The organism is Thiohalocapsa marina (assembly GCF_008632335.1).
GTDB classification, from domain to species: domain Bacteria; phylum Pseudomonadota; class Gammaproteobacteria; order Chromatiales; family Chromatiaceae; genus Thiohalocapsa; species Thiohalocapsa marina.
This window is the reverse complement of the sequence record NZ_VWXX01000002.1, coordinates 57672-115342: the sequence shown is the minus strand read 5'-3', so window position 1 is coordinate 115342 and position 57671 is coordinate 57672. Positions and strand designations below refer to the sequence as shown.

The 57671-nt window shown below is 64.1% G+C and carries 51 protein-coding genes (2 of these 51 cut by a window edge); 6 read left to right on the top strand and 45 right to left on the bottom strand.

Features of this window, described 5'->3' with window-relative positions; all coding sequences use genetic code 11:
* Nucleotides 1-425, top strand: partial view of a porin gene (locus F2Q65_RS02010; RefSeq protein ID WP_150089890.1) — the 3' end only. Its footprint begins 919 nt before the window's first position; the window shows 425 of its 1344 coding nt (coding positions 920-1344); its start codon lies beyond the left edge, outside the window; it ends in the stop codon at nt 423-425.
* Between the two features lie 222 nt (nt 426-647).
* Here the strand turns inward: F2Q65_RS02010 and F2Q65_RS02005 are convergent, their stop codons facing one another.
* The gene (locus F2Q65_RS02005) at nt 648-1319 is read right to left on the bottom strand and encodes a hypothetical protein (protein WP_150089888.1); all 672 of its coding nucleotides are present in this window, start codon (nt 1317-1319) and stop codon (nt 648-650) included.
* 294 nt (nt 1320-1613) lie between these two features.
* Between F2Q65_RS02005 and kdsA the strand changes: the two genes are divergently transcribed.
* A complete protein-coding gene (gene kdsA / locus F2Q65_RS02000; RefSeq protein ID WP_150089886.1) occupies nt 1614-2450 on the top strand; it encodes a 3-deoxy-8-phosphooctulonate synthase in 837 nt (278 codons plus the stop codon).
* Between the two features lie 177 nt (nt 2451-2627).
* On the opposite strand, the gene F2Q65_RS01995 is transcribed toward kdsA, so the two are convergent.
* From F2Q65_RS01995 to F2Q65_RS01885, 24 genes are all read right to left on the bottom strand, one after another.
* Nucleotides 2628-2873 (bottom strand): BrnA antitoxin family protein, encoded by a 246-nt coding sequence (locus F2Q65_RS01995; RefSeq protein WP_150089884.1) that lies wholly within the window; start codon nt 2871-2873, stop codon nt 2628-2630.
* A gap of 75 nt (nt 2874-2948) precedes the next feature.
* Nucleotides 2949-3143, bottom strand: a complete 195-nt coding sequence (locus F2Q65_RS01990; RefSeq protein WP_246155920.1) for a BrnT family toxin — start codon at nt 3141-3143, stop codon at nt 2949-2951.
* An 88-nt stretch (nt 3144-3231) separates the two neighbouring features.
* Nucleotides 3232-4431: a glycosyltransferase family 4 protein gene (locus tag F2Q65_RS01985; protein ID WP_211353922.1), complete on the bottom strand. Its 1200-nt coding sequence runs from the start codon at nt 4429-4431 to the stop codon at nt 3232-3234.
* Nucleotides 4432-4569: 138 nt separating this feature from the next.
* The gene (locus F2Q65_RS01980) at nt 4570-5058 is read right to left on the bottom strand and encodes a PIN domain-containing protein (protein ID WP_150090227.1); all 489 of its coding nucleotides are present in this window, start codon (nt 5056-5058) and stop codon (nt 4570-4572) included.
* A complete protein-coding gene (locus F2Q65_RS01975) occupies nt 5058-5315 on the bottom strand; it encodes a UPF0175 family protein (RefSeq protein WP_150089882.1) in 258 nt (85 codons plus the stop codon). Before F2Q65_RS01975 ends, F2Q65_RS01980 begins: the two co-directional genes overlap by 1 nt.
* A gap of 178 nt (nt 5316-5493) precedes the next feature.
* Nucleotides 5494-6657 carry a glycosyltransferase gene (locus F2Q65_RS01970; RefSeq protein ID WP_281290974.1) on the bottom strand — a complete coding sequence of 388 codons (1164 nt, stop codon included), beginning with the start codon at nt 6655-6657 and terminating at the stop codon, nt 5494-5496.
* Complete coding sequence (locus tag F2Q65_RS01965; protein ID WP_150089878.1) at nt 6654-7775, bottom strand: glycosyltransferase family 4 protein; 1122 nt, start codon at nt 7773-7775, stop codon at nt 6654-6656. Before F2Q65_RS01965 ends, F2Q65_RS01970 begins: the two co-directional genes overlap by 4 nt.
* An 8-nt stretch (nt 7776-7783) precedes the next feature.
* The gene (locus F2Q65_RS01960) at nt 7784-8914 is read right to left on the bottom strand and encodes a glycosyltransferase family 4 protein (protein ID WP_150089876.1); all 1131 of its coding nucleotides are present in this window, start codon (nt 8912-8914) and stop codon (nt 7784-7786) included.
* Nucleotides 8911-9864 carry an FkbM family methyltransferase gene (locus F2Q65_RS01955; RefSeq protein ID WP_150089874.1) on the bottom strand — a complete coding sequence of 318 codons (954 nt, stop codon included), beginning with the start codon at nt 9862-9864 and terminating at the stop codon, nt 8911-8913. The genes F2Q65_RS01960 and F2Q65_RS01955 overlap by 4 nt, the downstream gene beginning before the upstream one ends.
* Nucleotides 9861-11216: an oligosaccharide flippase family protein gene (locus F2Q65_RS01950; RefSeq protein WP_150089872.1), complete on the bottom strand. Its 1356-nt coding sequence runs from the start codon at nt 11214-11216 to the stop codon at nt 9861-9863. The genes F2Q65_RS01955 and F2Q65_RS01950 overlap by 4 nt, the downstream gene beginning before the upstream one ends.
* Entirely contained in the window at nt 11216-12223 is a 1008-nt protein-coding gene (locus F2Q65_RS01945) for an NAD-dependent epimerase (protein WP_150089870.1), read from the bottom strand. The genes F2Q65_RS01950 and F2Q65_RS01945 overlap by 1 nt, the downstream gene beginning before the upstream one ends.
* A 122-nt stretch (nt 12224-12345) precedes the next feature.
* Nucleotides 12346-12492, bottom strand: a complete 147-nt coding sequence (locus F2Q65_RS19360; RefSeq protein WP_170265444.1) for a hypothetical protein — start codon at nt 12490-12492, stop codon at nt 12346-12348.
* A 123-nt stretch (nt 12493-12615) separates the two neighbouring features.
* Nucleotides 12616-14208: an aminotransferase class I/II-fold pyridoxal phosphate-dependent enzyme gene (locus F2Q65_RS01940; protein WP_281290973.1), complete on the bottom strand. Its 1593-nt coding sequence runs from the start codon at nt 14206-14208 to the stop codon at nt 12616-12618.
* Nucleotides 14209-14269: 61 nt separating this feature from the next.
* Nucleotides 14270-15223 carry an NAD-dependent epimerase/dehydratase family protein gene (locus F2Q65_RS01935; RefSeq protein ID WP_150089868.1) on the bottom strand — a complete coding sequence of 318 codons (954 nt, stop codon included), beginning with the start codon at nt 15221-15223 and terminating at the stop codon, nt 14270-14272.
* 2 nt (nt 15224-15225) lie between these two features.
* Nucleotides 15226-16317, bottom strand: a complete 1092-nt coding sequence (locus F2Q65_RS01930) for an SDR family NAD(P)-dependent oxidoreductase (protein WP_150089866.1) — start codon at nt 16315-16317, stop codon at nt 15226-15228.
* Complete coding sequence (locus F2Q65_RS01925) at nt 16314-17222, bottom strand: glycosyltransferase family 2 protein (protein WP_246155919.1); 909 nt, start codon at nt 17220-17222, stop codon at nt 16314-16316. The genes F2Q65_RS01930 and F2Q65_RS01925 overlap by 4 nt, the downstream gene beginning before the upstream one ends.
* Nucleotides 17223-17268: 46 nt before the next feature.
* The gene (locus F2Q65_RS01920; protein WP_150089864.1) at nt 17269-19314 is read right to left on the bottom strand and encodes a glycosyltransferase; all 2046 of its coding nucleotides are present in this window, start codon (nt 19312-19314) and stop codon (nt 17269-17271) included.
* A 263-nt stretch (nt 19315-19577) separates the two neighbouring features.
* Nucleotides 19578-21827: a YfhO family protein gene (locus tag F2Q65_RS01915; RefSeq protein ID WP_150089862.1), complete on the bottom strand. Its 2250-nt coding sequence runs from the start codon at nt 21825-21827 to the stop codon at nt 19578-19580.
* 208 nt (nt 21828-22035) lie between these two features.
* Nucleotides 22036-22461, bottom strand: a complete 426-nt coding sequence (locus tag F2Q65_RS01910) for a GtrA family protein (RefSeq protein ID WP_211353921.1) — start codon at nt 22459-22461, stop codon at nt 22036-22038.
* Nucleotides 22462-22505: 44 nt separating this feature from the next.
* The gene (locus F2Q65_RS01905) at nt 22506-23231 is read right to left on the bottom strand and encodes a class I SAM-dependent methyltransferase (protein ID WP_150089858.1); all 726 of its coding nucleotides are present in this window, start codon (nt 23229-23231) and stop codon (nt 22506-22508) included.
* Nucleotides 23232-23235: 4 nt separating this feature from the next.
* On the bottom strand, nt 23236-24276 hold the full coding sequence (locus F2Q65_RS01900) for a glycosyltransferase family 2 protein (RefSeq protein ID WP_246155918.1): 1041 nt from the start codon (nt 24274-24276) through the stop codon (nt 23236-23238).
* A gap of 1275 nt (nt 24277-25551) precedes the next feature.
* Nucleotides 25552-26232, bottom strand: a complete 681-nt coding sequence (locus tag F2Q65_RS01895; protein ID WP_281290972.1) for an O-methyltransferase — start codon at nt 26230-26232, stop codon at nt 25552-25554.
* Between the two features lie 123 nt (nt 26233-26355).
* Entirely contained in the window at nt 26356-27108 is a 753-nt protein-coding gene (locus F2Q65_RS01890; protein WP_150089854.1) for an ABC transporter ATP-binding protein, read from the bottom strand.
* Nucleotides 27109-27114: 6 nt separating this feature from the next.
* On the bottom strand, nt 27115-27948 hold the full coding sequence (locus F2Q65_RS01885; protein WP_150089852.1) for an ABC transporter permease: 834 nt from the start codon (nt 27946-27948) through the stop codon (nt 27115-27117).
* A 354-nt stretch (nt 27949-28302) separates the two neighbouring features.
* Here F2Q65_RS01885 and F2Q65_RS01880 point away from each other — a divergent pair, with 354 nt between their 5' ends.
* The 4 genes from F2Q65_RS01880 to F2Q65_RS01865 all read left to right on the top strand — a co-directional run bounded on the left by F2Q65_RS01880 (nt 28303) and on the right by F2Q65_RS01865 (nt 34597).
* The gene (locus tag F2Q65_RS01880) at nt 28303-31935 is read left to right on the top strand and encodes a glycosyltransferase (protein WP_150089850.1); all 3633 of its coding nucleotides are present in this window, start codon (nt 28303-28305) and stop codon (nt 31933-31935) included.
* A gap of 78 nt (nt 31936-32013) precedes the next feature.
* The gene (locus F2Q65_RS01875) at nt 32014-32772 is read left to right on the top strand and encodes a hypothetical protein (protein ID WP_150089848.1); all 759 of its coding nucleotides are present in this window, start codon (nt 32014-32016) and stop codon (nt 32770-32772) included.
* Between the two features lie 32 nt (nt 32773-32804).
* Entirely contained in the window at nt 32805-33794 is a 990-nt protein-coding gene (locus tag F2Q65_RS01870) for a glycosyltransferase family 2 protein (protein ID WP_170265442.1), read from the top strand.
* A gap of 5 nt (nt 33795-33799) precedes the next feature.
* Nucleotides 33800-34597 (top strand): sulfotransferase, encoded by a 798-nt coding sequence (locus F2Q65_RS01865; protein WP_150089844.1) that lies wholly within the window; start codon nt 33800-33802, stop codon nt 34595-34597.
* A gap of 34 nt (nt 34598-34631) precedes the next feature.
* Here F2Q65_RS01865 and F2Q65_RS01860 read toward each other — a convergent pair whose 3' ends face one another.
* The 20 genes from F2Q65_RS01860 to F2Q65_RS01765 all read right to left on the bottom strand — a co-directional run.
* Nucleotides 34632-35315 carry a hypothetical protein gene (locus F2Q65_RS01860; protein WP_150089841.1) on the bottom strand — a complete coding sequence of 228 codons (684 nt, stop codon included), beginning with the start codon at nt 35313-35315 and terminating at the stop codon, nt 34632-34634.
* Nucleotides 35316-35334: 19 nt separating this feature from the next.
* Nucleotides 35335-37137, bottom strand: coding sequence for a hypothetical protein (locus F2Q65_RS01855; protein ID WP_150089839.1), 1803 nt, complete (start codon nt 37135-37137; stop codon nt 35335-35337).
* 108 nt (nt 37138-37245) lie between these two features.
* Entirely contained in the window at nt 37246-38007 is a 762-nt protein-coding gene (locus F2Q65_RS01850) for a sulfotransferase family protein (RefSeq protein ID WP_150089837.1), read from the bottom strand.
* Nucleotides 38008-38111: 104 nt separating this feature from the next.
* Nucleotides 38112-39956 (bottom strand): hypothetical protein, encoded by a 1845-nt coding sequence (locus F2Q65_RS01845; protein WP_150089836.1) that lies wholly within the window; start codon nt 39954-39956, stop codon nt 38112-38114.
* A gap of 11 nt (nt 39957-39967) precedes the next feature.
* Entirely contained in the window at nt 39968-40807 is an 840-nt protein-coding gene (locus F2Q65_RS01840; RefSeq protein ID WP_150089834.1) for a hypothetical protein, read from the bottom strand.
* Nucleotides 40808-41157: 350 nt separating this feature from the next.
* Nucleotides 41158-42132, bottom strand: coding sequence for a KpsF/GutQ family sugar-phosphate isomerase (locus tag F2Q65_RS01835; protein WP_150089832.1), 975 nt, complete (start codon nt 42130-42132; stop codon nt 41158-41160).
* Nucleotides 42133-42139: 7 nt separating this feature from the next.
* A complete protein-coding gene (gspD, locus tag F2Q65_RS01830; RefSeq protein ID WP_150089830.1) occupies nt 42140-44257 on the bottom strand; it encodes a type II secretion system secretin GspD in 2118 nt (705 codons plus the stop codon).
* 166 nt (nt 44258-44423) lie between these two features.
* On the bottom strand, nt 44424-44999 hold the full coding sequence (gspM, locus tag F2Q65_RS01825) for a type II secretion system protein GspM (RefSeq protein WP_246155917.1): 576 nt from the start codon (nt 44997-44999) through the stop codon (nt 44424-44426).
* 23 nt (nt 45000-45022) lie between these two features.
* Complete coding sequence (locus tag F2Q65_RS01820; RefSeq protein ID WP_150089826.1) at nt 45023-46120, bottom strand: PilN domain-containing protein; 1098 nt, start codon at nt 46118-46120, stop codon at nt 45023-45025.
* Nucleotides 46121-46200: 80 nt separating this feature from the next.
* On the bottom strand, nt 46201-47106 hold the full coding sequence (locus tag F2Q65_RS01815; RefSeq protein ID WP_150089824.1) for a type II secretion system minor pseudopilin: 906 nt from the start codon (nt 47104-47106) through the stop codon (nt 46201-46203).
* 101 nt (nt 47107-47207) lie between these two features.
* On the bottom strand, nt 47208-47966 hold the full coding sequence (locus F2Q65_RS01810; RefSeq protein ID WP_150089822.1) for a prepilin-type N-terminal cleavage/methylation domain-containing protein: 759 nt from the start codon (nt 47964-47966) through the stop codon (nt 47208-47210).
* Nucleotides 47963-48457 (bottom strand): type IV pilus modification PilV family protein, encoded by a 495-nt coding sequence (locus F2Q65_RS01805; protein ID WP_150089821.1) that lies wholly within the window; start codon nt 48455-48457, stop codon nt 47963-47965. Before F2Q65_RS01805 ends, F2Q65_RS01810 begins: the two co-directional genes overlap by 4 nt.
* A gap of 257 nt (nt 48458-48714) precedes the next feature.
* Complete coding sequence (locus tag F2Q65_RS01800; RefSeq protein ID WP_246155916.1) at nt 48715-49269, bottom strand: GspH/FimT family pseudopilin; 555 nt, start codon at nt 49267-49269, stop codon at nt 48715-48717.
* Nucleotides 49270-49591: 322 nt separating this feature from the next.
* A complete protein-coding gene (gene gspG / locus F2Q65_RS01795) occupies nt 49592-50035 on the bottom strand; it encodes a type II secretion system major pseudopilin GspG (protein ID WP_150089817.1) in 444 nt (147 codons plus the stop codon).
* Nucleotides 50036-50416: 381 nt separating this feature from the next.
* A complete protein-coding gene (locus F2Q65_RS01790; protein ID WP_150089815.1) occupies nt 50417-51625 on the bottom strand; it encodes a type II secretion system F family protein in 1209 nt (402 codons plus the stop codon).
* A gap of 3 nt (nt 51626-51628) precedes the next feature.
* Nucleotides 51629-53341 (bottom strand): type II secretion system ATPase GspE, encoded by a 1713-nt coding sequence (gene gspE, locus F2Q65_RS01785; protein ID WP_425473411.1) that lies wholly within the window; start codon nt 53339-53341, stop codon nt 51629-51631.
* A 481-nt stretch (nt 53342-53822) separates the two neighbouring features.
* A complete protein-coding gene (locus tag F2Q65_RS01780; protein WP_150089810.1) occupies nt 53823-55715 on the bottom strand; it encodes a polysaccharide biosynthesis protein in 1893 nt (630 codons plus the stop codon).
* The gene (locus tag F2Q65_RS01775) at nt 55712-56878 is read right to left on the bottom strand and encodes an MraY family glycosyltransferase (RefSeq protein WP_246155915.1); all 1167 of its coding nucleotides are present in this window, start codon (nt 56876-56878) and stop codon (nt 55712-55714) included. The genes F2Q65_RS01780 and F2Q65_RS01775 overlap by 4 nt, the downstream gene beginning before the upstream one ends.
* 32 nt (nt 56879-56910) lie before the next feature.
* Nucleotides 56911-57465: a DJ-1 family glyoxalase III gene (locus F2Q65_RS01770; RefSeq protein ID WP_150089808.1), complete on the bottom strand. Its 555-nt coding sequence runs from the start codon at nt 57463-57465 to the stop codon at nt 56911-56913.
* A 40-nt stretch (nt 57466-57505) separates the two neighbouring features.
* A protein-coding gene (locus tag F2Q65_RS01765; protein ID WP_150090217.1) for a S41 family peptidase crosses the window boundary here: on the bottom strand, nt 57506-57671 show its final stretch. The gene runs 1106 nt beyond the window's last position; only the last 166 of its 1272 coding nucleotides appear in the window; its start codon lies beyond the right edge, outside the window — the gene reads right to left on this strand; its stop codon occupies nt 57506-57508.

The window sequence follows — 57671 nt, the reverse complement described above, 5'->3', positions numbered from 1 at the left end:
GCTTCACTCTGACCGCCATCTACGAGCAGCAGGATGACCTGCCCGCTGGCCAACAGACCTTCTATAACGACACCGGCTATAATATCCCGGCGGGCTCGAAAGAGGCCGAGCTGTGGCAGGTCCAGGCCGCCTACGCCTTCGGCAACAGCCAGATCAAGGCCATGTATGGCCAGATGGACCGCGACGGCAGCTACACCGCCCCGGCTGGCGGACTGAGCACCACTCAGGCTGGCCAGCTCGACGACTATCTGTCCGGCGATCGTGAGTCCTGGGCCATCGGCCTCGACCACAACTTCAGCAAGCGCACCAAGGCCTACGTCCTCTACACCGACGTGACCGACGATCGCGCCGACCTGGATGACGGCTTTGGCATCACCGGTGCCGAGTGGAGCGGCTTCTCCCTGGGCATGATCCACAGCTTCTGATCACCCTCACAAGCTGAGCATTACGGATGATGCAGAACGGGGCCTTCGGGCCCCGTTTTTTTTTGGCGACCATCAATGGAGTCCATCGATGTTCGACCAAGGCCTGAACGGGAAAGCGCGGACCTTGGGAACCCGCCTGCGGGCGACCCGATGGGGATGACTGACGTGGCGCCGTCACCCGGCTCAGTTCCGGATTGGCACCGACTTAGATTGAGGGGGACCTCAGGGCCAGAGCTTGAGCACCGTCACCACGGTACCGCCGACGGCAACGGTGGTCCCGAACGACCAGACCATGAAGCGGTCCATGCGGCGTTGCAACTCCCGGATATCCTGATGAACGGCCTCGAAGCGCTTGTCCATGGCGGCCTGCATGCGCTCGAAACGCTTGTCCATGGTTGCCTGCATGCTTTCGAAGCGCTTGTCCATGCTGGCTTGCATGCTCTCGAAGCGCTTGTCCATCTGCTCGAAGCGCTTGTCCATGCTGGCTTGCATGCTCTCGAAGCGCTTGTCCATCTGCTCGAAGCGCTTGTCCATGCTGGCCTGCATGCTCTCAAAGCGCTTGTCCATCTGCTCGAAACGCTGGTCCATGCTTACCTGCATGGCCTCGAAGCGCTTGTCCATCTGCTCGAAACGCTGGTCCATGCTCACCTGCATGGCCTCGAAGCGCTTGTCCATCTGCTCGAAACGCTTGTCGACCTGCTCGAAGCGCTTGTCCATCTGCTCGAAACCTTCGCGCATCAGCTCGCGCTGGTGCCTCAGCTCCTCTTCGACCCGCACCATGCGCTCGCGCAATTCGATCTCGTAAACGGCCGGCGGCTTGCCGAGACTTTGCTCCGCGAGCCAGGTGGCCATGTTTTCCTTGATAAATTCGATGTCTTGCTGGGTCAGCGTCATATAATGCTCCGTTGATATGACAGATCCGGCGCATCCCGCTCGACCAGGCCCGACCTGGGCAACGCCCCGGAGCATGGCGACAGGCTCTTGATTACCGTCGGTTTTCGTCAGTATAGCAAACGGTTATAGCAAAACTGTTATGGCAACCCGGCCAGCACGTGTTTAGCCCCGCTGCCGATTTGCCATCCATGGCGCCTGGATCCCGGCATTGCCTGCCGGGATGACGCAAGGGCCTGATCGCTTACACCCGCCATACCAGACCGACCATCCAGCCCGTCTCCACGCAAAAAACCCATGAAGCACATCCAGATCACTGACCAGATCCGCATCGGCAACGACCTGCCTCTGGTGTTGCAGGCGGGGCCCTGCCAGATCGAGAGCCGCGAGCATGCGCTGATGCTGGCCCGCGAGATCGCCGCCATCGCCGCGGACCTTGGCATTCCATACATATTCAAGGCCTCGTTCGACAAGGCCAATCGCTCCAGCCTGGGCGGTCGGCGCGGCGTCGGCCTGGCGCAGGGGCTGGAGATCCTGGTGGCGGTGCGCGACAGCGTCGGCTGCCCGGTGCTCACCGACGTGCACACCGAGGCCCAGTGCCGGCCGGTGGCAGAGGTGGTGGACATGCTGCAGATCCCGGCCTTTCTCTGTCGGCAGACCGACTTTGTGCTGGCCGTGGGCGCCGCCGCGGCGGAATACGGCCGGGCGGTGAACGTCAAGAAGGGGCAGTTCCTGGCCCCCTGGGACATGCGCAACGTGGTGGACAAGCTGGAGTCCACCGGCTGCAACAAACTCGCGCTGGTGGAGCGGGGCGTGACCTTCGGCTATGGCAACCTGGTGGTGGATCCGCGCAGCCTGTACGAGATGGCCAAGACCGGCTACCCGGTGGTGATGGACGCCACCCACGCCGTGCAGATGCCCGGCGCCCTGGGCAACGCCTCCGGCGGCAAGCGCGAATACGTGCCCGTCATCGCCCGGGCCGCCGTCGGCGTGGGCATCGGCGCGCTCTTTCTGGAGGTGCACGACGACCCGGACAACGCCGCCAGCGACGGCCCCAACTCCGTCCGCCTGGACCAGTTACCGGCGCTGCTGCGCACCCTCAAGGCCATTGATCGGGCGGCGAAAGGTCATTGAGCACCAGGTAGTCTCTTGCCGAGGCGGAGACGAATAACGCCGGCCGGTGTCTGCACGATGGCATGAACTGTTCGGGCAATATCCTCCATGATGCCGGGGGATCGAATGCGGATTCTGGCGGCTCTCGCACGATGACGCGGCAGCACGCCGAGCAGATCCCTGCATCGTTCGGCCCTACTATGACTTGCGGATATTCCGCTGTTGGGCGACGTATGCATCCAACAACTCGCGAATCATCTTTTGATACTGCGTGTGATGCTTACTCGCCATTTCCTTGAAATACGCCAGGCTTTCCGAACTGAGTGAAATGGTGATCTTCGTTTGCTGGTTTTTCAGCGCCAACTCTTCCGGCGACGGAAGGAAATCAGTCACCACCTTCATGTCACCAAGCGGCTCATCAGTGTATTGAATTTGCGTGCTCATAAGGCTTTTTACCTTTTCGCCAGTAACCCGCGCCGAAAATACGGATACGATTTGAGCGATAGGTGAACCGGACAGTCAGGATTCCATCCCCCGACGCGTCTCGGCCAAGGCAGAAATCCCTTTTCTCCTCCTCTGACTATGCGAGAGATCCTCGGCGATGACACGGCTGGGATCAAGAAATGCGTGTTGGGCCTCATAGAACGAGACACCATGTTTCTCCCGGTTCTTCAGGCTCTTGGCCTCGTCCCATTCGAAATTTGCCTCGCTCATTAGCTGAGAGTAGACAAGACATGGCTGTTTCGCAATATGCCGCGGCACCCTGCGCTAGGCTGCGGCAGTTGACGATGACGTGCCGCGCCTAACCCTCTTCCAGCAAGCGCGAGTAGACGCGCATCGTCTCCCGGCACACCTGCTGCGATGAAAACGCCTGTTCCGCCAGTCGGCGACCGGCGGCGCCGAACCGCTGTCGCAGTTCAGCGGACCCCAGTAGTGCAGCCAGCGCCTCCGCCAGCCTGACCGGGTCACGCGGCGGCACCAGAAAGCCGGTCTCACCGTCGATGACCACCTCGCGACAACCGGGCACGTCGGTCGCCACCACCGGCCGGGCGGCGGCCAGGGCCTCGAGCAGCGATTTGGGCAGCCCCTCGCGGTAGGACGGCAAGGTGACGATGGCGGCCCCGGCCAGCAAGGTCATCACGTCATCGCGGTGGCCCAGCCAGGTCACCAGCCCCTCTGACTGCCAGTCGCGCAACTGCTGCTCGGGGATGCAGGCGCGATTCTCCGCATCCGGCGCCCCCACCAGCACGAACTCGGCGTCCACGCCGGCGGCCTTCAGCTGCCGTGCCGCGGCCACCAGTTCGCCCACCCCCTTGTCCCAGAGCATCCGCGCCACCAGCAACACCCGCGGCCGGCCCGAGGGTTCCGGCAGCACGGGCGCGCGGGACAGGTCGATACCGGCACCGCGGATCAGCACCGCAGCGTCCGGGCGCACCAGCCGCTTGCGCTCGGCAGCGGCCAGATCATCGCGGTTCTCGAACACCACCCGGCTGCCCGGCGGATTCAGCAACGCCCGCAACGCCACCCCCATCAGCGGCCGCATCAGCCGCGCCAGGGGCCGGCCGGACGCGAACACGAAGCCCATGCCCACCGGGGCGTTCAGCACCCGCCGGATACCGCACAGCCGCGCGGCGATGGAGCCATAGAGGATCGGCTTCAGCGCCACATGATGCACCAGTGTCGGCCGCAACCGGCGATAGGCGCGCACCACCCGCCACAGCGAGCGCAGCTCGCGCAGCGGATTCACGCCCGATCGCGCCACCGGCCAGTCCACCACGCGCAGACCAGCGGCCCGCAGGCGCTCCGCCTCGGCCCCCAGACGCGCCATCACCACAACTTCATAACCCGCCTGCCGCGCCGCCTCCGCACGCTCCAGAAAGTGCGAGACGAAGAACCAGTCCACGGTAATCAGGTAGAGCAGCCGCGGAGGATCCGCAGTGGGTTGCCTTATTTCGGCCATCAGTTCATTAGGCTCGAACTTGTCGCGCGCAGGCCAGGTCAAAACCTGCCCGCTCCTTGGTTCAATCTGGACGTGCGGGCGGGAATTCCTCGTCCAGCAGCAAAGTGCGCGTGTTTAGTCGCGACATGAAGCCGTGATGCCGAAACACATGGCACATCAAGAGATGGCCGTGACGGCAGCTCATGATGAGAACCCGCCTGCTTCACCAAGCCGGTGCGCCAGTCGATCGATCAGTCCCTGACTGTAGTACATACCTTGGTCACGCATCGCCGTGGCCGCCTCTCGAAAGGAGGGAATCAAACCACAGGCTTTGGCCTTGGCCAGAGTGCCGAGGGTTCCTGTGACACGGAGGCCGAGATACTCGGCCAGACTCCGCGCCCGACGCTCATCGATGACCACCAGATCGCTTCCGTGATGGCGGGCAAGCAACAAGGTCTGCTGTTCGCCGCGATCCAGATCCAGCACCGCCGACCAGTCCTTGGGCGGCAAGTCGGAATATACGGTGACCCACGGCAAGCTTCGTAGACCGGGCACGGCGATTGGTCCACCTTGTTCACATTCTTCCACCACGGATTCCGCGACGGAAATTGTGCCCAGAACTTGATGCAGCAACTCGAGGCGGTCGATGCTGGCAAGCGCGATGAACGGTGTCGTATTGCAGAACACCATCACAACAAGGCTGTCTCGCGACGAAAGTCCTCGTCGGTGTCTTCCAGCAACTCAGCGCCCGCCTCCATCGCCATCAGCAGAAAATGCACACGAGACATCCCGAGCCATTGGGACGCCAGGCCTGAGGACAGACGCCCCTCCCGAAACAGCGCGATGGCGGCATCCCGCTGCACGCGCTGCGCAAGTTCCTGCGTGTTCATGTTCAGACTGAGCATGAGCTCCGGTGGACAAACGATTTCAATCGTGTGTGGCATCATCAGCGAATATCCTGCTGCCCCCTTCTAACTGCCAGCATAGCACCTCTCCAGGCTACGAAATGACGCTAGGTGCAGGCACCGGATGAATCCGGCTCGACCGCCCGCCGCGCCGCCTCGGCACGCTCCAGAAAGTGCGAGACGAAGAACCAGTCCACGCTGATGAGGTAGAGCAGCAAAATCATCCATTGTCGCTTGTAGACCGCCCAAACGGGGACACCTGCGCCATGAGTCGCTGATATAGCCGGGCGTAGCGTGCGACGATTGCGGGCAGCGCGAACCGCTCGGTCACCCGGGAGCGGGCTCGCATGCCGAGACGACGACGCTCGGTTGGCGCCATGTCGGCAAGTCTGATCATGCCCCTTGCCAAGGCGTCGCTGTCCCTTGGCGGCACCAGCACCCCGCAGTCGCCCAGAATCGACCGGCTGTCGCCAACCGCCGTCGCCACGCAGGGAATGCCCAGTGCCATCGCCTCGCCCAGGACGTTGGGAAATGCCTCCGACCACGAACTCTGGCACAACACATCCAGCGCCTGCATTAGCCTGTGTATGTCGTTGCGCAATCCGAGAAAATGAAACCGGTCTGACAGGCGTGGGGGAACGCGCCCGGCCAGCGCCGGGTTGTCGACGCTGACATCCATGCCCGCCAGCAGAAACTCGATCCGGGGCCGCGCCTCGGCGACCCGGACCGCTGCGCGCAGAAAGGAGGCGTGATCCTTCACCGGGTGAAAGCGCGCCACATGCCCGATCAACACCGTTTCGCCGCTCACATCGAGGGCGAGGCGTTCCGCCAGACGAACAGCGGCATCGGGGCGGAGCGCGTCAACATCAAAGCCATTAGGGATCAGGTGTCCGACATCCGTCCGAAAGCCGAATGCCTCATGCTGCTGTCGAGCCAGTTCGCTGTTATAGATGACCGCATCGACATTTGCGGACAACGCCCGACTGATGCGGATGATCTGTTGGGTCAGCAGCTTCCAGTCAGACAGTGAGTACAGGCAGTTGCGCACATTCCAGACCAAGGCCGGATGCCTGCGAGCCACGCGTGCAGCCAGTGTTGCCGCCAGATTGCCATGGTAGAGCCAGCCCTGGATCAGGTCCGGCCGGAAGGCATCGACCAGCCGCCGTGTCCGCGGCAACGCGACAGCAAGTCCGCCCGGACTTTTCAGGTCGAGTGTCCGCACCTCGATACCCAGGGCCTCGAGGCGATCGCCATAACAACCCCTGTCGAGCAGAGACAGCACCATGGCCTCCCCCGGCGCCGCGAGGCCACCGGCCAGCAGATTGAACAACGCCCGCTCGGCCCCGCCTGCCCCCAGGCCCGAAATGACATGCAGTTGCCTCACGTGTTCAAGCCCAGCACCCCATCCCACAGGGCGGCGATCCGGGCCAGGCCAAAACGTTCACGCACATCCGTAGCTGCACGCCCCATGGCGATGCGCTTGTCCGAGTCGGACATGAGTATCGCCAGCGTTCTGGCCAGTTCCGCCGAACCGGCATTCATCTCCACCAGCAGGCCATCCACGCCGTGCCGGATGATCTCCCGCGGGCCGGTCTTGCAGTCTCGGCTCACCGCGGGCAGGCCATGCGCCATCGCCTCCAGCAGGCTGTTCGGAAACCCCTCGAAATCCGAGCTGAGCGCAAACAGATCCGCCCGCCGAAACCAGTCGGCCACATTGCCGGCGCGTCCCGGAAAATACACCCGGCCCTTCAGCCCATGCGCGTCGGATCGGCGTTCCAGTGCGGCATGCTCCGGTCCCTCGCCAAGCAGCACAAGATCCCAGTCGCTGAAGCGACCAGCCAATTTGGCAAAGGCGTCGATCAGCAGGGACAGGTTCTTCTCCGGACTCAGCCGTCCAACCGCAATCAGCACCCGTCGATTCGCCGCGAGAATGGACGCGGGGGCCACCGATGGCTGCCCGATGGGCAATGGCATGGCCACGGGGTTTGGAATGACTTTCCCCCGGGCGCGAGGACAGCAGGACTGCAACCATCGCCGCCCCGACTCCGTCAGCATGACAACGGTCTCGGCATGGTGATAGGTCATTCGCCGCAGCAAGGCCAACGGAATGCCCAGGCGTCTTGCCGGCGGGTGGGTATGCTCTGCCAGGACAACCCGCTTTCCCAGCCCGCGGCTTGCAAGCACTGCAATCACGTTGACGGGCGTCAGAAACGCCAGGACAACGTCTGGCGAGTAATCCCTGATAGCCCGCCGCAACGCCCACAGGCGCCTCAGTCTTACGGGCACCAGGGAGCGGCCCGGCTCGACATGATCCGCCAGATAGTCCAGCCGGACCCGGCCATCCAGCGGATACACGCAGTCTCCACGGCCGCTGTAGGTCGGCATCAGGATCACCTCATGTCCGAGTCGGGCCCAATACGAACTCAGCAGCGACGCGACGCGCTCTGCCCCTCCTGCATACATGGAGTTGACGAGAAAGAGGATCCGTTTCCGCCGGGGCATCTCCTTGCTCAACCTGCCAAACGCCGCGGCACGGAGCGAAACAGCGTCTCCCACTGAGCTGCGATGCGCTCGATCGAGAACCGTTCGCGTGCCTCCACCGCGCGACGACCCAACGCGAGTCGAAGCGCCTGATCGCTCATCAGCCTGTCCAGTGAGGCCACAAGCGCCTGCCGATCATGCATCGGCACAAGCAGCCCGTCCTGCCCCTGCCGGAGAATCTCCCGCGGGCCGGCATCGCAATCCAGGGCAACCGCCGGAAGACCGTAGGCCAATGCCTCGGCCAGCGTGTTGCCGAAGCCCTCGAGCCTGGAACTCATGGCATAGGCATCCGCGGCCCGGTACCAATCGCCGACATTGCCCACAGCCCCGGGCAGACAGACCCGGTCGGCGATGTCCAGCGCCGCGATCTGCTGCCCTAACTGCGCCCGCAGCGCTCCCTCGCCTAGGATGACGAGTCTCCAGGCGGGATGTTTCGAGGCCAATGCGGCGAACGCATCGATCAGGATATCGAACCCCTTCTCATGGACCAATCTGCCGACGGCAAGCAGCGTGCGCTGCCCTGGACATTGCCGCAGGACGCGTTCCGGTGCCACGACCGGGCCATGCGCCACCAGCGGATAGGCGACCGGATTGGGGATGATCGCCGCACGCCTGACACCAGCATGGCGCTTCAACCAGTCAGCGCTTTGTTGCGTCGGCGCCGACACAAAGGCAAGGCGGGGATAGACGAGCCGCCGCAGACCGGCCCAGTAAGACGTCAGCGGCCTGGTTGGCGGGTGCACATGCTCCGAACCCGCTACGGCCAGGCCCGTACCAATGACCGCCAGGCCACTGAGAATATTACAGACGGGCATGAATCCAAGAGTGACATCCGCTTGCTCGGCAACAAGCACACGACGAAGCGCACGGATCCGACGCAGATTGTTCAGCAGGCCCATGAGCGGATTCGCACTGTCATGAAAAAGACCCAGCGCCACGCGCTTGACATGATCACCCGTGCCGTAGAAGTCGCCCCGGTCGTCGGACAAGGTCACGAGCGTAACCTGCCAGCCCCGCTCGGCCCAGTAACCTGCGAGGGTGACGGCAACCCGTTCCGCACCGCCTGCACCCAACGAGTTGATGACCAGACAGAGCTTCACGCCACCAAGGCCTCACCGGCCCGGCTTTTCGGCACCGCCAGCACATTGCCGAACCGCGCGTCCCGCTGGATCGCCATCAGCCCCCCGTCGGGCAGGATCAGACGAAGCCGGTAGTCACGCGCCTCAAGCCAGGAAAACAGCTCTTCGATCGCATACCCCGCCGCGCGGGCCGTCTCGGCATTCGCCTCGAACAGGATGTAGGGATGCGCGTTTTCAATCACGCCCGCCGCCCCCTTCAAGACGGCAAGTTCAGCCCCCTCCACGTCGATCTTCATCACATCGACACCGGATTGTCCCAGCACGCGATCCAGGTCGACCAAGTGGATGTGCCCGACTTCGGCATCTCGCTCGTCCGACGGAAAGATCGTTGGCAGACCAGCATTTCTGGTGCCATCCACATAGACGGCGGCACTGGCATAAATCGGCACCTCGCAACGTTCACCGTCCGACAAACCGCAGCAATGTACCTGCACATTCGCCAGGCCATTGGCCTCGACATTCTCCCGCAGACGGCGCACCAGGTCCGGCATGGGCTCGAATGCATGGACGGTGCCAAGCGGCGTCAGGCTGGCAGCACAAACCGTGAATTCGCCCTGGTTTGCGCCCGCGTCGACAAACACGGAGTCCGGCTTGAGCAATTGCCGCAGTATGGACAACTGTCCCCGCGAGTAAGCGCCGCGAAAAAAGATCTGGCTGCCCATGTGCTCGGACAGATCGCAACGGAATCGGAGGTGTCCGCAAAAATCGTCGATCCAGACATCATGCGGCCAGGCTCCACGTGCCGCGGAGCCGGCGACCTTGATGCGAATATATTCGGCAATCCGCGGCAGGCCGGTACCGCGCAATGGGTAGAGTCGTCTTGCAAGGAGCCTGAGCGCGCCAAGCACGACAGGGTATTCAAGTGATTTCACGGCAACGCGATTTTTACTGCTGGAATTACTGCTCGTCATTTTTCCGACCCGATAACAACACCAGGGCGACTCCTGCCGAAGGCTCCAGCACGGAGGCCGAGCCGGGTCCACGCATGATGGCCCAGCATGTAATTCCACGCCACAAGGCTGACCGCCGATGCAATGGACGCGCCCGCCGAGCCGTACAGGGGGATCAAGACCAGGTTCAGAGCCACATTGAGCAGCGCAGTCTGCCACAAGGTGCGAGCGACAAACCGTTCCCGTCCCGTCATGGTCAGCAATGGGCCGACCAGCCCGAAGCCGGCGGCGATGAGCTGCCCCGACGCCAGGATGGCGAGCGGCAGATGGCTGTCGGCGAATTCCGCTCCAAAGACCCAGGCGCTGATATCGTCGCCGGCGACGATGAACAGCAGGGCGAGCGGCAACGCCGTCAGTGTTACCAGTCGCGCAGCCAGGGTCAGCAGGCGTTGCAGCCGATCCCGGTCCGCCTGCGCAAACAGGCGCGCGAATTGCGGCGCCACTACGGCACCAGCAGCCTGTTGGGTAAAGGCCACGAGGATGGCACCCTGCATGGCAACCCGATAGATACCCACCTCATTGGCCTCGCGGAACCAGCCCAGCATCAGAAGATCGGTCTGATTGTTCAGGACCCCGGCAGCACCGATCACCGCAAAGGGCACTGCCGCCCGGAACCACCGCCGTCCGCGGCCGGCGGGCGCCGCGCCTCTGCAGCTGGCGGGCAGCACCCGCCACAGCAGCAGACCGGCCATGGCCAAGACCACAACGGATGCCGCGAGCTGGGCGGCAAGGGCAAATTGTGGCTGGCGCAACGAGGGGTATTGGTAAAACAGCCAACCGGCAATAATGATTACCGCCAGCGGTCGCAACAACATCTCGACTGCCTGGGCAGCCACGACATGCTGCAGACCATGCACGGCCGCCGCAAACGTCTTGGCAACCGCAGTGAGCGGCAGCACGAACAACATCAGCAGCATGCTGTAGAACGCCGCCTGGCCAACCGTGCCGGCGAACGCCCACAGCATCACCAGCCCGGCCGATGTCACGCACGCGGACGACATCACGACAAACAGGGCGCCGGTCTGCAAGGAACTGCGCAACGTCGACCAGTCGTCTCGGCCGTGGGCCGCCGCCACCTCCCGCATCAGAAGCGTCGGCGTGCCCGCCTCGGCGGCCACCATCAGCAGACTCATGGTCGCGAAGGTATAGGCATAGATGCCGTAACCCTCAGCCCCCAGCCCCCTGGCCAGCAAAATGCCGAGCAACAGCATCAGCAGCCGATTGCCTGCTTGAACCACCGCGCTGCCGATCCCGCCCCGGATCAGTTTGCGTCGCAGATCGCCTCCGCGGAACAGGGCATCGAACGCCAGCATCAGCCCCCGTAATACCCGCGGTACCACTCGACGAAGCGGGCGATGCCCGTCTCGACGCTGGTGTCGGGCTTGTAGCCGAGCTGGCTGACCAGGTCGGTGACGTCGGCGTAGGTGTCGGGCACGTCGCCGGGTTGCAGCGGCAGCAGGTTCTTCTTCGCCTCGCGGCCCAGGCACTGTTCCAGCACCCGGATGTAGTGCATCAGCTCCACCGGCTGGTTGTTGCCGATGTTGTACAGCCGGTAGGGGGCGCTGCTGGTGGCGGAGTCCGGGGCGTCGCCGCGCCAGTCGGCATTGGGCGCGGGCACCTGGTCCAGCACGCGGATCACGCCCTCGACGATGTCGTCGATGTAGGTGAAGTCGCGCCGGTGCCTGCCGTGGTTGAACACATCGATGGGTTCGCCGGCGAGGATGGCGCGGGTGAACTTGAACAGCGCCATGTCCGGCCGGCCCCAGGGGCCATAGACGGTGAAGAAGCGCAGCCCGGTGGTCGGCAGCCGGTACAGGTGGCTGTAGGTATGGGCCATCAGCTCGTTGGCCTTCTTGCTGGCGGCGTACAGGCTCAGCGGGTGGTCCACGTTGTCGTGCACCGAGAACGGCATGCGGGTGTTGGCGCCGTAGACGGAGCTGCTGGAGGCGTATACCAGGTGCTCGACGTCGTTGTGGCGGCAACCCTCCAGGATGTGCGCAAAGCCGGTGAGATTGGTGTCGACATAGGCCATCGGGTTGTCGATGGAGTAGCGCACGCCGGCCTGGGCGGCCAGGTTGACCACGCGCTCCGGCCGGTGCTCGGCGAAGGCGCGGGCGATGCCGTCGCGGTCTTCCAGATCCAGGCGCAGGTCGGTGTAGCCCGGGTGTTGCAGGGTGCGGGCAAGGCGCGCCTGTTTCAGGCCGACGTCGTAGTAGTCGTTGAGGTTGTCGACGCCGAGCACCTGATCACCGCGCTCCAGCAGGCGCAACGACAGGGCGGAACCGATGAAGCCGGCGCTGCCGGTGACGAGGACTTTCATGGTGCGGGGATGTCCGGTGGATGGGCTCGGGGCCGGCCGGTCAGGCCAAACTTGACATTCTATAATGAATACACCCAGTTTTCAGCCGCGCACCCGCCGCCGGCAGGGCGAGCGCGCATAAATCACTGGCCGAATACCACCTTGGCGCGGTAGTTGTCGTTCCAGCCGGCAGGGCGGTTTGAAATCGCCACCGTCATTCCGGCCGGGAAGCCGGAATCCAAGCCATGGACGGCGGCGATGGTGGGGCCGCTGAGGCCGGAGTGATGCACGGGCCTGCCATCCCTGGCATGGGTCCCGGCTTCCCGGCCGGGACGACGGGGTGCGCGACGACGGGACGCTGGCCGACGGGGTGCGGGGCGACGGGGCGGTGCAACAGCTGATCGGGTTCCTGATCAGGCAGTCAGGCCGATCACGGCATCGCGCACGGCTGCCGCGATGCGCGCCTGGGCTGCGTCCGTCAGGTCAGGATGCATGGGCAGGCTGAACACCCGCGCGGCCACCGCCGCCGCCACCGGCGTGGCCTCGGGGTTGCCGAGATCGCGATAGGCGGGCTGGGCGTTGAGCGGGATCGGGTAGTGCACGGCCGTGGGCACGCCGGCCTTGCCGATGGCCGCGGTCACCGCGTCGCGCGCCTCCACCTGCAGCGTATACTGCGCGAATACGCTGCTGCGGTCGGGCCGGATCACCGGCGTGGCCACCCCCGGCAGGTCGGCGAACAGGGTGCTGTAGCGTGCGCCCAGGGCATGGCGCCGCTGCACCTCCCAGTCGAACCGGTCCAGCTTGGCCAGCAGCACGGCACATTGCAGGGTATCCATGCGCCCGCAGATGCCGATGCGCTCGTGCACGTAACGCGCGCCCTGGCCGTGCACGCGGATCTGGCGCATGGCCCGGGCCAGGTCGGCGTCGCTAGTAAAGATGGCGCCGCCGTCGCCATAGCCCCCCAGCGGCTTGGCCGGAAAGAAACTGGTACAGCCGATGGTGGACAGATTGCAGCTGCGCCGGCCCTGGTAGTCGGCGCCGAAGCTCTGGGCGGCGTCCTCGATCACCGGCAGGCCGTGGCGCGCCGCGATGGCGTTGATGCGCTCCATGTCCGCCGGCTGGCCGTACAGCGACACCGGCATGATCGCCCGGGTGCGGGGAGTGATGGCGGCCTCGATCTTGTCGGCGTCGATGTTGCAGGTATCCGGCTCGATATCCACGAACACGGGGCGGGCGCCAGTCAGCACGATGACCTCCGCCGTGGCGACGAAGGTGAAGGCGGTGGTGATCACCTCGTCGCCGGGACCGATGCCCAGGGCCATCAGGCTGATCAGCAGCGCCTCGGTGCCGCTGCCCACGGTCACGCAGTGGCCGGCGCCGGTGTAGGCGGCCAGACGCGCCTCCAGCTCCTGCACCTCGGGGCCGAGCACATACTGGCCGTGGCGCAGCACGGTCTCGATGCCGCGCTCGATGGCGGGTCGCAGGCCGGCCTGCTGGGCGGCCAGGTCGATGAACGGCAGTGGCGCCGCGGGCGCAGCCTCGTCCTCTTGCGGCCCCTGTTGCAACCAGACCAGGGCCTGCGCCGGCGAGCGGCAGGCCAGCTCGCCCAGGGCGTCGAAGGCCGGATCATTGGTGACGATGCACGCCGGCTGGCCTTGCAAGGCGCGCGCCGCCGCGGCGATCTGCGCCTGGGCGAACACCGCGGCCCGCCGATACAGCTCCGGCTGCTCGAACCCCGGCGCGCTCAGCACCTCGACCCGGTCGAACAGCGCGTCCATGTGCTCCGCCAGTGTCCGGCCAATCTCCTCCGGCGCCAGGCCCCGGCCAGCGAACGCCCCCCGGGCCGCGCGCTCCAGCTCGGCCAGCGCGCCGGCGGCCACCCACAGCCGGGCGTCGCCGGCCTCAGCGCGTTGCCACAGCGCCTTGGTATCGGCTGCGGACGGCGCATCCAGCCACAGATCGACGATGACGGGGATGTCCAGGACGAGATGCTTGACCAGACTCACGGGCGTTCTCCGGCAGAGGGGTTCAGCGGATGGATTGGACGGATGATGGGAGTTCGGCCCCCTACTTGTCCAGCATGTCCGGCAGCAGGTCGTAGAAGTTCGAGTGCGGCGCCCAGCCCAGTTCCTGCCGCAGCCGGTGTGAACGGTAGCAGGCGGAACCGCGGATGCGCTCCAGCGCGGGGGACGAAAACGGCATCCGGCGCCGGACGACAAAAGACAGCAGATCGCCCAGATGGGCGGCCACCGTCAGCAGCGGCAACGGCAGCGTCCAGGTCGGCGGCGTCCGCCCCAGGGCCTGGCAGATGGCCAGGTAGAGGTCCCGGGTGGCGTAGTCGATGCCGTCCTCGACGATATAGATACGGCCATTGGCCGCATCGCGGGTCATCCCCAGCCAGGCCGCCTCGACCAGATCATCCAGGCCGACCATGGAGCGGCGATTGCGCAGGTCGGGCAACGGCGGAAAACGGCCTTCCGCCACCGCGTCGATCATGCGCCGCAGGTTGCCCTTGACCCCGGCCCCGTAGACCAGGGTCGGGCGCAACACGCAGACGTGCAGCGACGGCCCCGCGCGCGCCAGCAGCAAGCGCTCCGCGGCCCGCTTGGAGCGGCCGTAGGCATCCGTGGGCGGCGCGTCCCAGGTCTCGTCGACGCACTCGTCCGGCGGATCGGCGGCCGCCTTGACGCTGCTGAAAAAGACCACCCGGCCCACGCCGGCGGCCTCCACCGCCCGCAGCAGGTGCCGGGTGCCGTCGACATTGACCCGCTGGTAGCCGTCCGGGTCGTCACCGGGCTCGTCCAGCACATGGGCGATGCCGGCCAGATGGAAAACGCCGTCGATGTCGGCGAGCCAGTCGGCGGAAATGCGCTCGCCGGCCAGATCGCAGATGATCTGCCGGTCCCACGGCCCCTCGGCGGGCCGGCGCAGCAGCGCGCTGACCTGACACCCCCGCCGCCGCAGCGCATCGCACAGGGCGCGTCCGATGAAGCCGTTTGCCCCAGTCACCAGATAGCGCATGGTCAGCCCTTCGTCGCCGTCATCTGACGCCGCCCCCCGGCCCGGGCGCTGGCATGCTCCGCCGCCATGTGAAGAATCTCGTCATCGAGGCGATGCCGCGCCACAAAACCCAGTTGGCGCCGGATCTTGTCGGCGCTGTAGCAGGCATTGCCCGTCAGCTTGCCCAGGGCGTCCGGGGTCAGCGGCATGGCGCGCCCGCTCAGCCGCTCTGCCACGGCGCCGAGCCCCGCCGCCAGACGCCAGGCCCAAAGCGGCAGAGACCAGCGCGGCACCGGTCGTCCCAGGGCGACACACATCCGTTCATAGATCCAGCGCGTGGCGTACTCCGCCCCGTCGGTGACCAGAAAGGTCTCGCCGTCGGCCCGGGGGTCCGACGCCGCCAGCAGCGCCGCCCGCACCACGTCCTGCACATGCACCGCCGAACGGCGATTGGCCACCGGTGGCCAGGGCGGGAAACGCCGCCGAGCAATGGCTCGCATCATCCGCGCCAGATTCCCCTGCCCGCCCAGACCGTAGACCATGGGCAGGCGCAGCACGGCCACATGCAGTCCGTGGCGGCGCGCCTGCAGCACCCGCTGCTCCGCCGCCAGCTTGGCCTGGCCGTACAGGCTGTCCGGTGCCGCGGGCGTGGACTCGTCCGCTGGCGTGTCGCCCGCACCCGCCATATCGCCCATCGCCTTGACGCTGCTCAGGTACACCAGGCGTTGCACCCCCGCGGCCACCGCCGCGTCCACCAGGTGGCCAGTGCCCTCGGCCGTGACCGGCCAGTGGGCCGGATCCTGATAGACGTCGCGCCGGCCGGGGGGCGGCGCGTGGCTGGCCAGATGAAACACCAGATCGAAGCCGGCGGCGGCGTCGGCACCCTTGAAGGCGCCAGCCAGCGAGGCGGCGTCCGTCAGATCACCGACCAGCACGCGCACGCCGGCATCCGGCCACAGCGCCGCGGCACGCGCGGGCGAGCGCGTCAGCACCGTCACCTGGGCGCCGGCCTGCCGCAGCGCCGCCACCAGCCGACGGCCGATGCCGCCGGTGGCGCCGGTCACCAGCACCCGGCGTCCGTCGAAGAAGGCGCGGTTCAGGTCCGGGGTTGTCATCGCCGCCGCACCCGCTCCAGCAGGTGCTCCGCCAGACGGCGCAGCGCAAACGCGGACGACACCAGCGCAAAATGCGCCCAGATGCCCAGCAGCACCAGCAGGCTCTGCGGCAGCGGATAGCGGTCGAACTGGAACTTGCGAAAGAAGCGGCCCATGCCGCGATGCTTGTGCCACAGCACCGCCAGCGGCCGCCGGGTGCTGCACGCGCCCTTGTAGTGCACCGCCTCGGCATCCGGCACCAGATAGATCTTCCAGCCGGCCTGGCGGAAGCGCACGAACCAGTCCAGATCCTCGCAGTGCAGAAAATAGCCCTCGTCCAGCGGGCCCACCTGCTCCAGCGCCTCGCGGCGCACCAGCATGAAGGCGCCGGAGATGGCCTCCACCTCGGCCGGCCCCTCCGGCAAGGGCTCGTCCGTGCGATCCAGACGCTTGCCCGCCAGGAGGCTGGGCCAGACATGCTCAACGCGCAACACCCGCGCCAGCCCGATCCACGGATCCGGAATCACCCGCCGGCTGGCCACCTGCTCGCTGCCGTCCGGATTGCGCACCACGCAGCCGGCCATGCCCGCCTTGGGCGTATCCTGCATGAAGCGCAGCATGCGCTCGAGCGCCCCGGGCGCGACCAGGCAGTCCGGATTCAAAAACAAGACATACGGGGCACAAGCATGGCCGAGGGCGACATTGTTGGCGCGCGCAAAGCCCAGATTGGCGCCGTTCTCAAGGATGGAGAGTCGCGGGTCATCGCCAAACTGATCACGCAGCAACGCCAGACTGGTGTCGGTGGAGGCATTGTCGCTGACGATTATCTCGGCACCGACCTCGTCTGCCAGCACACTCGACACACATTTCGTCAGCAGCAAGCCCGCGTTGTAATTGACGATGACTACGGCAAGCTTCGGTGACACGGACGTCGTACCACGATGATCGCAACCTCCCAGAGCACTGAGGGTATTATACCAGCTCAGCCAGTACCCGCCGCGCTGAAGCGAAGCCAAAGTGCTCTTGCATCACGGCCAACCCCGCATCAGAGAGCTGAGTCCACAACGCCTCGTCGGAATATGCACGCAACACCTGGTCGGCAAAACGCGCGGGATCATCACCGACGAGCACCGACACACCGTCTTCCAGGAACATACCTTCAGCCGCTACCGACGTTGCCACAACGGGCAGTCCATGTGCGAGACTCTGATTGACTTTGCCCTTGACCCCGGCACCGTATCGTAGCGGAGCGACTGATAGCCTACAGTGCGTAAAGTAGGGCACGACATCTGGCACGAACCCCTTAACCTCGATATTCGACGACTGTTGCGCAAGTATCTTCCGTGGGGCCTGCGAACCAATGACCAACAACTTGATCTCCGGCCTCCGCGTCAGAACCAAAGGGAACACCTCCTCAGCGAACCAGCAAACCGCATCGACATTCGGAGGGTGTACGAAATTTCCGATAAAGAGCAAATCTCGCCGATCGGAAAAGGACCTGCGCCGGCCATACACATTATGTATATTTGAAACCACACGAACATTCGCGAGCGGAGCCTCCCTCGCCAGCAAGCGTTCCTCGGCCGGGCTCACAACGAAGGTTTTGTCAGCCTGCGCAATCAGGCTCAACTCTTGCCCCCGTCGTAACTCCGCAAGAAGTCTACTCAGACGATCCTTCCTTAGATCGGCCAACCGGAATTCCCGCAAATAATGCAGATCAACCGTGTCGAAAACGACCTGCGCATTCTTGCAGAACCGTTTCGCGGTGGACATAAGAGCTGAAGCAACATCAGCTCGGCATAGAATCACGACATCAAAACAGTGACCGCTCTTTTCCATGTACTTCTTCACAGAGGAAAAGAAGGGTCGACACAGTACCTGAACACCAAGCAGTTGTAGCCGGCTTACGTATGGCTCCGGTGCCTCCAGATTGAGTGCCGCGAAGGTAACATCACACTCAAGTTCGCGCAAAAGACGTAGGATGTTTTCCAGCCGCAATGAACCAGAATCCCGATCCGGCCGGACCATATACTTGTCAACCACAAGTACTTGTAATCTGCCGGGTATCCGGTCGAGCAATCCCTCGGCGAGCCCGGAATCAATATCCGTGTCCGGCCCCGAATGAGACCCACGAGATAGCCAATCGCGATCATCGAGCCCTGCGTTGCCGCTCAGCCCCTGGTTCATCAAAACTGCTTTAGCCTCGGGCTGATAGATTACAAGATAACCTTCTAGCCTCGCCAACCGAATCAGCTCCCGGCACCGCACTAAAGAAGACGTCAAAACCGCCTGCAGACTACCAATACCAGAAAATAGTTCGCGGCGAACCGCAAAAACATCTCCGCAGATCTGGTCGGCGTCAGTCACGAACGTGTTTCGCGAATGTCGAGGATCGCTTGACAGCGCACCCCTACTACAATCCCAATCTTGACTCGGTGCGCATTCCATCTTACCGTTTGAGTACAGAACCTGACAGCCTACCACACCCGCACGTTCGTACCTTTCAAAGGTATGTACAAGCGCCCCCAGCCAATCAGGCTGAACCACCACCGTATCTTCCAGAAGCACCACAACGTCGCTACTTAACCAAGGTGCGTCATGCGCCAGAAGATCTGCCTCGATTGAAAACTCAGGAAGTGGAACCTCATTCAGACCAGTCGAATCTGGCAGATAAGACCACCTTAGGTGCGCGTTATGAAACTGAACAAGAAACAGGTCGAAATGCGCTTGAGTTACCTGAGACCGTACCGCTTCGATACAAGCAGTTGAACTTACTACCTTTCCCGTTACAATCAGCAAGATCGAAACCCCGACGGTCTCGCCATGTTCCGCAGACGCCTTCACACAATCTTCGTTGCGGTCGCCTGTCGACGAAAGGACCCCACTGGCATCCGTATCAATCAGGGATCGTGAATACAGCCTTCTCCAAAAGCCGGACCACCCTTCAAACGCAAGTGTTCGAACAAAGCAAAGAACAGATAACCCGAAGGATGAATGTACGAAGCGTCTAATATCCAAGTCCTAGCAACCAATCACTTGACTTAGCCGTAAAAATCATTGTTTACGAGAATCGCTGAGCTACTAATGGCTCCAGGACCGAGGTAAACTCCAAGCAGTTTTCAGACACCTGCACACCCTTTCACAGAACGAGAGTCTATTGCACCGCGCTTTCCGCTCAAGGCGAACAACTCGGCCCAAAACAACATCATGTACTGATCTCGCAGACCAGATCCTCGAGACCCACTTGGAGCGCTAATGCCAGCACGCGATGGCCTCACGCATCAACAACTTTTAAAACGCATGAACGGAATCGGCTGATACCGAAATTCTATCAATGCATCGCCTTGAGGGACCTTAACCGATCGAAAGACATCGTTATAAGGCAGGACATCGACTGGTGACCCATTTACACACGCCGACCAACCTGGCGCATACACCTCTCCGAGCACAAGTGTGCCGCCTTCAACATTCGTACAAGTGACATCCACGCCCACGTTTGAGTAATGGTCGAGGCGGCACGGAGCAGGCAGGAGAGCACCTGCAGCAGAGGGGTAAATAATCGACAACCATAGATTTTTCCCGGGCCGGGTCCAGACTTGGTATTCGTCGTCTTTGTACACCAATATTGCACCATGCGCGACCAACGCGGAGTGGTAGTCGATGGCTTGTGTGTTTGCGTCTGAGCCGGAATTCGGCTGAAGCGTCCAGTTATAGAACGCCACATAATCCAAGCCCAAGACATCATACCGCCAGTCGAACGCCCCATCGGTATTCGATGGAAACTTTCTTGGCTCGCTGATCAATTCATAAGCCCCCAAGACGGCCGAATAATTCGCAAGTTTCAGAGGGTTTGAGCCTTGGGTCTGGAACCATCTCACCGCACTGGAATGTCCCATCGCCTTGATCCCACCAACAATTTCGACCCGTTTTCCCGGAGCGGTCTCTGCGTTCAACCACTCATCGATACCCCCAGTAGCGAGTCCTGAGCCGTTCGCGTATCTGGCCCCGAGAGGATGGCGGTCCACGGCCACTGCAAAATGACCGTAGTACCTGCCCGTGAGCGCAATATCAAGTATCGCCACCAAAAGAAGAAGATAGATGGCCGTCGGGGGTTTCGCCCGTCTGCTTGATACCAAGCGTATGCACACCCATACGGCAAGAAAGAGAAGAGTTACCCGAACGGAAAGGCCTGCATAACTGGAAACGGCCGACTGCAATGCCCCTTTTGACTCCGCAGCCGCACCCAGCCCAATTAGCGCCATCGGCAACAAGATCAGGATCAAGCCTACCACAGTTAAGGGGCCTAATCCCGTGACTAAGCCCACCTCGAAGAGCCTTTGACCGTTGGTTGCTTGTCGGCGAAACTGCCTCCCAACTTCAATGAGTCCCAATGCGAGTAGAATATTAATAAAGTACGCACCATCGGCGGGCCTTCTGAAAAAATCGAATCCAGGAACATGGGCCCACAGGAAGGCATAAAGAGGAAAATTCAACCCGAGAGAAAACAGGAAAAAAAATGCAAGTGCCACTATCAATGCCCACAATGTCCATTGACTCCAACACTCACGACGAAAAAGCGCAAAAAGCAGCATCAGGACTGGCAATGCGCCAACGTAAAGAAAATCCTGGGTAATATCTGTCGGTGCCCAAACCTGACCTGATAGATTCCCGTAGAGGCCCGGCATGAATAAAGTCATGAAGACATGCCACGGATAAGACGCCCATTTCGACTCGCCAATTTCCAAGCCACCCCGAACCGACAGTTGGATCACCTCAAAGATGGCTGCATATAACGGGAACAGCAGCACCAACATGATGCCAAATGATAGCGCATACATTACCGCGAGTCTGCGATCAAGCCCCCTAGACATGATCTGATGGGCCGCCACGAGAAGCAACAAGCCAAACCCTAGAAAAACTACTTGATTCGGATTCGCTGCCCAGAATGCTAAGGCTACCCCAAAAATTACGGCATTGGTGACCTTCTGCCGTCGCATATGCACCAATTGAAACCAGAGCAAAACCGGCAGCCAGCTGTACGAGATAATCTGGGATACATGTTGTAATCGCCCGGTCGCCACGCCGCCAAACATGAAGACCACAGCTCCGAGTAGTAGCCATACTCGGGGAATTCCACGTGAGTAACCTAGCGCATATATTGATAATCCTCCCACGAGAATCTGAATAAAAGTAATGGCCTCAAACACACGCAAGCTGTATGATTTACCGAGGATCAGACCAACTATCGTATGAAGTGTAAACAGCATCCCCTGCGGATCGCCGAATACTGGCACACCAGAAAATTGGTACGGATTCCACCATGGCAAGTCACCAAGTAGGATTGAATCGACAACGAACCGTATCTGCGGATAGAAGAATGTAATCGAATCATGGGGTATCAGGTTAACCCCGAGAAGCCAGGGCCAAGATGCAATCAACCACATTAAGACCAGGAAAAAGACATCTCGCTTCGCATCAGCAGGGCAAACGAGCAGCTTAAGGAGCGCACCTTTGACGTCGACTTTTTCCATTGAAATTCTGTCCTGCACTAACACATCGTTACGAGAGCGGTCTAGGGCGAGTTGCGGTACGCAGACTACCGGATAACGCTGAACTTACACGGACCACCAACCCTGGAGAGGCCCTTAAAGTCGGCGATTAACAAAGGGTAGATGGCCTGCCGCCGGGAAAGCCCAAGGCCCTACTCCTTTTCGTCCCGCCATGATGGCCTCGATGCCATCAAAACCGCCTACCGGGAAGACGAATTCTCCGATTTAATATTCTGTCAGTCGGCTGACTTAGCTGTCGATAAGTCCAGAAGAAATGCAACAGGAAGGTTAACGGCGGCAAGGTTACGGCCACGGCAAATATACCCCATCGATGACTTGCACCCATGTTATCGACTACCGTCGCTACCGCCATCGCCACCATGAAGCCTATTGTGGTCACGACAGTAAACCTGATCAGCGTATCCACGCGAAACGCGCCTGAGAAGCTCCAGGCTGTATTGATGTAATAGGAGGCAATCGTTGCCACTACGAAAGCCACCCCGTTTGCCACGGGCGGCCGAAAAACATGATTTGTAATGGTTAATTCTGCGGTAATCGCATGCAGAAAGGTTACGAACACACCGGTAGAAGCAAAACGCATGAAACGTTTTGCCATGGAAATTGAACTCATAACGCCCTTGGCATGCAATCGAAGTCGCTTCAGACCTTCGGGGTGGGTTTTACGGCCAGGCAAAATGCGGTCAGCCCTGCGATCCGATTATGACGCATAAGCGGCAACTCTATATCGCATACAAACTCAAGCAGCTTATTAATATAGGGATGATGTCTCTTGAGTTGATTTCGCGGACCATCGTGATTCACGTTCAACTTCTGAAGAAGCCTGGGTACCACGGCAATGGGCAACAATAGACCGTAGAAGTAGGCTCCCTGAACTGGTACGAGCCCGCTTTTCGCTACTATTGCTTCGAGACCCTGGAGGGTATAGCGCCGCCTATGCTCCAGAAACTCGTCATGGCCACTCCACAACCACTGGAACGCGGGAACTGAAATCAAGAATCGCGTCTGGGCTGGCACATTCTCAACATAGCTCCTCAGCAAGCCGACATCATCATCAACGTGCTCAAGGACATCCATAAACAAAACCAGATCTGCTTCCAGATCCTCGGCAGAGCGCCGATAACTTATTTTTTTTCCGCACACGAGAACATCTGTTTCCCGTTCATAGTTAATGTCTACGCATAACGCCTGAGCTGCAGATGTGTGGGAGAGGAGATATTTGCTAAAGAAGCCCGAGCCAGCACCAACGTCGAGCACAAGCTCCGGACTCGCTTTGCCAAGGTATGCCATCATTGCCTTTGCTTTCGCACGATAATACCAATGATGGTCTACCTCTTCGCCAAGCATGGCCAGTTCTTTAACGTCCATTGCCTCAATCTTTCCGCTCGAAAATATTTCGTACAATATAGACCGGGCGTCGCTTGGATTCGATATAAGTGCGTCCCAAGTACTCACCGATGATTCCGATGCCAATCAGTTGCACCCCGCCGAGAAATGATAGAGCCACCATGAGTGAAGCATAGCCAGGGACATCGATTCCCAGTACAACGACACGTGCGATGATGAATAGACCATAGATAAACGCCATAAAGGAAACGAAGATACCAAGGTAAGTCCAGATGCGTAATGGTTCGGTGCTGAAGCTGGTCATACCCTCAAGGGCGAAGTTCCACAACGCCCAGCCATTGAACTTCGAGCTCCCGGCCTGGCGCTCTGGTCGAACGTAATTTACGGCAGTGGTGCGAAATCCAACCCAAGCAAATAACCCTTTCATGAATCGTCGCGACTCTGGAAGCTGCTTTAGCGCCTCGACGACGCTTCGGTCCATGAGCCTAAAGTCACCAACATTTTCGGGCAACTGGGGGTCTGCGATACGGTTATGAATGCGGTAAAATAAGATCGCTGACATGCGCTTTGCCCAAGAATCGGAGCGACGGTCCTGTCGATGGGCTAGCACTACATCAAATCCCTGACGCCACAATACAATCATGTCGAGGATTAATTCCGGAGGATCTTGTAGATCAACGTCAAGCGGGACAATCACGTCGCCAGTAGCCGCCTCTAGACCCGCGCTGAGCGCAGCCTCCTTTCCGAAGTTACGACTGAGCTCAATAATTCGGATTCGAAGGTCTTCCCCTTGCGCCACTAGCAATGAATCCAATGTATCGTCAGTGCTTCCATCGTTCACGAAAACAAGCTCGTACTTTATGGATGGGCACGCATCAAAGACCTGACGAACGGCCCGCAGAAAAAGACCGATAGATTCCGACTCATTGAAAACCGGAACAACCAGCGACAGGCTCACGACCGGATGTCGCGTAACAGATCTTTCTTGCTGCACATTCTGGTAATCGGCGTGCTGGGCATTCAGAGTACATCTTGACCCTGCACCTGAGTGGAACATATCGGCCATAATCGTTAGGTTTCCATTACCAGGCTCAATGACAGCATTGAATCAATGCGAACCGAGCATGAAGTCTCGATACAGGAAGGTTCTGCCTCTGCGCAGTTTGTCCTGCCAGCACGCTCTTGTGCATTTGGTGGTGGGGCGTTGACTGGTCATAGCGACTGCTGCACAGAAGTCCGGCATGAGATTCCCGGTTGTTGGCACTCCAGACGTAGCCCGAGCCTGGAGTGAGTGCGCAGTTTCCGTGCTCTTTCATTTATCGCATATGAGGCCGCCATGATTGGAGCGGATTTCTGTCGCGAACGAGGCATGCAAAATCAACCGGCGCATTTACAAGCATGCATCTGGCAATGATAGCGAGCTAATCAGCGCTATCGGGGCAGTCCGCCTTCTTCAGTAGTGGTGTAACATAGAGGAGCCGCCCAAGCAATCCCTAACAGACGAGGATCAGAGTTGCAACCGGTTCGCTGGAGGTCAGTCATTTACAATGTTGTCCGTCGTCTGTCCGTGACGGGCCGCCTGAGGCTGCGGCTCTCGCGAATATTACATAGCCAGACACCGAGAATTGTTACCGACCGTGCCCGTCATACGCTCATGGCACCACTCAGCCGTATCTCTTCGCGCACCATCCTGCCGGCGGATGGAATAGAACACTCGTATCCAGGTCCCAGCTTCGCGCTTTTGATCGATGACATAAGGTTCAGCGCATCCGGCATTGAAATCACGGACCGAACCCGGTCCCTGCACGGGTTCCTGACCCGACAGGATTTGCATGTCACCTTTGTGTCAGCGGCGCCGCATCTAGGCAAGCTTTACCCCAGGCGAGTGGGGATATTCGGCCACTCTCAACCTCAAGGGCAGCAGGAACTGATTCGGCACTTACAAGTATATGGAGATAGGTACAAAATCGCTTTAGTGGGAAGACCGGAACTTACAGAGCACTATCAGGCGATAGTGCACGCCCAAGCTCCGCATGTGGCGATCATCGTCCAGGTCGATGACTGCAGCTGCCTTCATAGCAAGGATCCCAGCGGAGTCTTTGGACATGGGATTTGCATGGCGGAACGTGACAATCGGCTTCTATGCTCGGCACTGCGTGCCGCCGATCGGGTTACAGTCAAATCCGTGCCGGACAGGGAGGCACTACGGGCCCATTTTGCTGAACTCGACATCGCGGTCTTGCCTGCACCGGGGCGTCAAGACTCCTACAGGAAGTGCTGAAATATCCTTCGTCTCTGGCGCGAGAAAGCCGAGCCGGCCATTGTATGCCCACCTGCGCTGTCAGGTTTTCTTATTCAGGCGGAGTCGGTCAAAAATGCGCGTTCGCGGGGCCGAATGAGTCCACATCCTCGACTCACCCAAGAAATCCTGTTTTTCGTGTCCTTCTTGCAGCGTCCCCTCGCTGTCTCGCCGGTAGGCCACCCACTTCGGCGTCGTTTCGATCCGCGTCCAGCGCGGGTCGGCATCCAGAAAGGCCAGCAGCATCTGCACTGCCGGCAATTGCACATCGTCAATCACCAAAACGCCGTGATTACGCAGGCGCCCTGCAGCGTAATACCAGTCTATGATCGGCGTCGGAAAACCATGGCCACCATCAATCAGCACAAGATCGAGCTCGTCCTTCGGCAGGGTCGGCAGGACTTCATCGCTGAAGCCCTGGATTAGCTCGAGCCTATCCTGCGCTATTCCACGCTCCTCACAATAGCGTTTCAGGCTGGCGATCTCAGACTCCCATGGTGCGATACTGGTATGGGTTGTGCCGAGTCGAACGAACAACATCGTCGAAACACCGAGCCCCGTCTCAAGGGTCCGTGATTCCGGGCCGCAACGGGCCGCAATGAATTCGTAGCATGATCGCTCGGTCCGCCATACACCGCCCTCAGGGTTCCCAAGCTCTTGGTGTACCCTCGGAAGATCGGAATACAATTCGTCGACAAGGCTTGTATTTTTTGTATTGCTCACAAGGCCCCCGTGGAGTTGGTCGCAAGCGGAAACCGCGTCGACCGTGGTTTCGTGCAGATTCTTGGGCAGGATGCTTGAAAAATCGTCGCTTTCTCGATATCCACCACGATTGCGTGGCTTATGCTACTTTGACCGACGGGCCTCGTAAGCTGCAAGCACCTCTTCTACCGGCCCCCGCATCAGCACGCGGCCTTGCTCCAGCAAGATGGCGCTGTCGCAGATCTCGCGGATGAGCTGGTTCGCGTGCGACGCCAGGACAATGATCGAAGCCTTGCTTGCGAACGCGCGCAATCGGGCATTCGCTTTCTCCAGAAATGCCGCGTCGCCGGCGGCGATGCCCTCGTCGATCAGCAATATTTCGGGGTCGATCGCCGTAGCGACGGCAAACGCTAGGCGCAGCTGCATGCCCGTCGAGTAAGTACGCACGGGCAAGTCGAGGAACGAGCCCAACTCGGTAAACTCGGCAATTTCTTCTGTCTTGGCCTTGACCTCACGTCTGGACAGACCAAGGAAGAGGCCGCGAATCAGGATATTTTCGTAGCCCGACGCCTCGGGATCAATCCCGAGTGAAATATCGAACAGCGGCGCGATATGTCCCTGCACGTGGATGGTGCCGGAACAGGGCGCATAGATCCCGGCCAACACCCTTAGCAGCGTAGACTTCCCAGCCCCATTATGACCAACGAGGCCCACGCGAGCGCCGTCCGCAAGGGCGAAAGATACATCCGCGAGGGCCTCGATATCCGTCTCCGAGGCCGTGCGATATTCGATACGGCCTCCTGTGCCTGCCGCTATGAGCCGGTTTTTCAGCGACCGACGCCGACTGTCGTAGATCGGGAAGGTCACACTCACACCATCGAGATCAATCCGCGCCATGGCGAGTCAGACCCAGTAGGCGATACGCCAGCGGTAACGCGCAAACGCCATCAAGGTGACCAGCCAGCCGCCGAGCGTCACCAGCGCAACGACGGCCAGCGTCGTGGCCTCAGGCACACCCCCAAGCAGTGGCGCACGCACGAGCTCCACAAAGTGATAGAAGGGATTCAGCCCCAAGAACAGCGCACGGTCGGGAAGCATTTCGGGCCGCCACAAAATCGGGGTGATAAAGAACAGGATCTGTACGACGCTGGCGACAATCTGGGGCACGTCTCGAAATCGCGCACAGACGGTCCCGAGGAACAGACCGAGCCAGACGCCATTGAGCAGGACGATGGCCACGCCCGCCACGGCGTAGAGTACATGCCAGCCAGGCAAGACCCCGAACCAAGCCGCCACAATCAGGAAAACCACGATATTATGAGCAAAAATCAGAAGGTTGCTCCAGACAACCCGGTAAACGTGAACGGAAAGAGGGGCCGCCAGTTGCAGGATCATCCCGTCTGAATCCGTAAACGCCTTGGTACCATCCAGAACCAGCCCGGAGATCAGTCCCCACACCACGAATCCGGCGGCAAGGAAGGGCAGGTATGCTTCAAGCGGCTGGCCAAACAGCGCACCGTACACGAAACCAAGCGCGCCCACCGTCACACCCATCGAAAGGGTCACCCAGAGCGGCCCAAGTCTGGACCGTCGGTACCGTTGCCGAATTTCCTTCGAACCCAAAAGCGACCACAGAGAGAACCTGGCTGCGCCCGCGACCACATCGCCAAGCGCCCGTTGCCACTGGCTGCCGGCAGCAATGCCCCCGGGGGCGCCCGTTCCGACGTGTTCGCGCATCCATGTCTCCTTACCTTGCATGGGTACCGACGGCCAGGTCACGTCGGGCATAAACCCTGACTCACATAAGGTCTTCACGCAGCATGGCGGACCGACGGACGTCACCGCAATCGCGTATAGTATCATACGTGCGATGGTGTGGGCGGCGCACAGTGTCCGCAACGTCTGTGGTCAAACAGAGTGCCCCGCCGCAACTGGACAAGCAATTCAGCGAACCGGAGCAGCGCCCAGGGGCCCATGCCTCCTGCGCGACCACCGACTATGGCCAGGTTCCTCGCAGCCCACCTTGGTGGGTAGAGCACGCATCAATCACCGACAGCCCAGGCAGTCCCAAGGGTGACCCAGTTCCCGAACATGAGTGACAATTCCAGCGAACCATTGGCTGCAAGCAACAATCGACGTACCTGCCTGCTGGTACTCGGAATGCACCGCAGTGGCACGTCGGCAATCACCCGCTTTCTCAACCTGCTCGGCGCGGCATTGCCGTCCAACCTGATGCCCCCCGTAGAGGGTAATAACGCCAGGGGATTCTGGGAATCCCTCGATTTCCAGGCCCTGAACGACAGCATCCTGGATTCCGCCGGTACGTCCTGGGATGACTGGCGGCCGGTCCGCCAGGACTGGTTTAGCTCGCCCGAGGCCGAGGCGTTCAGGGCACGCGCGGCGGAACTCCTGGCCGCCCATTTTTCCGACGCCGGACTGTTCGTGCTGAAAGACCCCAGAATTTGCCGGCTTCTGCCGTTCTGGCTCGACGCCCTTCACCGGTTCAATACGGACGTCAAGGCGATCATCCCGGTACGCAATCCGCTCGAGGTCGCGGCGTCCCTCGAGGCGCGCGACGCGTTCAGCCGGCCGAAGTCACTGCTCCTCTGGCTCCGGCATGTAGTCGACGCAGAACTGGGTTCTCGCCACCTGGCGCGCATATTTGTCCAATACGACAACCTGCTGGCGGACTGGCGCTCGCTTGCCGGGCGCATTTCCGATCGACTGGATCTCGGCTGGACGAGCCTGTCCTCAACCTCGGAACTGGAAATCGACCGTTTTCTATGTTCTTCTGAGCGACATCACTCGGTTGAGCCGGACGCACCCATGACCGACCAAGAAGTACCAAAGTGGGTCGCTGACAGCTATGGCGCGCTTCGGATTTTATGTGAAGACCCGGACACAGCAGAGCCCATCTGCCGCCTTTCCGATGCGGCCGCAGAGTTCGAACAAGGCTGTGACGTTTTCGGCCCAACTCTGAAGTGCACAGAAACGGAAGCCAGGGAAATGGCCGAAGCCCTGTTCACGGCCCGGAAGACAATGATCGAACTGGACGACCGACTTTCAGCGGTGGAACACAGCATGACCGCCACACACGATGCCAATGGCGCCGACCTCGCGCCAACCCGCCAGAGAATTGCCGACCTTGAACAATCCGCCCAGGATCAGCTCGCTATCCTCTCCAGCCTGGCTGAAATCGTGGACGACAGTCCCGAAGCAACGCCGAGTCAAGGCCGCGCCTACGACGGAACCGCACTATATGCACAACGCCCTGACTCGACCCACGGGCTGCAACAGTTCCTCGAAGCGCGTCTCGAGGATCTGATGCAGCGCGGCCTCGAGCAGCAGGCCTTGCTCACCGACGTGGCAGAAAAACTCGAACAAAGCCAGGCGCTCAGCGCTCAAGGCCTTGCTTCCCGCACGGCGGCCCTCGAGGAGATCCGCCGGGACATGGCGCACCTGTTGCAGTCCGGGGCCCTGTCCGGCGATTCGGCTGCGCACAAGCAGCAATTGCTGGAAGCCGAAGAGCACAGCCGCCGGCAGGCGTACGAACTTGCCGAGTTCCGAGACCGGGCGAGCCGGGCCGAGCAACAGGTGGAGGAACTGCAAGCAAGCATCCAGCAGATGGCCCGCCGGGAACGTGAAACCAGCCTTCGCCTGCAGGATGCCAGGCAGAAGCTTCACCGCGCAATCACATCCGGACGCATGCTGCTCACGCGGCTCAATACGATACAGAGCAGCGTCACCTGGCAGATCGGCGACCGCATGTTGCGCACGGAGCAGGCCCTGCCAAGGCTCACCCGGCTCGGCATTGCCGCGCCGAAGATCCTCTGGCTCTTGCTGACGGCCGGTCTTCCGCGCAAGTTGCGCATGAGCGCAGAGGCGAAGCGGGTGCTGGCATCCGGGTTGTTCGATGACACGCTCTACCTGTGGATGCACCCGGACGTCGCCGCGCGCGGGTTCCGCGCCATCGTGCATTGGCAGACCCGCGGCTGGTTGCAACGACGCAAACCGCATCCGCTGTTCGACACCGAGTGGTACATCTCCACCTACATGGATCCCTACGGCGATCCACGCGATCCGCTGCTGCACTTCATCGAGCATGGTATCGCCGCGGGTCATACCCCCACGCCGCTGTTCGATCCATCATGGTATCGCGCCCAGGAACCTGCGGGGCTCGAGGCCAACGAAAACCCCTTTCTGCATTTTCTGCGCCGCGGCGGTGCTGAAGGCCTCGACCCGAACCCCTGGTTCGACTCTTCCTGGTACATGCAACAGTACCCGGATGTGGCCGCCTCGGGCAGGAACCCCCTCGTGGACTACATCGCAAACGGCGTTGCGCAGGGGCATGATCCCAGCCCGCAGTTCAGCACTGAATGGTATCTGGCCGCTTACCCGGACATTCGCGACGCCAACCCCCTGGAACACTTCCTGCTGCATGGCCAGTTCGAGGGTCGACGGCCTCGGCCGGAGCCAGGCAGCGACGCACTCGCGCAAGCCGCGCAAACCGCGCAAGCCGCGCAAGCCGCGCAAGCCGCGCACATGAGCGAAGCCGCAGATGTCGAGGCGGACGACATCGCTCCCCCCGATTGGAGCGCCTACCCCGCAGACGACCCCCTGCCGCCGGATCGCATGCTGGTCATCGACTGGAAGCCGCCGACACCGGACCGCGATTCCGGCTCGTACCGCATGAACATGCTCATCGAGATCCTTCGGGAACAAGGATATCCCCTCGACTTCGTGGGCGACCGGCAGGCTGAAGACGCGGCCTACGAACGGGCCCTCGAGGCCAGCGGCATCCGGGTGGCAATCGGGCGCGAATCCGCGCGCCGTCTCCTTGCTACAGAAGGTCAGCGGTACCGATGGGTCTGGATATCCAGACCGGAGCAGATCGAGGCCTATCTGTCAATGGTCCGTGCGTTTGCCCCGCAGGCAACGGTCATCTACGACACGGTGGATCTTCACTGGGTGCGACTCGAGCGCGGTGTCGAGTTCAGCGAAGACCCCGCGACCGCCAGCGAGACCGCGGCGCGTTACAAGAGCATCGAGATCGCCGGCGCCAGGTCCGCGGATATCACCATTGCCATCACCGAGACCGAGCGACAGCGACTGCTCGCCGAAGCCCCGGACACAAGGGTCGCGGTATTGCCGAACATCCACCGCGTTTCGCATAGCGTGAGCCCGTTAACAGATCGGCGAGATCTGTTCTTCATCGGCAGCTTCCATCATGTGCCGAACGTCGACGCAGTGCTGTATTTTATCAACGACATCCTGCCGCTCATCCATCAACGGATGCCGACGGTCCGATTCGTCATCGTTGGCAGCGATCTGCCGCGCAATATCCAGCGGATGCGATCAAGGCAGATCGAGCCGGTCGGCTATGTCAACAATGTTGATCCGTTCTTTCAGGCGGCGCGCGTGTTCGTGTCGCCCCTGCGCCATGGCGCCGGCATGAAAGGCAAGATCGGACAGAGCCTCAGCTACGGCCTGCCTGTGGTCACCACCTCCATCGGCGCCGAAGGCATGGGCCTGGAGCACGAAGTCGATGCCATGATCGCGGATGACCCGCAAGCGTTCGCCGAATCAGTCATGCGATTGCTGTCCGACGACGCGCTCTGGACTCGGCTGTCAACGCAGGGCAAAGCGCTGCTCGAACGCGAATACTCTCCTGCCGCCTTGACGGAACGCATTCAAGCCATTCTCGAACCCGAGACGGCCGGATAACACCGACTGCCAACGCCCGGGCCGGCCCGGTCGAGCACAGTCGCAGCAGTCGCAGCAGTCGCATATCAGGTAATGCCAATGCAGAATAACGGACGCGTGCTGGCAATCGGCGTCTTTCTTGCGGATGTGCCAAACCATGCCACCACCATCAGCGAATCCTTGCTCGGGTCATCGGATTGGTCGGTGGACCTGCGCTGGGCCTCGATTGGCGCCCGGACTCCCCCCACGGCGCTGCGGACATCCACCGCCCTTGCGCTCAAACAACCGGTGCCGAAATTCGAGCTCCTCAACAGGCTGCTGCGTGACGTCAACCCGAACGACTACAGCTTCATCCTGGTCATCGACGATGACGTGGAGTTGCCGCCGCACTGGCTGAACGAGTTCCTGCGCTGGCAGATGCAACTCGACCTGGCCCTGGCCCAACCGGCCCGCACCCATGACAGTTACATCGACCACTACTTCGTTGCCCAGCTGGTCGGCATCGCGGGCCGGACCACCCGTTTCGTCGAGATCGGCCCCGTCTTCTGCATCGCGCCGCCGGCCTATCCGTTGCTGCTTCCATTCGACGAACAGGCGCCAATGGGCTGGGGCCTCGATTTCGTCTGGCCCGCCTTGCTCGAGGCCAACGACCTGCGGCTCGGCATCATCGACGCCTGTCCCGTCCGGCACGCACTGCGCAAGCCGGTGACCCATTACGACTACCAGGAAACGGCCAGGGCGATGGACGCCTATCTTGCCGCACGGCAGCACCTCACCTACGACGCCAGCCAGGTTGCCCTGGAGACATATCGGTTCCCACAGGCCAGGGCCGCCACGGGAGATGGCACATGCGGCTAACCAACGACGCAACCAGTCAGTCAGCCCCTTTGGTGAGCGCAATCCTCTGCACCTACAATCGGGCCAGCCTGCTTGGCTGCGCCCTGGGTGCGTTGTGCGCACAGACCCTGGGGCGCGAGCAGTTCGAGGTCATCGTCATCGACGACGGCTCCACCGACCAGACCGCGGCCGTCGCCGAGCGGTTCGCCGACCTGCTCCGTCTCCGCTACGCCTACCAGGACAACTCCGGGCTGGCCGCCGCCAAAAACCATGGTGTCTGTCTCGCCCGAGGCGAGATCGTGGTGTTTGTCGACGACGACGACGTGCTCGACAGCCGCTGCCTACAGGCCCATTACGAGACCCATCAGCGCCACCCGGCGGTCGCGGATGCCGTCCTTGGCTTCACCGGTCTGGCGGCTGGGCCTGGTCGTTCGCCCCTGATGCGCTATGTCACCGAGGTAGGCTGCCAGCTTTTCTACTATCCACACCTCAAACACGACGCAAAACTGGACTACAGCTTCTTCTGGGGCGGACGCTCGTCCTGCAAGCGGCGGCTGCTGCTGGAGCACGGCGTCTTCAATCCGGTATTCCGCTTCGGTGCGGAGGATATCGAGCTCGGCTACCGGCTGCGCTCCGTGGGACTGCGCGTCATCTACAACGCCAATGCCATCAGCTACATGATGCGCACGCTCAGCTTCGACGACTTTTGCCGACGCTGTTATCTCCAGGGACGTTCAAACCAGGTATTCGCAACCCTGCACCCGCAACGGGAAGTCCAGGCCTGGGCGCAGCTCAAAGGCATCGAGGCGGAGTGGCGGCTGATCGAGCCACGCTTCGATCTCTTGATGCAGTCCGGGCGCAAGCTCGACCGATTCGCCACCGAACGCAGTCGCGTCGATCTGCCGCTGGACAAGCTCTCGACGCAGCTGTTGCACCGGGCCTATGCCGCGGCATTCACGGCCAATCGCATCCGGGGCAGCATCGACATGCAAGGGGAGGCACCCGTCAGTGCGGGCCGATCTGATGCTGGCATCGCAGCCTAGCTGCCGTGAAAGTACCTCAATCAGGCCTGGTGATTCCCGCGGCGACCGATGATCGGCCCGGACCCATCGTCATCGGCGCTGTCGGCGGGTCCGGTACCCGCGTCGTGGCTGACATCCTCATGCGGGCCGGCTGTTTCATGGGTGGCGAGCTCAATGCTTCCAGTGACGCGCTGGCCTTCGTCGGACTCTATGATCGCTGGGCAGCCAAGGCCCTGCATCACTGGTTGCGCGATGACGGCCCCCCGCCGTCGGCGATGGGCGATGACCTGGCGCGCGCGCTGCAACGCCACGTCGCCGGCATTACACCGGCGCACCAGGCCTGGGGCTGGAAGAACCCCCGCAGCATGCTCCTGCTTCCCTGGCTAGCGGAGCTCCTGCCCGGGCTGCGCTTTATCCATGTGGTGCGCGACGGTCGCGACATGGCGCTGTCTGCCAACCAGAACCAGCCTGCGCTGTATGCGCCCATTCTCGGTCTGGAGGCGCCAGACGACGGCACTCCGGCGCTTGCTGCGATGCGTTACTGGAATCGCGTCAATCTGATGGTGGCCGGATACGGACAGGCGCGGCTGACCCGACGCTATCTGCGCGTCCGTTTCGAGGATCTGTGCATGGATTCCGCGCCGACGGTGGATTCGGTGTTGCGGTTTGCGCAGTTGCCGCAGAGCCTGTGCCCGGCATGTATGCAACTGGTCAGTGCGCCGGCGTCCATCGGCCGCTGGCATGGGGTCGAGCCATCCATCCTGAGGCAACTCGAGATGGCCGGCACAGAGGCGCTCTGCGCATTCGGCTACATCGCCGGCTGACGCCGCCCCGCAGTGATGGAGGTTCGCATCGGCGCTACTGCGCCTGCCCTCCGGCAGAATAGCGGCGCATCGCCTCCGCGCGCTGCTTGTGGCGCAGCGCGGCCTGCTCCCGACGGGCCTGCTCCGCGGCATCGTCCATACGCTGTACCGGCGCGCGACCCGGGGGTGCATCGTCTTGGGGCGGCGCCCTCCGGTTGCGCAAGAATGGCGTCGGCGTAATCGCTGGCGGGGCGTTGGCATAGTCGCGCAGCATGATCTCGTGCGCGTGCTCGCCGTGCACAAAGGTGACGCGATCTGGCGCGATCTGGCTCAGGACCCAGCCTTCCAGTTCCTCACCCGGGTGCAGCCTCACCGCCTCGCGGGCCTGCGCGATGCGCACCCAGGCCACGCTGGCCGTCGGCGTCAGCAGCACGGCGGTCAGGTCGGCGGTATCCATGCTGGTTGGCGGCGCCGGGGGGGGCACCGGCTCCGGTTCCGCCTCCTGGGCCTCCAGCGGCCGGCGCCCCGGCAGAAACAGCGGCCGCTCACGCACCGAGGCATAGTCCGCGATGGGAGGGGCCGGCGCCAGGGCGTCGATGGCGGCGGTGGTCTCATGGGCGCCATCCGGCGCCGCGCCCGTGGCCTGCTCCGGCACGCCGGCGTCAGGCCGCCAGGTGGCCCATTGCAGCGCCAGCACAAGCGCAAGTACTGCCGCAAGGCCGATCAATGCCGGGCGCATGTCGGTCAGCCCCGCGGAATCAGGCCCTGGCTGCGGCGCCCGTGGCGGCCGCCCCAAGGGCCCGAGTACAGGCCAGATCCCAGGCCCGGTTCCACGCTGGCAGGGCCTGGGCATACTCCCGTAGCTGCCCGGCAATGGCCGACACATCCGCCGGCGAGGGCGGTTCGGCGCGTTGCAGCCGGGATGCAGCCCAGGTGCCGACGGCGGTGACGTCCTCGCGCCAGGCATTGCAGCCAGTGGCGCCGGAGCTCGCCAGCCGGCGGGCGGACGACAGCGCCCACGCCAGCCGCTCGGTTTCGCTCAGGGTGCGCAGCCGGGCCACGGCGGCCTCGAGGTCGCCCGCCGTCGCACTCTGCGCGATGCCCTGGGCCATGGAAACCAGCCGCTGCTGCGGGGAAAGCTCCCCCGCCACCGCCGTCATGGCCATCCAGGACGCCAGGGTGGCCGACCCTGACGCCGGCCCCAGCAGGGCCTCTGGAGCGAACATCCAGGACCGTGGCTCTACCGGCCGATGCACCACGGCGATGGGCAAGGTCAGCCCGTAGTCGTTCGGGTACAGGAACATCAGCTGCGTGCCCAGCAATGCGTCCTCACCCCGACCGGCAGGTAACAGCGGCCCGATGTAGGGTCCGGTATCGATGCCTGCCACGGTGGCGAGGTGCAGACCCGGCGCCTTGCCCAGGCGCGGACACGGGGGCTGACCACCCAGCGCCAGGCGCGGTGCGGCGCACAAGGCCGCGTAGCGCTCGGCGTCGCCGACGAGGTCGGGGCGGGTTCGGCCAAGATCGAACAGCAGTGCATGGTCCCCCAGGGTACCGGGGTCACCCAGCGTGCCGTTAATGGAGTACCGCACCCGCGTCTGCTCCGGCCGGGGCGCCACCGCGAGACTGTATGCCGCCTCGTGAAACCGGGCGGCAGACAGCGGGGCCCCCATGGCCCGGGCGGCGGCGGGCAGCGATTTGCCGAGCACATCGACATGCGCCTTCAACACACCGGGCGGATAGGGCCGCAGCCCGTCCATCAGCGTGCTCTCCTCAAGAACGGGCGCGCCGGTGACGCCGCCGCGCTCGAAGCGCACGCGCCAGTCGGTGTTCGCACCGGTCCAGGTATCCAGCACCGCGTCGTCGTCTATCAGCAGCAGGCGCCGCCCGGCATTGCGCAGGAAGGCGTGATTCAGCATCAGGCCATGGGTGGGCTGCCCCTGGTGCACCGATTCGTCCGCCGAGAGCAGCCAGGACAGGTGAGCGCGGTCTTCCGGTGCGTTGTCCGTCAACCGTTGCAGCAGCGCGGCCTGCTCATCGCGGCCGACATAGAACAGGTTGAAACGGGCGGACAGGTCGCTCACGGTCTTGCGGTTGATGCCAATGGCCGCGTCGGTGCGCGAGTCGTCGTAGACCTCCACGGGCCAGGTCGAATCGGGGTGGGCGGGTTCGGCGAAGAGGCTGGTCAACAGGCGTTTCAGGGCCTCCGGCCGGTCACAGGTGCGAATGCACACCACCGGCGGACCGTCATCGCGCGCACCGCTGGCGCGCGCGTAGGCCTCGCTCAGGGCCGAGGCCGCCACCAGAATGCCCCGCTCGCGCAGCGAGCGCAGGGCCGCGATCAGCCCCTGCTTCTGTCCTTGCAGCCGCGGGTGGCGGGTCATCAGCACCTGGGCATGATCGGCAAGCGAGCGAAACACGCGCAGCTCGTCGAGCAGCCCGGACCAGGCAACGTCCAGTGCCCCGCTCACGCCCGTGTCGACGCGGATCACCAGCATCGATCGCGAATCGATGGCGCGCAGGGTATAGGGGGCAATGGCGAAGAGATCGTCCGCTGGCATGGAGTGTCGTCCTGGCGAAGGCTGTTATGTGATCGAGCGTTACAGGTGTCGTTGCATTATGGCGCAGGCGGTGTGCCGGGCCAACCCGTTCTGCCATGGTACCGTACTTCACCAGGGCAGCGGGCGCTGCAGATAGGCCTCCAGCGCCTTGATGTCAGCCCCATAGAGTGTGCGCAAGCGTTCGCGCAAGCGATCCGGCAACGGGTGACCGGAGCCGGCAAACACGCGCGCGGTCACAGCCGAGTCCGGAAGCGCCCGGAATGGCGCCGGATCCACACCGATATGGTGCGCAACGCGTTCAAGCAGCGCCCGGGGTTCAGTCATGATGGACTCGTAGAGCTCCACCTGCAGTTGCTCCGGCGGAAAGAACCGGCCCCAGGTCTGCAGGGCGGCCAGGTAATTGCCACGTGCGCGCGACCCGCGCGACTGGAAGTGACGCATGAACCAGTCGTCGTCAACCTCGTCCAGCGCCAGCTCGGCGCGCTGCAGCGCCATCAACGCCGCCGACCAGGCGCGGTCGACCGGATTGCGTAACAGATAGATCAGGCGCAAGTCCGGTGCGGCCTCGCGGATGCGCGCGATCACATCCGGGGCAAGCAGGGCATAGGCGGGCGTGATTTCCCCCTCCGCCCTCAGCGGATCGGCGAACTGGGCGAGATAGGTCGTCAAGGCCACGTTATCGTCGGCGGACCAGCGGTTCCAGAAGTGCTGCTCCTTGGGTCCGGGGGCGGCCTGATCTGGCTGGAGCGGCAACTGCCGGAACACCCGCTCGGCAGGTCCGGGAAAGCCGATCCCCGGGTGCGACGCCAGCTGGTTGTAGAGCCAGGTGGTACCGGCCTTTTGCGCACCGATACCCAGAAATCGGAACATAGGCTGAACTCAAAAAAAAGGGCCGGCTCAGCGCCGGCCCCAGTGGATGGCCTTACTTACAGCTTAAGGCCCTGAATTATCAGGGACGAGGCCTGATCATGGGACTATTCTTGCGGTACGTATTCCCAACGATAGCCGTTCTCGGTACCCTGGCCGTAGGTGGTAGCCGGCACGCCCTGATCACGCGTCTTGATCATCATGCCGTGCATCGGCAGGCCGGAATAGTACCCAAGGCCGTAGCCCAACGCATCGTAGTATTTATTGTACACGCTGTTCGCTGCGGAGATGAAGTCCACGTTGATCCAGCCGTTCTCGGCTCCACCCAGGATATTGACTGCGTCGATGTAGACCTCGCCGGCCACACCGCCCAATGCGCCGCCGTTGGTGTCGAAGCTGAGCAGGCCCACCTCCCACGGGAACCAGGTGCCACCACGCGACGGCGAGAAGTCGGTGATGTTGACGGAATACTCGTCACGATCCCAGACCCGGATGCCCAGGCCGATCGGCGAGCAGGCCAGAGAGGCTGGCGTGACGCCCGTGCAGACCGGATCAAGCTCCCATCGATCGGTGAACGGCTCCACAGCCGGCGGGTAGCTGGCGCTGCGCTGACCGTCAATGCGACCGGTGCCAAACAACGGGCTGTAGTCCTCGCCCGCGGTGATGTTGTTGTTGTTGGAGGTGTCCGCTGCAGTGGCGCAGGCCAGCGCGTCCACGCCATTCCAACGCCAGCTGTTGTTGCCGGCATAGATCTCGTTGCAGTACTGGTCGACGTGATAGCCCTTGGTCGGGAAGTTGACCATGATGGAGGTCTGCACGCCATTGGCCGCCTTGACCGACCACTCCTGCAGGGTTGCGGTCCAGCTGAAGCGCTGTTCCATCGGGATCAGGCCGGTGGCATCCCAGAGCTCGCCGGAAGGCGCGGTGGCCATGGTCGGCTCCATGTTCCACGGATACTGCTGGGCGGTGACCAGGTTGCGGAACTCAACACCGTTCAGCGTCGAATTGTTCTCATCAACCGGGAGCAATGCCTCACCCTCGGTGCCGATGACGTTGTCCAGGTGCAGGGCCTGGGTAGCCACACCGGCACCTTCATCGGCCTTCAGATAAGCGACGTTGACCTTGATCGGGGCGCCTTCGGTGACGGAGGTGTAGCCGAGGTTTTGTTCATCGGGGTCGTGTTCGGTACTGGCACGGGCCAGCGGATAACCACTGCCCGGCACAGTGATGCCGTCCCATGCTGGGTCTGTTGCGACGAAGTAGCTGTCGGCCTTGGCACAGTCACGAGGGATCCCGTCCACATGCTTGGTCAAATAGCCGATACCCGCTCCCTCGTTGTTCAGAGGGTTGGCCACACCATTACACTGAGCGGCGTCATCGTTGGTCATGTCGCACTCGCCGGCGACGACGAACTCGAAGTGGCCCTGCTTCAGGCGGGTAACGGCGCCGTCGAAATCGCCGAACTCCTGACCGTCATCAGGCGCATCATACAGACCGTTGCCAAAGAAGGCATTGGTGCGCAGGGGCACGCGCTTGGCACCGCTGGCAGCGTCTTCCGGAATCAACGGAGAGGTGCACGAAGAGTCATTGGTGTACAGCGCCACCCTCGTGTCGGAGAGGGTCGGAACACCCGCGTCCTGCTGCAGCCAGCCGCTCCAGACATCGTACGGCGACAGCAGGATGTAGAAGTCCAGCGCATCACGGCTGTTCTTGAACTCCTTGAAGCGCGCCTTGACGGCGATGGCCTTGTTGGTGGTATTGGTGATGTTGACGAACGTCTGCCAGCCCTCAACCGGCTGCGCCACATAGTAGGCGGTGGCCAGCTGGCCGGTGTTGGTGGGCGAATCGCCCATCGGGGGCTCATCGAGGATCTGCGCGATCGCTGACAGCGACACGCAACTCGCGGCCGCGGCGACTGCCACGGACAGATACGACTTCTTGAAGGTCTTCATGGACTCTCTCCTTACTGGAGTGGCTGTGGTGGGTTGACACTGGATGACTGCGACGCAGTCTGATCCGCGGGCTCGGCGGAACTGGATTGAAACAGGCCTTCGACCTGTGCGGCGGTGGTGTCTTCCGCAGTACGATGATACCACTGGCCTTCGACCTGGACCCAGGCCTCCTGGATACCAAGGGTTGTTCGGATCCTGTTGTCGTCGAGCGGGTTGACGACCTCGGTGTCGAGCGCGAGGTCGACCAGCGCGACGGCCGTGTCCGCGCTGTCGTAGCGGACACGATAGGGCTCGGCGCTGAACCATTTGGCAAACCGGCCGTAGCGTCGCGTGTAGCTGTTCTCGTCGACTCGGGCGCGGTAGTCGGGGGACTCAAAGGCGTAAACGGCGGCAAAGTCGCCAGCCTTCTTCAGGTCCCAGCGCTCGGCGATCCTTGCCAGCAGCGCCCGCGTCCGCTCGTCGTCCGGGATCGGATCGACATTGGCCGAGGTCTCCACTGTGGTACCGGTCGTGCCGGCGCCGAAGGTGGTATTGCGGGCCTGCGTCGCATGGGCGGCCTCTGTTGCCGCTGCCCCTTGCGGCGCGGAATCGGCGTCATCGCCCGGCGCCGCCACGCACAGGGAAGGCGCCAGCAGCACCAGCGTAAGCAGCCCTGGCGTCAGCAACCCGTGCCTGTGGAACAGGGTGGCGCCGTAACGGCGAGTCTGGCTCAGATGGTTGCCAGCCTGTGCAGCGTTGGTTTTGTCTTCAGGAAGATTTGTCACGTTCAGATTCCGCTTATCCGTGTATGCCTGCGACCGATCACAGCCCGCCGTGCGTGCCGCAAGGCTGCAGCGTTGCAGGGCCGCCACCCGAGCAGTTGCCCAAGGCTGTCGCACGAGACTAATAGTTGAAACGTAGCAAACGGCCTGCAGGGTGTCAAGGCAGCGCCCGTTTTTTTTGGCATTTTCACAACCAGGACGGAGATGTTGGCCAAAAACGACACAACCGCCAAGCAGCCCACACCAGGGTTTGGCTGACAACCAGGCGCCGGAGGTTGCGAAACGCGTGGTCAAGGCGGGTCGACCGGCAGCGACACCAACGCGCCCGGCCGTTGTAGCAAATCGGCCACAGCCTGACCCGGCCCGTCGCGGGCGGTCGCCGCGGATACGGCGACGGGCACCTGATTGAACCGGGCGGCGATTGACGCCGGCAGACCGCACTATTTTTGAATGACACCAACGACCTGGTCCCCGTCCACCGCCAGCAGCAGCGTGACGCCGTGCGTTGCCATCAGCTCGATGGCGGTCTGCATGTGGCTGTCCGCGCCGATGCATTTTGGGTCGGGCGTCATCAACGCAGCCGCAGTGCGTTCAAAAAACGCCGCCTTGTGACGCTGCAGCGCCCGGCGCAGGTCACCATCGGTGATGATGCCCAGCACTGCGGCGCCGTCCGGGCTGACCAGCGCCACGCCAAGCCCGCCGCTGGTCATCGCCTGCAGCACCTGATCCGCCGTGGCGCCGGGGGCAACGAACGGCAGATCGGCGCTGCGCATCTCGCTACGCACGGTCTGCAACAACCGCCGGCCAAGGCTGCCGCCGGGATGAAAGCGGGCGAAATCCCCAGGCTTGAAATCCCGCGCCCGCATCAGCGCCACGGCCAGGGCGTCGCCCATGGCAAGGCTTGCCGTCGTGGAGGCAGTGGGGGCCAGTTGCAGCGGGCAGGCCTCGCGAGCCACGCGCACCGACAGGTGCAGGCTGCTGTTGCGCGCCAGCGTTGAACCGGCATTGCCGGTGAGGGCGATGGTGCGGTTGCCGTTGTCGCGCAGGAACGGCAGCAGCTTGACCAGTTCTTCGGTTTCGCCGGAATTGGAGATGGCCAAGAAGACGTCGTCGGCGGTAACCATGCCGAGGTCGCCGTGAAACGCCTCGCCGGGATGCAGGAAATAGGCCGGCGTGCCGGTGCTGGCAAGCGTCGCGGCGATCTTCTTGCCGATGATGCCGGACTTGCCCATTCCGCTGACGATGACGCGCCCGGCGGTTCCCAGGATGGTGCCCACAACGGCGTCGACGGCGCCGTCGACGGCCGCGCGCAGGTCCAGTAATGCCTGGGCCTCGATCGTCAACACCTCGCGCGCGATGGCACCGAAGTGCGTCGCCGCTTCTTCGGCGGCGGCCGCGCCGGAAGGATGCTGCATGTGGACCTCAGAAACGGGCGTCGAGATTCTTGATCTTGCTGCGGAAGTCCCGCGTCACCGTCTCGATGTCGCTGTCGTTCGCGATCACCCGCGGCGTCAGCACAACCACCAGCTCGGTGCGGGTTGCCTTGCGCGCGGTGGTGCCGAACAGCGGCCCGATGATGGGCGCCCGGTACAGCCCCGGCACGCCGGACTTGGTGTTGCTGGTGTCGTCCTGGATGAGGCCGCCCAGCACCACCGCCTGGTTGCTGCGCACCGCCACGCTGCTGGTGATGTTGCGCGTGCGGAAGGTGGGCGAGTCGATGCCGCCGGTGGTCAGATCCTTGACCGAGCTGACCTCCTGCTCGATCTCCAGTTGCACCAGCCCGCCCGGGGTGACCCGCGGCGTGACCTTGAGCATGACGCCGGTGTCCTTGTATTCGATCTGGTTCAGGATCCGATCGGTAATCTCGGTGCCCTGCTGCTGGGTGGTGGCGATGGGCACCTGGTCGCCCACCTGGATCTTGGCGGACTGGTTGTCCATGACCATGACGGTGGGCGAGGACAGCACGTTGACCAGGTTGTCCTCGGCCAGCGCCGACAGGGTGGCCTTGATGGTGTCGGGCTGCAGCACCACGGACCAGTTGAAGCCTTTGAAGTTGGGCACCGGCAGGCCATCGGTGCTGCCCGGGGTGTAGCTGGTCTGGCTCTGGTAGCCATCGATGGCCGGACCCTTGAAGCGCCAGGCCACGCCGTATTCAAGGCTGCCGGTCAGCGCGATCTCGACGATGGTGGCCTCCACCAGCACCTGCAGCGGCACGATGTCCAGCTGCTTGAGGGCATCGAGGATCTTCTTGTAGTCGCGCGGCGTGGACTTGACCAGGAGGGAGTTGTTGACCACGTCGGCCACCACGCTGACCTCCGACGACAACGTCATGCTGCGCGACGTGGCGCTGGCGGTACCGCCGCCGGTCCCGCCGCTGCCATCGCCGCCAATGGCCGCCTGCGCCATGCCCGGCGCCACGCCGCCGACGCTGCGCGATCCACCGCCACCGCCCTGGCCGCCGAACAGCCGGGACAGCACGTCCGCCAGGTTCTCGGCGTCGCCATGGCGCACCCGGTAGACATACAGCCGCTGCACCGAGCTGCCGGCGGCCTCGGCCAGGTCCAGCCGGTCGATCCAGGTCTGCATCTTGCGCAGGTAGGACTCGCGCGGCGACACCACCAGCACCGCATTGGCGGTCTCCACCGGCACGAAGCGGAAGATGCCCTTGCCGACGGTATCCTGCTCGTCGGCCAGCAGGGCCTGCAGCTGCGTGACCACGTCGCTGGCCTTGGCGTACTCCAGCACGAAGAAGCCCACCGACAGGCCCGCCATCCAGTCGACGTCGAACACCTGGATGGTGTCGAGCAGGTTGCTCATCTCGGTGCTGCTGGCGGCGAGCACCAGCAGGTTGCGCTTGTCGTCGACGCGGATCATGCTGCCTTCGGGCGCCAGCGGCTCGAGGATCTTGCTCATCTCGGTGGCGCTGATGTAGCGCAGGGGCACGATCTGTACATTATAGCCCTGGGGCAGCGCGCGGGCGGAATCGCCCAGTTGCGGCACCACCCGCCCGCGCACGGCGTTGCTGAGCGGCACCACCTCGTACAGGCCGGCGTTGTCCACCAGCGCGGCGTTGTTCATGCGCAGCAGGGTTTCCAGCGTGGGCAGCAGCAGGTCGCGGCGCAGCGGCCGGCCGGTCTGCAGCGAGGCCGAGCCCTGCACTGCCGGGTCCAGCACGTAGTTGACCCCCAGCAGGTCGCCGAGGATGACCTTGACCACCTCACGGATGTCGGTGCCGTCGAAGTTGAGGGTGACATCCCCCGGCCTGGTGTCGCCAGTGGGACGGGAGACCTTGCTGACGAAGGTGCCGGTGCCGCCGACGATGGAATCGCGCGCCTGCGGCAGGCCGTCGCCGATGGCGATGCCGCCGCTCTCGCGCAGCGGCCGGGAGACCCCTGGACGGGCGAAGTCCTTCTCGCTGACATGGCCTTCGGCGCTGGTGACCTGCTTGGTAGGATCCCAGGTCAGACTCTGACATCCGGAGGCTGCCACGACGAACAGGGCGTAGGCCAATACGGCGAGTTTAGGTCGCGGACCAGTCATGCGCACGTGTCGGTTGCTAAGTGATTGGCCCGGCAATATACCACACAGATTGCTGAGACAGTGTCCGCATGTCATATCCAAGCGACCGGCGATGAGTCGTCACCTGGCGGCCGTGGTCGGTTTGAGTCACGCCATCAAGGCCAGATCATTCGCGGGCGGGCGGCGGTCAATCGCCGCGGCCTAGGGTATAGCCGAAAATGTCAAGACGGACGGTGAGGTCTCCCGCTTCAACGACCGACTGGATCTGCCTCCGGCCGCGCGGGGTGGCGCGCAAGTGGCCTGGCACCCGCGAGCGAACGGACATCTGCTCCACAAACAGGAACGGCCGCACCTGCTCGATGCGGTACAGCACCTCGAGCAGTTGCTCGGTGTCGGCCTGTAGCTGCAACCTGATGCGCACCCGCGGCGGCTGTTCGTCGGCCAGGCCGGGCAGCACCTGGGCGCTGATTGGCCTTGCACCGGCATCGCGCACGATGTCTTGCACCTCGCTCTGCACCCGCGCCCCGGCAAGGGCCCGGGTGGCGGCATCCACATAGAAGGCCTTGAAGTCATCCCTGGCCTGTTCGCGCTGCAGTTCGGCGCGCAGGCCGGGCAAGGTCGCGACCAGGGCGCGGTAGCGGGCCAGCTGGTCCGCATCACGGCTCAAGCGAGTGTCGAGTTCGCTCAACTGCTGCCACCAGGGCACCAGCACCAGGGCCAGCAGCAATGCCGGGAGCGCAATGACCACCCCCCATACGAGCACGCAACGATCTATCCGGACATTCTTCATGGGGACGTGGGCCTGCGATAGAGAAACGCGACGTGAAAACGCTCCCGATCGGTATCCGCGACCTGGGTGACAGGCGACCTGAAGCTGACCTGGCTCAAGCCACTGCCCTGTTCCAGCAGCTGGATCAGGGCAGTGGCCTGATCCGATTCTCCCCGCAGGTCCACGCCTCCATCACGAAAGTCGAGGACCTGTACCCAGGTTCCATCCGGCAACCGCTCCGTGAGTTCGCGCAGAAGATCGGTCATCCGCGGCTGTTCGCGCCGAAGCCGCAGGATCTCGACCCTGCCAAGGCGGGCCTTGTCCAGGGCATCGCGCAGCCGCTCGACCTCCAGCGCGCGCGCGCGGGTCTGCCGGAGCTCGGCCTGCAGAAAATCGTGCTGACGCGATTTCTGCCAGTAGGGCGTGACCAACGCAGCCACGGCGAGCACGACGACCAGCGCGAGCAGGGTGATCGAGACGACGGTGGCGGCGCGTCCGCGCCGTGGACGATCCGCCGGCGGCAGCAGGTTGGCGCCAGGCCAGGCGCCGGTCCAGGTCAGTCGGTCGGCCGGGGCGCCTTCGTCATTCAGCCGGCGCAGCCAACCGTCTACCTCGGCACGACGGCACACGGCCAGGCGCACATCGAGCTTTGCGCCCCGGGCCAGCACGCCCGCGATCCGGGCATCGTAATAGACATCGGCCGCGGAGAATGGCGTCAGGCGGTCGATTTCGTAGGAGACGACGCGCTGCAGATTGTCCTTGACCTGCACCGGAAGCGCCACTCGGCGCTCGAGCACGCGATCGACCGGAAGCTCGACGCAGAGGTTGTAACGGGCGTTCCGTCGCGTGATCGCGACCACATCCCCCAGCCCCTCCGGTTCAGCGAGATCCAGGGTCGCGACATGCGCCGTCTCATGATCGATGCGGCGCAGCAGTTCGGCAGCATCACCACGGGGGATCACGACCAGTTGCGGATGACGAAACGCCAGGAGACGGCGCAGCCTGGCCGGCAGGCACTGGACCAGGGCAGCCTTCCAGCGCGACAGCTGCGCAGGAACGGCAAGCGAAGGAATCCGCGGAAGGGGTATTCGACTGATGCTGACGGTGCGACTCATGGATGAGGATCCGGAACGTGCAGTGGAAGCGGAAGGTCACCCACTCCGCCGACTCGAGCAGACAGGGATCGAGCCTTGATTTATTGTACCGTCGTCAGGCCGTAACGGCGCCAGAAGATGCTGAACGGCGGAGTGGAACCAGGGGTAATTTCGAATACCGCCTCCATGTGGCGGACGACGGCGCGATCCTCGGCCCACGAAACGGCCAACCGATAGACAGGCCCGCCCCGACCGACCGGAGCGGCAAGCCGCCCATCCGGCGAGGCTGGTGACCGACGTTGGTCAATTTCACGCCGGGCATCTTCCAGCGGGATCCCCCGGACCACCGCGAGGACGGTGGCGGATGCGAATTCAAGGTCCGTCCCGCCGCCGGCCGCGTTGTCAACCGTCAGGTCAGCGGCGAGGCGGCGATAGGTTTCATTCGTCATTCCGAGCACCTGGCGCAGTTCTTCGATGCCGTTGAACGGGGCGTCGCCGGCGCCATGCGGCAAGGCGGCCGCGTCGTAGTCCGCGTCTTCCGCCCCGTTCGGAAGCGTCAGACTGTCGCCGTCGCGCCAGTCCATGATGGCATCGGCCAGCGCGTCGACCTGTAACGGTTCTGCGGCACGGTCGTCCTGGGTGAGTTCGATCAAGCTGCGTAACTGGTCGCTGCTGATGGCATTGAGATCGAGCCGCGATGCTTCGTTGCTCAGGGTCAGTGTCAGCACAGAGTCGCCGACGAGCAACTCTCTGGGAGTGCCGTCCGGTATCCAGACGCCGACAACCGGGTTCAGTTCGATCGGCGTGCTGAGCAGGTTAAAGGCGGCGAGGCTGATGGCGGCATCTGCCAGGGCGCGAAAGCGGGCATCGTCGAGTTGGTTGCGGGCCAGCGCTCCGGCGGTACGTTGCGACATGGTGAGACCGAGGGCCATCACCGTCAGCAAGGCGATGACCCAGAGCACCATGATCAGCGCCATGCCTTGCTGCACCCGTTGCCGACCTTGCATCGAACCCTCCTTGAGATGGATGGCGCACCCGGCACCGGGCCGGACGCATTATTGAAACGCGATTCATGGACCAGTTCCGACCGGCCAACAGGGGGCGAAAATCAGTATCCTCCAGCGCCAAAGGTTGTGCCGCTGCGACCAGACCGGCCTCCACCGACCGCCTGACCCGCGAGCTCGATCACGGATTCGGGCCAGCCCTGCCGCGGCGTGCTCAGCGCCAGCCGCACCTTGAGCGGCAGCCGCGGCTGGTCTGTCCACTCGTCGAGCCACTCGGGTTCCTGCTCGCCCTCGGCGATGCCGAAATAGGCGAGCCGGAACTCCGCCACCTGGGGCAGCAGCACGGTGCGGCCAAAGGCGCCGGCGGCGAGATCCTGGTCGAAGGGGCTGGAATTGTCGCCGATGGCCGATGCCTGCATGAGCGGCTCCCATTCCGGAACATCGTCGCCGCCGGCAAGCACGTCGGCATGCAGCAGCCAGCGGGTGAGCACCAGGCGCGGGTGGTCGCCGGCGTCTTCCAGGGTGAGGCGCAGGACGTACAGGCCTGGGATGCCGACGTGCTCCGAGAGGGGCGCGACCAGTTCGATGCGCTCGGCATCGCCCGAGAAGACCAGCATGGGCTGGCCGTCGAACACGAGCTCGACGGCACGAGCCTGGCGCAGGGTGCGGCCGATGAAGTTGTGCGCGACGCGGATGTCGGCGACGCGGTCGGAGACGGTCTCGACGCCCTCCCAGGCGCGGGAGCCGAGGCGCAGGCCGGAGAACATGAGCACGGTGATGACGGCGATGAGCACCAGCGCGATCAGCAGCTCCACCAGGGTGAAGCCGGCGCTCCGGTCGTGGCGGGCCGGGCCTGTGGTCACAGGGGCGCCCCCAGGCGGATGCTGCGCAGGACCACGCGGCGGGCGCCGGTCGGGCTGGGCCAGGAGGCGATGGCCGTGACCGCGTAGGGTTGCGCCACGGGGCTGTCGGTGAAGGCCTCCGGCAGCGGGTAGGGCTGGATGTTGACCACCCAGTCCAGGCCGTCTTCCGGCTCGCCGCTGTACGCGCCCTGTTCCAGCGGGATGTCGGCGCCGACGCTGCCCAGCTTGGCCTCGGCCAGCGCCACGGCGCGGCTGTAATTGGCGCTGAAGGCGGTGGTGTTCATGGCCCTGGAGAAGATCTGCATCAGCACGCCGAGGGACAGCGCCAGGATGGCGAAGGCGACCAGGACCTCCAGCAGGGAGAAGCCGCGCTGGCTTTGGCGTGTGCGCAGTGATTTTTGGTTGTGCTGTTTCTGGGTTTGCGTGGACAGATTCTTGTGCGTGACCAGAAGCTCAGGCGTGGCCGGATCCTTGGCTTTGGACCGATTCATGGGTGTGGCCGCAGCGCGGGCGTGGTGGCAGCGGCCGGGGGACGCCGTGAATCCGTCCATGCAGGCTTCACGACCGCATCCATGCGGTCGAGACCCCCGCCCGCTGCCACCACGCCCACGCGGCAATTCCGGCGGTGTGGCTGGCTTTTCGCTTCGCCCGCGGCGTGAATCCGGCGGTGCCGCTGGCTTGTTGCTTTGGCCGTGGATTGGTTCCCGCGGGGCGGCTGGTCTGGTGTTTGGTTCGCGCGCCATCATGGTCACTGGTCTTGCCATGCGGCGATCAGGATGCGCCCGGTGAGCCAGTTGACGCCCACCTGGTAGCCGCTGTCGCCGCGTTTCAGGATGACGCGACCGCCGGTGGAGGTGCCATCCGGAAAGAAGCGGATGCCGCCGACGCGGTCGCTCTGCATCTCCGCGGCGGCAGCCACCAGCTCGATGTCGATTCCAGCGGGCAGGCGACCGCCGCGGCCCTCGGGCGGGCCTGACCGGACGGCGGCCTGGTCCCCTAGCTGATCACTAGACTGATCACTGAACTGGTCGCCGGCGTGGTTCTCGGCGGAGCCGCCGGAGAGGATGCGATAGCGGTTGTCCTCGATATCGATGACCCAGGCGGCATCGCGGCCGGAGGCGATGGCCGCCTCCCGGGCCAGGCGCAGCCCGCCAGCGGTGCGCCGGGCCGCGGCCTTGAGCTCGACGCCCGGCAGGGCGGCGGTGATCAGCGGCGGCGTCACCGCCAGCAGCAGGCCGGCGATGGCCAGCACCACCAGCAGTTCCACCAGGGTGAAGCCGCGCCGTCGACAGGCTATCCCCACCGGATGCGGCCGATAGGACAGAAACTTACGCGAAGCACGTGGCTGATTGGCGCCCGGCCGCCTGTAAGTCGTGGTGTTCAGAGCGCCCATATCAGCCATCGCGCATTTAAGTGGCGCCACCGGTTATCGCCTGGCTGGACGCGCACTAACCCGAACGGGATGCCGGCGGCGCCCCGGATGATCGGCGCATTGGACTCCGACGCGGTGCGCGGGAACCGGCATGACGCGGAAACCCCTCCCTCGTGCCCGCGCGCCACGTGGGCACGCCGCTGCTCCGCGCCGCGGTGCGCGCCAGGCGTTGGGCCTGGAACGGAGCGCGGCGTCAAGCGGACTCCCAGCTGTTGATGTCCTTGTCCTCGCCCTCACCGCCCTCGCGGCCGTCGGCGCCCAGGGACCAGATATCGTAGGGGCCGTTGTCGCCGGGGGCGCGGTACTGGTAGGCGTTGCCCCAGGGGTCCTTGGGTACCTGGCCCTTGCGCAGGTAGGGCCCGTTCCAGTTGGGCGCGTTGCCGGGGTCGGAGACCAGCGCCTCGAGCCCTTCGGAGCTGCTGGGATAGCGGCCGACCTCCAGCCGGTACAGGTCCAGCGTTGCGGCCAGATCCTCGATCTGCAGCGCGGCGGTCTTGCTCTTGGAACTGCCGAGGAATTTCATCACCTGCGGCCCCACCAATCCGGCCAGCAGGCCGAGGATGGCCAGCACCACCAGCAGTTCCACCAGCGTGAAGCCGGCGCCGGAGCGCCGATGTTTGATCCTGCGATGTGACATGGATTGTGATCTCCTTTAGGAAAGAAAAAGCCGCCAGCGCAGTAGGGTGGAACAAGCGCAGCGTTTCCACCAGCGTGGTTTGGTGGACTTAAATCACCACCGTGTTTTGGTGGACGGCGCTACGCTTGTCCACCCTACCGGCTACCGGCTTTTATTACACAACGAGCGCAGTAGGGTGGAATAAGCGCAGCGTTTCCACCAGGTTCGGTGGACGGCGCTGCGCTTGTCCACCCTACCGGCTACCGACTTTTATTACACAACGAGCACAGTAGGGTGGAATAAGCGCAGCGTTTCCACCAGCGTGGTTTGGTGGACTTAAATCACCACCGTGTTTTGGTGGACGGCGCTGCGCTTGTCCACCCTACCGGCTACCGGTTTTTATTAAACAACGAGTTCATTGGCCCCCAGGATCGCCATCAGGATGGAGATGATGATGCCGGCGATGAAGATGCCCAGGCCGATGATGAGTACCGGCTCCAGCAGGGTGAGCATGCGCTGCACGCTGGCCCTGGTCTCGCGGTCGAAGATGTCGGCCACCTTGGCCAGCATGGCGTCCAGGGTGCCGGATTCCTCGCCGACGCGGATCATCTGCAGCGCCAGCTCCGGCAGCACCTGGCGTGTGGTCAGGGGCTCGGCCAGGCCGCGGCCGTGCTTGAGGCCGTCGCCTACCTCGTCCAGGCCGTCGCCGATCTTGCGATTGCTGACCACCTCCTTGGCCAGGCTCAGCCCGCTGAACAGGGTCAGGCCGTTCTTCAGCAGCGTGGACAGGGTGTGGCAGAAGCGGGCGGTCTCCATCTTCCACAGCAGATCGCCCAGCAGCGGCAGGCGCATCAGCCGGTAATCGAAGCGGCGCCGGTTGTCCGGATTCTGCAGCCAGCGCTCCAGCAGCACGGCGATGACCGCCACCAGCACCAGCAGCGCCCACCAGTAACCGCGGAACAGATCGCCGGTGGCGACGACGATGCGCGTGGGCAGCGGCAGGGCGGCGCCCATGTCCTCGAACAGCACGGTGAACTGCGGCACCACGAACACCAGCAGCATGATCACCGACAGCCCAGCCACCGCCAGCAGGATGCTGGGGTAGACCAGCGCCGAGGTGACGGTGCCGCGCAACTCGGCGCTGCGTTCCAGGTAGTCCGCCAGCCGCGCCATGACGTCGCCCAGGGCGCCGCTGGCCTCGCCGGCGCGCACCATGTTGACATACAGCCGCGGGAACTGGCCATCCTGGGCCTCCAGCGCGGCGGAGAAGGTGGCGCCACCACGCACCCGCTGCTGCAGGTCCGACAGCACCTTGACCGCGTGCTCCTCCGGCGTCAGGTCCACCAGCACCGCCAGCGAGCGGTCCAGCGTGAGCTGGGCCTCCAGCAGGGTGGCCAGCTGACGGGTCAGCACCTCGATGTCCTTGGCCGACAGCCGCCGGCGCCGGCGCCGGGCCAGTTGCGCGGTCAGGCCGCCGGCGGAGCGGGTCTGCACCGGCAGCAGGCCGTCGGCCTGCAGGCGCTGGATCAGCGCGGCCTCGTCCGCCGCCTCCTGCTCGCCCTCCACCTCTTCGCCGTCGAGCCTGACCGCCTTGTAGTAGAACCTTGGCATGGGTTACTTGTCTTCCGCCACTCGCAGCACCTCTTCCACCGTAGTCAGGCCGGCGGCAGCCTTGCGCAGGCCGTCCTGGTACATGGTGGTCATGTCCTCGTCCACGGCAATGCGCTGGATCTCGCTGGCGCTGGCATGGCGCAGCACGGCCTGGCGGATCTGGTCGCTCATCAGCAGCACCTCGGCGATCACCAGCCGGCCATGATAGCCGGTGCCGTTACAGGCGTCGCAGCCGCCGGGGCGGTACAGCGTGACCGGGCCGCCGGGTCTGTCGGGCAGTTGCAGGAAGCGCGCCGCCATCTCCGGCATGGGCTGGTAGGGCTGGCGGCACTCGGGGCACAGGCGGCGCACCAGCCGCTGGGCGAGGATGCCGTTGATGGTGCTGGTGAGCAGGTAGTCCTCGACGCCCATGTCGAGCAGCCGCGTGACGCCGCTGGCGGCGTCGTTGGTGTGCAATGTGGAGAGCACCACATGGCCGGTCAGGGCCGACTGCACGGCGATGCGGGCGGTCTCCAGGTCGCGCATCTCGCCGACCATGATGATATCCGGGTCCTGGCGCACGATGGCCCGCAGGGCATGGGCGAAGGTCATGCCGATGGAGGCCTTGACCGGGATCTGATTGATGCCCGACAGCTGGTACTCCACCGGATCTTCCACGGTGATGATCTTGCGGTCCTCGGTATTCAGCCGGCTGAGCGCGGTGTAAAGCGTGGTGCTCTTGCCACTGCCGGTGGGGCCGGTCACCAGGAAGATGCCGTGGGGCTGGTGCAGCACCCGCAGCAGCCGCTCGCGGGGCGGGCCGTCGAAGCCCAGGGCGTCGAAGTCGAAGCGCACGCTCTCCTTGTCCAGCAGGCGCATGACCACGCTCTCGCCGAACATGGTGGGCACGGTGGAGACGCGCAGGTCCAGCTCCTTGCCCTGCACCCGCAGCGGGATGCGCCCGTCCTGGGGCAGGCGGCGCTCGGCGATGTTGAGCTTGGCCAGGATCTTGATGCGCGAGATCACCGCCGCGGTGGAGCGCACCGGCGGCGACTCGGATTCCTTGAGGATGCCGTCGATGCGGTAGCGCACCTTGAGCTGGTCGGCGAAGGGCTCGATGTGCACGTCCGAGGCGCGCGACTCCACCGCCCGCTGCATGATCTGGTTGACCAGCCGGATCACCGGCGCCTCGCTGGCCAGGTCGCGCAGGTGCTCGATGTCCTCCTCGCTGACGTTGCCCAGGTCCGCCTCCAGGTCGGTGTCGGGCAGGTCCTCCGGCGGCGGGGCGTACAGGCGCTCCAGCGCCGCGTCGATGTCGGTGGGCAGGGCCACGCGCAGGCGCACCGGGCGGGCCACGGCCATGGCCACCGCCTGCATCGCGAACGGGTCCACCGGATCGGCCACCGCCAGCTCGACGCCGTCGTCGTCCTCGCGCAGCGGTACCACTCGGGCGTCCTTCAGAAATCGCTGGCTCAGTTGCTCGTCCAGCAGCGGCTGCTCCGGGAAGTCGTCCGCCTCGATCAGCGGCAGGTCCATCACCTGGGCCATGGCCGTGGCCATGTCCCGGTCGGAGACCAGGCCCAGGCGCACCAGCATGACCCGCAGCGGGTCGCCGCCGTCCTCGGCCAGCTTGCGCGCCCGCGCCAGATCGCCGGCGGGCAGCTTGTCGTGGCGCTGCAGCCAGGCGATCACGCCGGCCTCGGGGGTGGGGGCAGCCGCTGTGGCGCTCGCTGTCACACCCGATGCTGAATCGGACGCTGTAGCGGATGCCGTGTCCGCCGCTGCACCGGCCAGAGCCGGCTCTGGTGCCGATTCCGGCGCCGATTCCGGTGCCGATTCCGGTGCCGATACTGGTGCAGCATGCGCCGGGGACACCGCCTGCGTTTCCGGCGCTTGTGCCGTCGTCTCTGCGTGCGCTGCCGATTCTGCCGCAGACGCTGCCGGCGCCGGCTGATCTGCAGCGAGCGGCGCGGTTTGCGATCGCTGCTCCGGTGCGCGTTCGACCGCCGGCGCCGGCTCGTCCGCCAGTGCCTGGTCCAGGAAGGCCTCCAGCCGCCGCTGGTGCTCCGCGCCGGCGTGGTCCGGATCTGGCCCCAGTTGGGGCCCCAGCCGGGGTTCCGGCCGTTCGCCCTCGTCCAGCAGGCCCGACAGGTCCGGATCGAAATCGGCCCAGCCCTGGTTCGGCGGCTGACCAGGCCGCCGTGGCGGTTGCGTGCCTTCAGTATTCAGGGATCGCTGCATGGCATTCCTCCGGCGCGGGGTTCCGGTCGATGGTGGGGTCCACCGACCATTGTGGCACCAGACGCCGCAGGCCTGCCACCATGGCGGCCTGGTCGCAGTGTTCGACGGCCTGGCGCAGGTCGGCCAGGACCTGTTCGGTCTGCGCGGCATCGCCATCGGGCCGGCGCGCGGTGCGAATCTTTGGATGTCCGGTCTCGATCAGATCCTCGGCATCGTAGAACAGTTCCTCGTAGCGCTTCTCCCCTGGGCGCAGGCCAATGTAGCGGATCGCGATGTCGCGGTCGGGCTCGTGGCCGGACAGGCGGATCATCTGCTCGGCCATGTAGCGGATCTTGACCGGCTCGCCCATGTCCAGCACGAAGATCTCGCCGCCCTGGCCGATCACCGCCGCCTGCATGATCAGCTGGCAGGCCTCGGGGATGGTCATGAAGAAACGCTCGATGTCCGGATCGGTGACCGTGACCGGACCGCCCTGTTCGATCTGGCGCTGGAACAGCGGCACCACGCTGCCGGCGGAGCCGAGCACGTTGCCGAAGCGCACGGTGATGAAGCGGGTGGCGGAACGCTCTGCCAGGGCCTGGCACAGCAGCTCGGCGACGCGCTTGCTGGCGCCCATGACATTGGCCGGGTTGACCGCCTTGTCGGTGGAGATGAGCACGAAGCGCTCGCTCTGCCAGCGATGGGCGCAGTCCGCCACCACGCTGGTGCCGAGCACGTTGTTGCGCACCGCGGCGCGCACCTGCCCCTCGAGCATGGGCACATGCTTGTAGGCGGCGGCATGGAACACGATCTGCGGCCGCTCGCGGCGGAACAGGGCCTCCATGCCCGCGCGGTCGCCCACGTCGAGCAGGTAACGGCCGAAGTCCAGCGCCGGGTGGCACTCGGTGAATTCGCGCTCCAGCCGGTACAGGTTGAACTCGGCGTTGTCCACCAGCAGCAGCCGGCGCGGGCGCGCGGCGATGACCTGGCGGCAGAGCTCCGAGCCGATGGAGCCGCCGGCGCCGGTGACCAGCACCACCCGGTCGGCAAGACCATGGCAGAGGGCGTCCCAGTCCAGGGTGACCGGGGTGCGGCCCAGCAGGTCCTCGATGGAGACCGGCCGCAACTGGTTGACGGTGACCTGCCCGGAGACCAGGTTCTGCAACTGCGGCACGGTGCGGAAGGGACGGCCGGTACGCTCGCACAGCGCCACCAGCCGCTGCATGTCCGCCGCCGAGGCCCCGGGCACCGCCAGCATGATCAGGTCGATGCCCAGTTCCTCCACCAGTTCAGGCAGCCGCGCGGTGTCGCCCTTGACCGGAACACCATGGATGTCACCCCCCTGGCGCCGCGGCAGGTCGTCGACAAAGGCCACCGGGTTGTAGGTGCGTCCGCTGTCGCGAAGCATCTCGCGGGCCAGGTTCTCGCCGGCGCCGCTGGCGCCGACGATGAGCACCCGTGTGCCGGCGCGCAGGCCGAGCCGGTGGTCCTTGAGCCAGCGGTAGAACAGCCGCGGGCCGGACAGCAGCATGAGCTGGAACAGCAGGAACAGCACCGGCACCGAGCGCGGCACCTGCTCCAGCCGGTTGAGCGCGAACAGCACCAGCAGCGCCACCAGGGTGGCCGTGGCCACCGCCTTGGTGATGCGCACCAGGTCCGGCAGCGACGCGAAGCGCCACACCCCGCGGTACAGCCCGAAGGCCCAGTAGACCGCACCGCAGACCAGCAGCACCACCGGCAGCATGCGCAGCGCGGTGCCGAGGAATTCCGGCGGGATCTGCTGCAGGTTGAAGCGCGTCCAGTAGGCCAGCAGCCAGGCCACCGGCACCATCAGCAGGTCGTGCAGGAAGGCCGCCGAACGGGAGCGCAGGCGGTCGAACAAGGGCCTCATGGAGCGGCCTGCCGCTGGTCTGCCGCCCGTTCCGCCAGCCCCACACGCACATGCACCAGGCCATAGACGCCGGCCCAGGCGAACAGCAGCGTCCATTGCTCCGCCGGGGTCATGCCCACGGCGGCGACGGCGCTGGCGGCGGCCGCCAGCATCAGCAGCACGGCCCGGCCCAGGGTGCGACCGTGGGACCAGCCCGCCAGCACCAGGCGCTGGTAGTGGTGCGAGCGATGGGCGCGCCAGAAGGGCTCGCGCCGCCACAGGCGCCGCAGCAGGGTCCAGCTGGCGTCGACGATGAACGGCGAGAAGATCAGCCAGCCCGCCCAGAGCGGGAACAGCCCCAGTTGCGCGCCCCACAGCGTGAGCGCGGCGGCCAGCAGGCCCAGCACCGAGGAGCCGACGTCGCCGAGGAAGATCCGCGCCGGCGGCAGGTTGCGCGTGAGGAAGCCCACAGCCGCCAGGGCCACCACCAGCGCAGCGCCGGCATAGCCAAAGGCACCGGCACGCCAGCCCAGCCAGGCCAGGGCGCCGAAGCCGATGGCGGCCATGCTGCCCGCCAGGCCGTCCATGCCATCCATGAAGTTGTACAGGTTGATCATCCAGACCACATAAAAAGCCGTCAGCGTCCACGCGAGCCACGCCGGAAAGGGCACCGCCAGCCCCGGCAGGTCGAGTCGGCCCCAGTGCAGACCGCCCAGCAGCAACAGGGCAGCGGCCCCCAGATGGGCGGCGAGCCGCCAGTGCTGGGGCACATCGCCCAGGTCGTCGCGCAGGGACACGGCCGCCACCAGCAGCACCGCCGGCAGGATCCAGGCCAATGGTGCGAACAGTGGACCGACCGCTCGCACGACCAGTTGGCCGAGCGGCAGCCCGGTCACTAAGGCGATCAGCAGTGCAGCCAGTACCCCGGCCAATATCCCGGCAAGCAGCCCGGCCAGCAGGCCGACGCCGCCGCTGCGCGGCACCGGCCGGTGGTGCAGCGAGCGCGCGTTGGGGTGATCGAGGATGCGCAGCGCAGGGATCTCGCCCCGGCTCAGGCGCCGGGTGAGCCAGGCACTGACCGCCAGCGCGCCCACACCGGCGGCGGCCATAAGGATGCCGGGGAGGATGCCGGGAAGCTGGCCGTTGGCGACACCGCTGACGATCGGGGCAGGGCTTGGCGACATGGGGGTGATCGGCGGGACCGCGACGCGGCGGATCAGCTGGGTCGCATCAGCCTGGACTCGACCTCCAGCCGGTGGTCACGGCCGGTCAGGACCTCCACCAGCGCCAGCGCGAAGTCCATGGCGGTGCCGGGTCCGCGGGACGTGACCAGCAGGCCGTCCTGCACCACCGGGGCGTCGGTGAACTGCACTGCGGGGTAGTCGGCAGCAATTACGGCGCCGGGATAGTGGGTGGCCTGGTGGCCATCCAGCAGACCGGCGTTGGCCAGTACCTTGGGCGCGGCGCAGATGGCGGCGCAGTGGCGCCCCTGCTCCGCCTGGCGTTGCAGCAGCCGGTGGATGCGGGGATCCTGATCCAGGTGATCCGCGCCGGGCAGCCCGCCCGGCAGCACCACCATGTCGAAGTCCTGCTCGAGCACCTGCGACAGCTCGGTGTCCGGCAGCAGCACGGTGCCCTGGCTGGCGCGCACCGGCTCGGCGTCGAGGCCGGCGGTGATCACCTCGATGCCGGCGCGGCGCAGCAGGTCGATGATGGTGACGGCCTCCAGTTCCTCGCAACCCTGGGCCAGGGGGACCAAAACACGTGACATGGCTTCCTCCGGGATCGTTCGACGGGATGATGGGCGAAATTCAGGGCCGGCCGGCACGCCGGTACAGGCTCAGCCCCTTGAGCACGTTCAGGGCCTCGGACAGCTGGTAGTCCTCGGCGGCGATGCGCTCGGCGTCGTCGTCCGCCGCCCCGGTGTCCTCCGCGGCATCGTCTGCTGCACCGGTCTCGGCGTCCTGATCCGCGTCC

What these genes read in the sequence shown, in the direction of transcription:
- F2Q65_RS01770 (WP_150089808.1), bottom strand. Translation starts at nt 57,465, where the DNA reads ATGTCACGTGTTTTGGTCCCCCTGGCCCAGGGTTGCGAGGAACTGGAG.
- F2Q65_RS01980 (WP_150090227.1), bottom strand. Translation starts at nt 5,058, where the DNA reads ATGGTGTTCTGCAATACGACACCGTTCATCGCGCTTGCCAGCATCGAC.
- F2Q65_RS01855 (WP_150089839.1), bottom strand. Translation starts at nt 37,137, where the DNA reads ATGCCAGCGGACGATCTCTTCGCCATTGCCCCCTATACCCTGCGCGCC.
- F2Q65_RS01815 (WP_150089824.1), bottom strand. Translation starts at nt 47,106, where the DNA reads ATGCAAGGTCGGCAACGGGTGCAGCAAGGCATGGCGCTGATCATGGTG.
- F2Q65_RS01910 (WP_211353921.1), bottom strand. Translation starts at nt 22,461, where the DNA reads ATGGCAAAACGTTTCATGCGTTTTGCTTCTACCGGTGTGTTCGTAACC.
- F2Q65_RS01955 (WP_150089874.1), bottom strand. Translation starts at nt 9,864, where the DNA reads ATGACGAGCAGTAATTCCAGCAGTAAAAATCGCGTTGCCGTGAAATCA.
- F2Q65_RS01900 (WP_246155918.1), bottom strand. Translation starts at nt 24,276, where the DNA reads ATGGCCGATATGTTCCACTCAGGTGCAGGGTCAAGATGTACTCTGAAT.
- F2Q65_RS01905 (WP_150089858.1), bottom strand. Translation starts at nt 23,231, where the DNA reads ATGGACGTTAAAGAACTGGCCATGCTTGGCGAAGAGGTAGACCATCAT.
- F2Q65_RS01915 (WP_150089862.1), bottom strand. Translation starts at nt 21,827, where the DNA reads ATGGAAAAAGTCGACGTCAAAGGTGCGCTCCTTAAGCTGCTCGTTTGC.
- F2Q65_RS01835 (WP_150089832.1), bottom strand. Translation starts at nt 42,132, where the DNA reads ATGCAGCATCCTTCCGGCGCGGCCGCCGCCGAAGAAGCGGCGACGCAC.
- F2Q65_RS01885 (WP_150089852.1), bottom strand. Translation starts at nt 27,948, where the DNA reads ATGCGCGAACACGTCGGAACGGGCGCCCCCGGGGGCATTGCTGCCGGC.
- F2Q65_RS02005 (WP_150089888.1), bottom strand. Translation starts at nt 1,319, where the DNA reads ATGACGCTGACCCAGCAAGACATCGAATTTATCAAGGAAAACATGGCC.
- F2Q65_RS01995 (WP_150089884.1), bottom strand. Translation starts at nt 2,873, where the DNA reads ATGAGCACGCAAATTCAATACACTGATGAGCCGCTTGGTGACATGAAG.
- F2Q65_RS01780 (WP_150089810.1), bottom strand. Translation starts at nt 55,715, where the DNA reads ATGAGGCCCTTGTTCGACCGCCTGCGCTCCCGTTCGGCGGCCTTCCTG.
- F2Q65_RS01990 (WP_246155920.1), bottom strand. Translation starts at nt 3,143, where the DNA reads ATGAGCGAGGCAAATTTCGAATGGGACGAGGCCAAGAGCCTGAAGAAC.
- F2Q65_RS01930 (WP_150089866.1), bottom strand. Translation starts at nt 16,317, where the DNA reads ATGACAACCCCGGACCTGAACCGCGCCTTCTTCGACGGACGCCGGGTG.
- F2Q65_RS01950 (WP_150089872.1), bottom strand. Translation starts at nt 11,216, where the DNA reads ATGCTGGCGTTCGATGCCCTGTTCCGCGGAGGCGATCTGCGACGCAAA.
- F2Q65_RS01875 (WP_150089848.1), top strand. Translation starts at nt 32,014, where the DNA reads ATGCAGAATAACGGACGCGTGCTGGCAATCGGCGTCTTTCTTGCGGAT.
- F2Q65_RS01935 (WP_150089868.1), bottom strand. Translation starts at nt 15,223, where the DNA reads ATGCGCTATCTGGTGACTGGGGCAAACGGCTTCATCGGACGCGCCCTG.
- gspG (WP_150089817.1), bottom strand. Translation starts at nt 50,035, where the DNA reads ATGTCACATCGCAGGATCAAACATCGGCGCTCCGGCGCCGGCTTCACG.
- F2Q65_RS01850 (WP_150089837.1), bottom strand. Translation starts at nt 38,007, where the DNA reads ATGTTCCGATTTCTGGGTATCGGTGCGCAAAAGGCCGGTACCACCTGG.
- F2Q65_RS01945 (WP_150089870.1), bottom strand. Translation starts at nt 12,223, where the DNA reads ATGAAAGTCCTCGTCACCGGCAGCGCCGGCTTCATCGGTTCCGCCCTG.
- kdsA (WP_150089886.1), top strand. Translation starts at nt 1,614, where the DNA reads ATGAAGCACATCCAGATCACTGACCAGATCCGCATCGGCAACGACCTG.
- F2Q65_RS01775 (WP_246155915.1), bottom strand. Translation starts at nt 56,878, where the DNA reads ATGTCGCCAAGCCCTGCCCCGATCGTCAGCGGTGTCGCCAACGGCCAG.
- F2Q65_RS01820 (WP_150089826.1), bottom strand. Translation starts at nt 46,120, where the DNA reads ATGAGTCGCACCGTCAGCATCAGTCGAATACCCCTTCCGCGGATTCCT.
- F2Q65_RS01805 (WP_150089821.1), bottom strand. Translation starts at nt 48,457, where the DNA reads ATGAATCGGTCCAAAGCCAAGGATCCGGCCACGCCTGAGCTTCTGGTC.
- F2Q65_RS01890 (WP_150089854.1), bottom strand. Translation starts at nt 27,108, where the DNA reads ATGGCGCGGATTGATCTCGATGGTGTGAGTGTGACCTTCCCGATCTAC.
- gspD (WP_150089830.1), bottom strand. Translation starts at nt 44,257, where the DNA reads ATGACTGGTCCGCGACCTAAACTCGCCGTATTGGCCTACGCCCTGTTC.
- F2Q65_RS01860 (WP_150089841.1), bottom strand. Translation starts at nt 35,315, where the DNA reads ATGCGCCCGGCATTGATCGGCCTTGCGGCAGTACTTGCGCTTGTGCTG.
- F2Q65_RS01965 (WP_150089878.1), bottom strand. Translation starts at nt 7,775, where the DNA reads ATGCCCCGGCGGAAACGGATCCTCTTTCTCGTCAACTCCATGTATGCA.
- F2Q65_RS01975 (WP_150089882.1), bottom strand. Translation starts at nt 5,315, where the DNA reads ATGATGCCACACACGATTGAAATCGTTTGTCCACCGGAGCTCATGCTC.
- F2Q65_RS01880 (WP_150089850.1), top strand. Translation starts at nt 28,303, where the DNA reads ATGAGTGACAATTCCAGCGAACCATTGGCTGCAAGCAACAATCGACGT.
- F2Q65_RS01845 (WP_150089836.1), bottom strand. Translation starts at nt 39,956, where the DNA reads ATGAAGACCTTCAAGAAGTCGTATCTGTCCGTGGCAGTCGCCGCGGCC.
- F2Q65_RS01790 (WP_150089815.1), bottom strand. Translation starts at nt 51,625, where the DNA reads ATGCCAAGGTTCTACTACAAGGCGGTCAGGCTCGACGGCGAAGAGGTG.